Genomic DNA, 55186 nt, shown 5'->3' with positions numbered 1-55186 from the left:
CCACGGGGGGCGTGGAAGTCACCACGCGGCTGGAAGTCACGTGGAGGACGTGCATCACCGCGGGGAGCGCCTTGGCCGGCAAAGCGGTCGTTGAAACCGCCCTTGCGTTCGTAGCTGAAGCCTTCTTTGGCTGCACCGCCGAAGTCACGGGAGTTTTCACCGAAACCACGGGGGCCACCAGCAGGTGGGCGTCCACCAAAGCCGCCGCCATTGCCGCGGTTGCCACCAAAGCCACCTTCGCGGGGGCCGTTGCTGAACTTGCGATCACGGTCGCCGCCGAAGCCGCCACCGTTGCCACGGCCACCAAAGCTGGGGCGCGACTCAGGCGCACGCTGTTGCGGCTCCAAGCCAGGAATCGCTTCTGCCTTGATCGGTTGGCGGCTGTAGGCTTCGATGTCGAAAATCTTGCGGCGGTCGCGCATTTCGGCAAACGTAATGGCCAATCCATCGCGACCGGCACGGCCGGTACGGCCAATGCGGTGGGTGTAGTCCTCCGCCTTCATGGGCAGGCCAAAGTTGAACACGTGGGTGATAGTGGGCACGTCAATGCCGCGGGCCGCCACATCGGTCGCCACCAGGAATTGCACCTGGCCTTGGCGCAGCGCCATCAGGCGGCGGTTACGCAGGCCTTGGCTCAGGGCACCGTGCAATGCTACAGCGTCAAAACCGTCTTGCTGCAGGTCGTTGGCCAAGCCGTCGCATTCGATTTGCGTGCTGGCAAAAATGATCGCCTGGTTGATGGAGGTGTCACGCAGCCAGTGGTCCAGCAGCTTGCGCTTGTGGGTGGCATTGTCGGCCCAGTGCAGCACTTGCTTGATATTGGCGTGCTTCTCTTGCGGGCTGTCGATGGTCACGCGCTGGGGTTCGCGCATCACACGGGCAGCGAGCTGCTGAATGCGGGGCGCGAAGGTTGCACTGAACATCATGGTTTGCTTGCGCGCGATGGTCAGCTGGTTGATTTCAGCCAGGTCATCGGAGAAGCCCAGGTCCAGCATGCGGTCGGCTTCGTCCACCACCAAAAACTGCACTTGGTCCAGCTTGATTTGCATGGAACGTTGCAGGTCCAGCAGACGGCCAGGTGTGGCCACCACGAGGTTGGCGTTTTGCAGCTTGGCGATTTGCAGTTGGTAAGGCATGCCACCCACGATATTGGCCACGCGCAGACCGCGGCAATGTTGCACCAGGTCGATCGCGTCGTGCGCCACTTGCTGGGCCAGTTCGCGGGTGGGGCAAACGATCAAAGCGCCGGGAGTCGGAGCCTTGAAGTTGCGGGCATTGGTGGGGTCCTTGCGCTTAGGGCGCTTGGGGGCGGGCTCACCCTTGGCCAGGGCCTCAGCAGTCAAGCGCTCGAATTCAGCGCGCTCGTCGGCTTCGGCTTGGGCCAATTGGGTCAGCAGGGTGTGCAGCACGGGCAGCAGGAAGGCGGCGGTCTTACCGGATCCGGTCTGGCTGGACACCATCAGGTCGATGTACTTGGCGGCCTGGTCTTTGGTTGCACCGGAGCCCATGGCCAAAGGAATGGCCTTGCTCTGCACCACGGTGGGCTGGGTGTAACCCAGGTCCTTACAAGCTTGCACCAGCTCAGGGGCCAGGCCCAATTCGACGAAGCCGTTGGGGGCTTCAATGGTTTCCACTGCGTCGGCAGCGTCCAGCTCGGCGGTTTCGCCGGTGGACTCCACGGTGTTAGCGGGCACGGAAATGTTTTCGGCAGGCGTGAATTCGCCTGTCACTTCAAAAGCGTCAGTCATATTTTTTCTCACACGCGAGCGCCGCAGGGTGTGCGGCTGCTCCGTCAATGGTTAAAAAACATCAACCATCAAACGGAACCTGCTCTGCCCCGCCATGGGGGTCTCAGTGCTGGGGGCGTATATCGCTTGAAAAAGCGAGCCCGGTGAATGAAGGGAGATGTACAAAAATCGCTGGCCGCCACATGGCGTTACCTGCGAAGCTCTCGATTATGACACGAATTCGGGTTTCTACCTAATCCAATTTTAAAAAGTGCGTCCGGTAGTGGGCCAGCTCGTCAATGGACTCGTGCACATCGGCCAGCGCCGTGTGTTTTTGCTGCTTCTTGAACGACTCGGCCACGCCCGGCTTCCAGCGCTTGGCCAACTCTTTGAGCGTGCTCACATCCAGGTTGCGGTAGTGGAAGAACGCTTCCAGCTTGGGCATGTACTTCACGAGGAAGCGGCGGTCCTGGCCGATGCTGTTGCCGCACATGGGCGAGCCGTTGGCGGGCACGTACTGGCTCAGGAAGGCAATCAGCGCGGCTTCGGCCTCGGCTTCGGTAGTGGTGGAGGCCTTGACCTTGTCGATGAGCCCGCTCTTGCCGTGGGTGCCCTTATTCCAGGCGTCCATGCCGTCCAACTGCGCATTAGTCTGGTGGATCACGTAGACCGGGCCTTCCACGCGGTTGCCGAGGTCCGGGTCGGTCACGATAACGGCAATCTCGATGATCCGATCCACCTCGGGCTCCAGGCCGGTCATCTCGCAGTCCAGCCAGACCAGGTTTTTGTCGGATTTTGCCAATACGGCGCTTGTGGGGGTGTTGGATTCAGCCATGCCGGCATTGTCGCCGATGGCCTAAACTCTGGCGCCATGACCGAAGCATCTCTTGCCGACTCTTCCTCCCTCCTGATGACAGCGGCGTTTGCTGTGGCCTTGCTGGCCAGCGTGCTGCTTAAATTCTGGCTGGCCACGCGCCAGGTGCGCCATGTGGCCCAGCACCGCGACGCCGTGCCCGCCGCCTTCCAGGCTCAGATCAGCCTGGAAGCCCACCACAAGGCTGCTGACTACACCGTGGCCCAAGGTCGCATTGGCCTGCTGGAACTGGCCTTTGGCACCGCGGTGACCCTGGGTTGGACGCTGCTGGGCGGTCTGTCGTGGCTGAACCAGACGCTGCTGCAATGGATCGCCCTTGGTGTGATGCAGCAGGTGGCGTTGCTGGCCGCGTTCATGGTGATCGGCTCGGTGTTGGACCTGCCCTTCACGCTCTACCGCACCTTTGTACTGGAGCAGCGCTTTGGCTTCAACAAGACCACGCCCAAGCTCTGGCTCCAGGACTTGCTCAAGTCCACGCTGGTGGGTGCCATCATCGGCCTGCCCATTGCCGCGCTGGTGGTCTGGATGATGGGCGCTACCGGCGCCTACTGGTGGGTCTGGACCTGGGGTGTATGGATGGGTTTCAACCTGCTCATGCTGCTGGTCTACCCCACCTGGATTGCGCCACTGTTCAACCAGTTCAAACCACTGGACGATGTGGCACTCAAAGACCGCGTATCCGCCCTCATGGCGCGCTGTGGCTTCACCTCCAAGGGCTTCTATGTGATGGACGGCAGCAAGCGCAGTGCGCATGCCAATGCCTACTTCACCGGCTTTGGTGCCTCCAAGCGCGTGGTGTTTTACGACACACTGCTCGCCCAACTCAGCCCGGCCGAAGTGGACGCGGTGCTGGCGCATGAACTGGGGCATTTCAAACACAAGCACATCGTCAAGCGCATGGTCTCGCTGTTTGGTCTCAGCTTGCTGGGCTTTGCGCTGTTGGGCTGGGTTAGCCAGCAGGTGTGGTTCTATACCGGCCTGGGTGTAGTACCCAACATGACGGGCGCCAACGACGCGTTGGCCCTGCTACTGTTCATGATGGTGCTGCCACTACTGGGCAGTTTTGTCGGCCCGGTGTTTGCGCAGCTGTCGCGCAAGCACGAGTTCGAGGCCGATGCCTATGCCGTGGCCCATACCAGTGGTGCCGACCTGTCTTCTGCGCTGCTCAAGCTCTACAAGGACAATGCCTCGACGCTCACGCCCGATCCGGTGTACGTGAAGTTCTATTACTCGCACCCGCCCGCGTCCGAGCGCCTGGGCCGCATGCTGGCCCCAGCCACGGGAATCTGACATGACCCAAGCCTTGGAAAATAAAGTGCCGCCGCCCCCCGTGCGCACTGCGTTGACAGCTACACAAATCATAGCAAGCCTGGCCAAAGTGGAAGGCTGGAAGCTGCATGGCGACGGCGCCGACGTCGCGATTGAGAAGACCTACCGCTTTGACAACTTCCTCAAGACCATGGCGTTTGTGAACGCCGTGGCCTTTATCGCTGAGCAGCAGGACCACCACCCCGAACTGCTGGTGACCTACAGCAGCTGCAGCGTGCGCTTCAACACGCATGATGTGCAAGGCGTATCGCGCTCCGATTTTGAATGCGCCGCGCTGGTTGACGCGCTGCAGGCGTCCTAGGTCCCCGCTTTGGCTGCGCCTCAACTGGAACCCGGAATCGTCGTGGCTGGCCACGGCCGCCACGTGTGGGTGGAAACGCCCGATGGCCGCCGCCTGATCTGCCACCCGCGCGGCAAAAAAAGCCAGACCGTGGTGGGCGACCAGGTGCTGTGGCAGGCCACAGAAGACGAAGGCACCATCGAGAAAGTGCTGCCGCGCCGCAACCTGTTTTACCGGCAGGACGAAATTCGCACCAAATCCTTTGCTGCCAACCTGGACCAAGTGCTGATCCTCATCGCCGCCGAGCCCGAGTTTTCCGAAAGCCAACTGAGCCGCGCACTGATCGCGGCCGAGGCCGAAAAGATCCGCCCCATCATTGCGCTGAACAAGAGTGATCTGACCGAGCCGTTCGGCCGTGCCTGGGAGCGCATGGGGGCGTACCGCGAAATGGGCTACCAGGTGGTGCCCCTCGCCCTCAAGCCCAAAGCCGATGGCATCAGCGCCACGGAGCTGGAAGCGCTGATGCCGCTGATGCAAGGCAAGACCACGCTGGTGCTGGGCCCGTCTGGCTCGGGCAAAAGCACGCTGATCAACCGGTTGATTCCCAACGCGCAAGTGCTGACCAACGAAATCTCCACCGCGCTGAACTCCGGCAAACACACCACGACCAGTACCAACCTGTACTGGGTCGATGCGGCCAGGACCACTGCCGTGATCGACTCACCCGGTTTTCAGGAATTTGGGCTCAACCACATCGACCCCATGCACCTGGCCAGCCTGATGCCGGATATCAAAGCGCATGCGCAGGAGTGCAAGTTCTACAACTGCAGCCACTTGCACGAGCCCGGCTGCGGCGTGATCTTGAAAGTCAAAGAGGGCCCTGCCCCCCACGGAATCGGCGCCAATCGCTACAAAATCTATAGCGACTTATTTGCCGAGTTGTCACAAACGCGGTACTGATCAGCCCAGTAAACGGGCCAGCGACAGCAGCGCCAGAAACACCATCCACATGACGACGGTGCGCCACACCAGGCCCACCACGGCCCGCAAATGGGCCGGTTCGGGCACTTGGCCGCTGGCGGCTGGATCGTCCTCCCCCAGGCGCACATTCACTGCGCCAGCCGTGGCGGCCAGCACCACACCGTCGTTGTCCAGGGGATGCACCGCTTCATGGCGGCGCCAGCTGTCCACGGCCTCTTCAAAGCTGCCGACAAATGCAAAGCTCAGTGCTGTCACACGTGAGGGCAGCCAGTCCACCATTGCCCAGGCACGGGCAGCTTGGCCACGCACCGCATCGCTCACCGGGGGCAGTTCGGGCCGCATGGGCCGTTTGGCAAATACCGAGATGTACTCGCTGACGCGGTAGAACACCGCGCCCGCAGGGCCCAAACCGAGGGCCGCCAGCAGCGAATACCAGGCAAACACACCGAACACATGGCGGTGTGCGCTCAGCACCGAATACTCGATCACATGGCGCACGATCTCGCTGCGCGGCAGCGCACTGGCGTCAATGCGCATCCAGCCCGCCAAGGCGGCGCGGGCAGCCGCTTCGTCCCCCGCATCCAGCGCATCGCGGATCTGCGTGAAATGGTGGCTGAACTGACGAAATCCCAGCGTGGCATACAGGATGGCCACGTTCCACACCACTGCAAACGCCCAGCCCAGCTGCCAGACCAGCAGCCAATGCACACCCAGTACCAGCAGCGAGGGGCCAGCCACTGCCAGCGACCACGCCAGCCAACCATGCTGGGGCTTGCCCGCGTCGAAATTGCGCATGACCCAACGCACCCAGTTGCGCACGCTGTTGTGCACCGGATTCACCTGGGGCAAGGGCTTGGCCTGTTCCAACAACAAGGCCAACAAAATGGAGATAAAACTCATGCGGCAATCATAGCGACCTGACCACCGCAGTACGCCGCGCCCGCACGGCTAGGCCTGCAAAAACTGGTAGAGATTGCGCAACATGCCGGCCGTGGCACCCCAGATGAAGCGCTGGTTTGCGCCATCCTGGTATGGCATGGACAACCACTCGCGGCGGGAACCCTCCCACTCCACCACGTGGTGACGATGGTGGGCGGGATTCATGAGGTATTGCAAAGGGACTTCAAACACATCCGCCACCTCGTCAGGGTTGGGCACCAACGCCATCTCAGGGTGCACCAAGGCCACCACAGGTGTCACCACATAGGCACTTCCCGTAGTGTAAGTGGGCATGCTGCCAATCACCTCCACGTGGCCGGGGTCCAAACCAATCTCTTCCTGCGCCTCGCGCAGCGCCGTCGCTACCGCATCCGCGTCGTCCGGGTCGGCCTTGCCGCCAGGAAACGCCACCTGCCCCGAATGACTGGACAAGTGCGCGGTGCGTTGGGTTAGCAGCACGGTGAGCTGATCGCGCAGCACCAGAGGAATCAACACGGAGGCATGGGCCGGCGCGCGGCTGGAAAATTTGGGCTCGGTGTGGAACTGGGGTGACCAAGCGGGAGAGTGGGCAAACCGCAGTCGCAGCGCGGCGCTCTGCAACGCCTGTGGGGCCACGGCGGGCAAATGGTGGTCCGTGCGCACGACGGGTACCAGACTGGGATCAAACAAGGGAGGAACGGCCACGGGAAATCATACCCATCAGAAACAACAGATCGATCCAGGCGGCCATGAAAAAAGCCACCGCAGCCTGAACTGGGGTGGCTTTTTTGCCAAAACAGTGCGTCGAATTACGCGGCTGTCTTTTTGGCTGGCAGTTTTTCCTTGATACGTGCCGACTTGCCGCTACGGTCACGCAGGTAGTACAGCTTGGCACGGCGCACATCACCGCGGCGCTTGACTTCGATGCTGGCGATCAGGGGGCTGTAGGTCTGGAACGTACGTTCCACGCCTTCGCCGCTGGAGATCTTGCGCACGATGAAGCCGCTGTTCAGGCCGCGATTGCGCTTGGCAATCACCACACCTTCGTAGGCCTGCACGCGCTTGCGTGTGCCTTCAACAACGTTCACGCTCACCACCACGGTGTCACCGGGGGCGAATTCTGGGATGGTCTTGCCCAGGCGAGCAATTTCTTCTTGCTCAAGAGTTTGGATCAGGTTCATGATTTCCTTCGTGATCTTGCAAGCGCCGGCACCGGAATTGGTGCCAACCAACGTCTTCCCTAGAAGCGTGGCCTGGCCGAGCAGAGGATCGGTTAGCCTTCCATTATAGCAGTCTAGGCTTTACCGGCCAAATACTGCTCGTCTCGCTTGTCCAGCAAGCCTTGTTGGCGCGCGGCTTCCAGCAGATCGGGGCGGTGCTGAGCGGTCAGCGCCAGGCGCTGCTCGCGCCGCCAGCGCTCGATCTGCTCGTGATGGCCCGACATCAGAACCGCTGGCACGGGCAACTCTGACCAGGCTTCCGGGCGCGTGTAGTGCGGGCAGTCCAACAACCCATCCAGCGCAGGGTTGAAACTGTCCTGGTGGTGGCTGTCCGCGTCGCTCAGCACACCGGGTTGCAGACGTGCGATGGCATCCAGCATGGCCATCGCCGCCAGCTCACCACCGGACAGCACGAAGTCACCGAGGCTGATCTGCCCGTCGACATAGCGATCGATAAACCGCTGGTCAATGCCCTCGTAGCGGCCACATACCAGAATGGCACCTTCGCTGGCCGACCAGCGCTCTACAGCCGCGTGGTTAAGCGTTTGTCCAATCGGGGAAAACAGCAGCACAGGCGCGTTGTCATTGCGGCTGGCACGTATGGCCAGCACCGCTTTCTCCAGTGGCTCTGCCATCATCACCATGCCCGGACCTCCGCCAAAGGGGCGGTCATCGACGCGGCGGTAATTGCCACTGGCAAAGTCACGGGGATTGGTCAGCTCCACCTGCACCTGACCGGTCTCATAAGCGCGGCGCGTGATGCCTATCTTGAGAAACGGTTCAAACAGCTCAGGAAACAGTGTGATGACGTCAAAGCGCATGCGCTTGTCGCTCAGTAGTCGGCAAGCCAGTCCACGCGGATGCGCTTGGCTGCTAGGTCCACGTCGTCCACGTAGGCAGAAACGAACGGAATCATGCGCTCCTGAGGTTTGCCGTCCTGCGCATACGCGATGACCAGCACGGTCTGTGGACCGGTGGAGAGCAATTCGCGCACAACGCCCAAGTCCTCGTCCTGGCGGTTCACCACCGTCAGGCCGATCAGATCGACCCAGTAGTATTCGTCTTGGGCGGCTGTAGGAAAGCTGGCGCGCGAGATAAAAATGCGCGCACCGCGCAGCGCCTCGGCGGCATTGCGGTCATCGACATTGCGGGCGCAGGCCACCACGGTGTCGGAGTGTTCTTTCACTTCCTTCACCGCCATCTGTACCGTACCCGTGAAGGTTTTCACACCCTTCTCGGTCGGCAACAAAAACCAGCGCTTGGAAGAAAAAAGCGCCTCGGGATCGGCGCTGTAGGGCAGGACCTTGAACCAGCCCTTGATCCCCCACGCATCTGCGATGCGCCCCACTTCAATGGCGTCCGCTGGCAGTTCAGCAGCTTCGAGGCCAGCAAGCATGGTTCGGGGAAAATGGTGTCGGTCAGGCGGCTTGCGCCGCTCGACCGACAGAACCCATCAGGCTGCTTTTTTGGCAGCTTGGTTGATCAGGCGTTCCACAGTGGGAGACGCTTGGGCGCCAACGCCCTTCCAGTAGGTCAGGCGATCCTGGGCAATACGGATGCTTTCTTCGTTGGCAGTAGCGATAGGGTTGTAAAAACCGATACGCTCAATGAAGCGGCCGTCACGACGGGTACGCTTGTCAGCAACAACAATATTGAAAAACGGGCGAGCTTTTGCACCGCCACGGGCGAGTCGAATGACGACCATGATTTATCCTTTGGGTGACTGAAAAAGATTCAGCCATTAAATTCAAAGTTGAGACACGCAACTGGCCACCCGGCCAGTGACACTCTGAATAGCTCTCCATTATAACGTTTTCCATCTTCATGACAAAAATTCGCCCCAGCACCGATAACGACGTCGGCGCCATGACCGCCATTTACGCCCACCACGTACTCCACGGCACCGGCACTTTTGAGATCACCCCCCCCACCGAGGCCGATATGGCCTCCCGCCGTGCGGACGTGTTGTCCAAAGGACTGCCCTACCTGGTGCTGGAGGATGGTACCGGTGTCATCGGCTTTGCCTACTGCAACTGGTTCAAACCCCGCCCGGCTTACCGCTTTTCTGCAGAAGACTCGATCTATTTGGCGCCCGCAGCCGCGGGACGAGGATTGGGACGCCTGCTGTTGCAGGAGTTGATGGCCCAGGCCGAACGTGCTGGCGTACGTAAACTGATTGCGGTCATCGGTGACTCGGCCAACCAGGGCTCCATCGGCGTACACCGCAGCTGCGGTTTCACGCAAGTCGGGGTTTTGTCTGCCTGTGGATGGAAGTTTGAGCGCTGGCTGGATGTGGTGCTGATGGAACGCTTCATCGGCGCAGGCAACAGCACTGCTGCTGTGGACATCGCCGCATGAAAAACAAGACACTGGCCGTATGGCTGACTTTTATGCTGGGCGCCCTGGGTCTGCACCGTTGGTACCTGTTGGGGCGCTACGACACACTGGCCCGCCTGTTGCCAATTCCGACCTTGCTGGGAGCCTACGGCGTATGGCGTGCGCACAGCCTGGGCGTGGACGACCTATGGAGTTGGCTGTTGATACCGATGCTCGGCTTTACCCTGGCAGGATGCGCACTGAACGCCATCGTCTATGGACTGATGGCACCCGAGAAGTGGAACCAGCGCTTCAACGCACAAGCACCGGCAGACGCAGCGGCCGGTGCCACGCATTGGACCACCATTGTGGGCGTTGGCACTGCGCTGGCCGTGGGCACTACGGTGCTGATGGCCAGTATTGCCTTCAGCTTCCAGCGTTACTTTGAGTACCAGGTTGAGGGGGCTGCATCGCTGTCGCAGCCGGCTCCGATTAAAAAATCTGCAGACTGACCCAGTAGGCGATGGCGGCAACAAATGCCGCGGCAGGAATCGTCAAGACCCAAGCCCACACAATGTTGCCAGCTACGCCCCAACGCACGGCGCTGGCACGTTGGGTGGAGCCCACGCCCACGATGGCGCCCGTGATGGTATGCGTCGTGGAAACAGGAACACCCAGCGCAGTGGCAAGAAATAGCGTCAACGCTCCGCCGGTCTCGGCGCAAAAGCCACCCACGGGCTTGAGCTTGGTGATCTTCTGACCCATGGTTTTCACAATGCGCCAGCCACCAAACATGGTGCCTGCTCCGATGGCGGTATAGCACGCAATGATCACCCATGAAGGTGGCGATTTATCCTCAGCGGCCACGTAGCCGGTGGCAATCAGCATCATCCAGATGATGCCGATGGTTTTCTGCGCATCATTGCCGCCGTGGCCCAGGCTGTAGGCACCGGCAGACAGCAATTGCAAGCGGCGGAACCACTTGTCAATGCGGGACGGCCGGGTGCGGCGGAATACCCATGCAACCAAGACCATCATCATCGATCCCAGCACAAAACCCAGCAAGGGCGAGATGAAGATGAAGGCGACAGTTTTCAGAATTCCCTCAGAGACCAGGGCACTCGCGCCTGACTTGGCGATGACCGCGCCCACGATGCCCCCAATCAGCGCATGCGATGACGAACTCGGGATACCGTAAATCCAGGTAATGACGTTCCAGGAAATGGCGCCCACCAAGGCGCCGAAGACCACGTGCACGTCCACGACACCGGGCTGCACGATCCCCTTGCCAACGGTTGCCGCCACGCTCAGGTGAAAGATAAAGATGGCAATCAGGTTGAAGAATGCCGCGAACAACACCGCTTGACCGGGCTTCAGAACACCGGTGGACACGACGGTTGCAATCGAGTTCGCCGCATCATGAAATCCATTCATGAAGTCGAACATGATGGCCAATGCCACCAGCAACATCACCACCCACAGGGCTGCCTGTACGTTTTGCATAACTAGGTACCGCAGTCCGGATCAGGAGTTTTCGAGAATGATGCCTTCGATCACGTTGGCCACATCCTCGCACTTGTCGGTGATGGTTTCCAGCAGTTCGTAAATGGCCTTGAGCTTGATCAGTTCGCGTACATCCGCCTCTTCGCGGAACAGCTTGCTCATGGCGGTGCGCATCACGCGGTCAGCGTCAGACTCCAAGCGATCGATCTCTTCGCAGGTCTTCAGCGCAGCTTCGGCCGTGTGGTGGTCAGCAATGTGGTCCAGCAGCTTGACGGCATCGCGCAGGCGCTCGCAGCACTTCACGCTCAGATCGGTCAAGCGCACGATTTCTTCGGTCATGTGGCGCACGTCGTACAGCGCCATGGTTTCGGCCGAGTCTTGAATCAAATCAGCCACGTCGTCCATGGTGTTGATCAAGGAGTGGATCTGCTCACGGTCGATGGGCGTGATGAAGGTGATGTGAATGGCCTTGTTGACATCGTGCGTGACGCGGTCGGCGGCGCGCTCGGCGTCGTCTACTTCCTGGTTGTACTTGGCACGCAAATCCAGGTCGTTGTAGTTGGCCACCAGCTTGGAGAAGGCCTGTGCGGCCTCCACGATGCGGTCCGCGTGCTGGTTGAACATTTCAAAAAAATTGCCTTCGCGTGGCAACAACTTTCCAAACAGCATCGCTGGCTCCTAACGAGTAAATATGTCGGTCTTGTGACCAAATCTGGGTTGCGCGGAGTTTAACCGCCCGTAACCCGGGGGTATCAGACGCGATCAGCCGCTGCGGAAAATAAAGTACACCGCACCCACCATGCACAGCCCGGCCCAAACGAAGTCCAGCTTGAAGGGCTGTTTCAGGTAAATCATGGCAAACGGCAAAAACACCGTCAGCGTGATGATTTCCTGCATGATTTTGAGTTGGGCCACCGAAAAACCGGCTTGCTGGAAGCCAATGCGATTGGCTGGCACCTGCAGAAGGTATTCGAACAGGGCGATGCCCCAGCTCACCAGTGCAGCGGTGTACCAGGGCACGGTGGCAAGGCTCTTCAGATGGCCGTACCACGCAAAGGTCATAAACACATTGCTGGCCACCAACAGGAGAATGGTCTGCAGGGAAAGGGGGATGCTGCTGAGAAAGTTCATGGCCCGATTATCCCCATCCAGAAAAAAAACCCCGTAGTTTTCACCACGAGGCTTTTGCGCTAAAGAGGCTGCAGCTTAGGCAGTCACGCCGTCCTTCACCGTCGCCGCAGACTCGGTGTAGTCATCAATCTTGTCAAAGTTCAGGTACTGGTACACCTTGTCGCTGGCAGCGGTCAGCACGCCCATATCGGCCAGATATTCTTCCTTGGTCGGGATGCGGCCCAACTTGGAGCAGATCGCAGCCAATTCGGCAGAACCCAGGTACACATTGCTGTTCTTGCCCAGACGGTTGGGGAAGTTGCGGGTGGACGTAGAGAACACGGTTGCGCCCTCCTTCACCTGCGCCTGGTTGCCCATGCACAAACTGCAGCCCGGCATTTCCATGCGCGCACCGGCGCTACCCAGCACACCGTAGTGGCCTTCGTCGCTCAGTTGCTTGGCGTCCATCTTGGTCGGAGGCGCGACCCACAGCTTGACCGGGATGTCTCGCTTGCCTTCCATCAGCTTGGAGGCTGCGCGGAAGTGGCCGATGTTGGTCATGCAGGAGCCGATGAACACTTCGTCGATCTTGGCACCAGCGACTTCTGCCAATGTTTTCACGTCGTCCGGATCGTTCGGGCAAGCGACGATGGGTTCGTGGATATCGGCCAGGTCGATTTCGATAACGGCGGCGTACTCAGCGTCAGCGTCGCCCTTCAGCAGCTGCGGATCCTTCAGCCAAGCTTCCTGCGCGGCAATGCGGCGAGCCAGCGTGCGGGCATCAGAGTAGCCATTGGCAATCATCCACTTCATCATCGTGATGTTGGAATTGATGTACTCAATGATCGGCTCCTTGTTCAGGTGCACCGTGCAGCCGGCGGCAGAGCGCTCGGCCGACGCGTCGGACAACTCAAACGCTTGTTCGACCTTCAAGTCTGGCAAGCCCTCGATTTCGAGAATGCGGCCGGAGAAGATGTTCTTCTTGCCCTTCTTCTCGACGGTCAACAAACCGGCCTTGATGGCGTACAGAGGGATCGCATTGACGAGGTCACGCAACGTCACGCCGTCTTGCATCTTGCCCTTGAAGCGCACCAGCACCGACTCAGGCATGTCCAGCGGCATCACACCGGTGGCCGCGGCGAACGCCACCAGACCGGAGCCTGCGGGGAAGGAAATCCCGATCGGGAAACGCGTGTGACTATCGCCACCAGTGCCCACGGTGTCGGGCAGCAGCAAGCGGTTCAGCCAGCTGTGGATCACGCCGTCACCCGGACGCAACGAGATGCCGCCGCGGGTGCTGATGAACTCAGGCAACTCGTGGTGCATCTTCACGTCTACGGGCTTGGGGTAGGCGGCCGTGTGGCAGAAGGATTGCATCACCAGGTCGGCGCTGAAGCCCAGGCAGGCCAAGTCTTTCAGCTCGTCGCGGGTCATCGGGCCTGTCGTGTCTTGCGAACCGACCGAGGTCATCTTGGGTTCGCAGTAGGTACCGGGGCGCACGCCCTGGCCTTCTGGCAGACCGCAGGCGCGGCCCACCATCTTCTGCGCCAAGCTGAAGCCCTTGCCGCTGTCAGCGGGGTTCTGGGGCAGGCGGAACAGTGTGGAGGGCGCCAGGCCCAGGGCTTCGCGCGCCTTGGCGGTCAGGCCGCGACCGATGATCAGAGGGATACGGCCGCCGGCGCGCACTTCATCGAACAGCACTTCGCTCTTGACCGCGAACTCGGCAATCACCTTGCCATCCTTCAGCGCCTTGCCGGCGTAAGGCAACAACTCAACCACGTCGCCCATGTTCATCTGGCTCACGTCCACTTCGATCGGCAGCGCACCCGCATCTTCCATGGTGTTGTAGAAGATGGGCGCGATCTTGGTGCCCAGGCAGACGCCGCCAAAGCGCTTGTTCGGCACGAACGGGATGTCTTCGCCGGTGAACCACAGCACCGAGTTGGTGGCGGACTTGCGGCTGGAGCCGGTGCCGACCACGTCACCCACGTAGGCCACCAGATTGCCCTTGGCGCGCAGGTCTTCGATGAACTTGACCGGACCACGCTTGCCGTCTTCCTCGGGCGTGATGCCGTCGCGCTTGTTCTTCAGCATGGCCAAGGCATGCAAAGGAATGTCGGGGCGGCTCCAGGCGTCAGGCGCGGGGGACAGATCGTCGGTATTGGTTTCGCCAGTGACCTTCAGAATGGTGACGGTGATGCTTTGTGGCACTTCGGGGCGGCTGGTGAACCACTCGGCGTCAGCCCAGCTTTGCAGCACGGCTTTGGCGAATTCGTTGCCCTTGTCGGCCTTTTCCTTGACGTCATGAAACTGGTCGAACATAAGCAGGGTTTTCTTCAGGCCTTCAGCGGCTTCCTTGGCCACGGCCGCATCGTCCAGCAGATCGACCAGCGGGCTGATGTTGTAGCCGCCCAGCATGGTACCCAGCAGTTCGGTAGCGCGGGCGCGGGAGATCAGCGAACACTGCTCGGTACCGTGGGCCACGGCAGCGAGGTAGCTGGCCTTGACCTTGGCCGCATCGTCCACACCAGCAGGCACGCGGTGCGTGATCAGGTCTACCAGCGTCGCTTCTTCACCGGCGGGCGGGCTTTTCAGCAACTCGATCAGTTCGCCGGTCTGCTTGGCGGACAACGGCAGCGGAGGAATCCCCAGCGCAGCACGTTCGGCCACATGGTCTCGGTAGGCTTTCAACATCATTTTCTCCTTCAGTAACAATAAAACACCACCGCAGCCCCCGTGGAGGCTCCGTTAGTAGCTATCTATTTGGTAGCAGTAGCCACCGCGTCAGCCCTGGATTCAGTAGACGCCGCCAGGGGCGCCTTGTCCAGAGGCTCAAGCAAGCTCGGTGCCGGGTTGCGCAGTAACGCCTCGGCCACCACGGTTTGTTCGGCATTCATGCAGGCATCGGCCAGGCGCCGGCCCTGCTTCTGGTCCATCAGCATCGATTTATTAGCCAGTTGCAACCACACAGCACCGCTCGCAGGATCTTCCAAGCGCACTGCACCGGTGCTGGTGGGCACCGGCACCATCTGGTATTTCCGGCGTCCGTGTTCCAGCACGAAGCGGCCGGCCCAGGTCGGATGGGCCGAAATCTTCACCTGCGCGCCGAGCTCACAGGGTACGGTGCCTACAACGATGCGCCGCGCTACGGCCAGATGCTCCGGGCTCAACTCGGCCGGTTCGGCCTCCACCACCTCGGGTGGTGTCACCACCACGTGGGGTTTGGCAACTTTCTTCAGCTTGGTGGTCGGGCTCGCGGCCTGGGCCAAGGGCGCCATGACCAGTACCAGCAACACACCCCACAGCGACGACTTCAACATGGTGAACTCCAAACTCAACGGACCGAGGTAGAAAAATAGGCTGCCGCTTGCGCAGGCAAGGCGCGGCCGGTCTGGTGCGCCCGCTCCAGCACCTGCCAAAAATAGCGGTAGCTGGCACGGTCATGCAGCTGGCCTTCCACAGAAATCGGCGCCCACTCCTGGCGCTGGGCCTCCTGCACGATGTGCGCGGCCAAGGCCACTTCATCCTCTGTGGGCGCAAAGGCTTCCAGAATCGGACGAATCTGGTCCGGATGGATGCTCCACATGCGTGTGAACCCCAAGGCTTGGGCTGCCGTTCGGGCAGCGCGCAGCAAGGCGGCAGGGTCTTTGAATTCCGTGACGACGCAGTGCGAAGGTACCTTGCCGTACGCATGACAAGCACTGGCAATGTCCAGCTTGGCACGTACCACCAGCGGGTGGTGAAACTGGTCCAGCGTCGCACTGTCACTCGCTGCACGCACACCCATGGCCGATGAAGGAATGGCGCCGCCGTGGCTGGAAACAAAGTCCATCAACCCGAAGCTTACCGACTGCACCCGCGGATGCGCCGCAATCTCAAAGGCACGATGCACTGCAGCTGGCGACTCGATCAGCACATGCAATGGCAGCGGAGCCACACCAGGCGCAGTGGCAGCGTTGACTGCAGCCACCGCACGGTCCACATCCCAGACCGACTCCACCTTGGGCACCATGATGTAGCTCAGCGACGCGCCGGCCAGCCCCACCACGGTCTGCACATCCGAGGCGAATTCCGCATGGCCCACGGCGTGCACGCGCACACCGATCCTGCGGCGCAAGCCTTTTGCTATTAAATTGGGAGCTGCTTGCGCAGCATTGGCGAGGGCTGCGACCATATTGGCATGATCATCTTCACCCCCGACAGGTGCACCGTCTTCGCAGTCCAGGGTCACGTCGAAGACGCAGGCCCCGAACTCTTCGGTCATCTCGGCCTGCAGTTGCAGGCTTTTGACCATCCGCGCCTCGACGCCGCTGTAGTGGTCGCAGACGGGTAACACACCCGCCGCGCCCTGGGCGCCAAGAAGAACGTCACGCGGATGCATGGGCCCTTGGCTTTTTTTACTTCAGCAGATGGGCAACGCCAGCTTGCTCGTCTTGCAGTTCTTTCAGCGTGACGTTGATGCGCTCTTGCGAGAACGCATCCACATCCAGGCCTTCCACCAGCTTGTACTCGCCGCCTTCGCAGGTCACGGCAAAGCCGAACATGGTGTCCTTGGGGATGCCGTATTGGCCGTCAGACGGGATACCCATGGTGACCCACTTGCCGTTGGTGCCCAGGGCCCAGTCGCGCATGTGGTCGATGGCCGCGTTGGCAGCAGACGCTGCGGAGGACACACCGCGTGCAGCGATGATGGCCGCACCACGCTTGCCCACGGTAGGCAGGAAGGTGTCCTTGTTCCACACTTCGTCGTTGATCAGGGCCTTGACGCTTTGGCCGTTGATGGTAGCGAAGCGGTAGTCGGCGTACATGGTGGGCGAGTGGTTGCCCCATACGGCCATTTTTTCAATGTCGGCCACGGCCTTGCCGGTCTTGGCGGCGATCTGGCTCAGCGCACGGTTATGGTCCAGGCGCAGCATGGCGGTGAAATTCTTGCGTGGCAGGTCGGGCGCGCTCTTCATGGCGATGTAGGCATTGGTGTTGGCGGGATTGCCCACCACCAGCACCTTCACATTACGGCTGGCCACAGCGTTCAGGGCCTTGCCTTGGGCGGTGAAGATTTCGGCGTTCACGGCCAGCAGTTCGGCACGTTCCATGCCGGGGCCGCGGGGGCGCGAACCGATCAGCAGAGCGTAGTCCACGTCCTTGAATGCAGCCATCGGGTCGCTGTGCGCTTCGATACCCACCAGCAGAGGGAACGCGCAGTCTTGCAGCTCCATGATCACGCCTTGCAGCGCTTGCTGGGCCTTTTCAACCGGAACTTCCAGCAGGCTCAGAACAACAGGCTGGTCCTTGCCCAGCATTTCGCCAGAGGCGATGCGGAACAGAATGGCGTATCCAATTTGGCCTGCTGCACCGGTAACGGCAACGCGGACGGGTTTCTTGCTCATGGTAAAAACTCCAGGAAGTGTGGTGAAAACGGCGTGGGACCAGCGCTTTTCGCAATCCGTGTTGCGCTGCAGAATGCGCGGGAGTTTACTCCCGATTTCTGCACCGCGTCAATTTGTCTTATGTCTTATATAAGATATGATTGAGGATAATTTCGAGACTGACCTGTAGCTGACGCAACTCCTCCCACCATGGCCGCCATTCCTCCCTCTTCGAGCGACACCTCTGCCTCCGCAGATGCCGAGGCAGGCACGGCCAGCAGCCCCTCATTCACCCCGGCATTCAGCCCGCTGTACCAGCAGATCAAGGTGCTGATGCTGCAAAGCCTGCAGAGTGGCGAATGGAAGCCCAGCGCCGCCATACCCAGCGAGCTGGAGCTCGCGGCACGTTTCAAGGTCAGCCAGGGCACAGTGCGCAAAGCGATTGATGAGCTGGCCGCAGAAAACCTGCTGGTGCGCCGCCAGGGCAAAGGCACGTTTGTGGCCACCCATGCCGAGCACCATGTGCAGTACCGCTTCCTCAAACTCTTCCCCGACAACGGCGACCCCAACAGCGAGGGCCCGGCCCAACGCAAGATCATTGACTGCAAGCGTCTGCGCGCCTCTGCCGAAGTCGCACGCGCCCTCGCATTGCGGCCCGCCGACGCGGTGCTGCAGGTGCGGCGTGTGCTGTCGTTTGCGGGCGTACCAACGATTCTGGAAGACCTATGGTTGCCCGGCACGCCTTTCAAAGGGCTGACGGCCGAGCGCTTGGCGGGCTACGACGGCCCGATGTACGCACTGTTTGAAACCGAGTTTGGTGTGCGGATGGTCCGCGCTGAAGAAAAAATCCGTGCGGTGCTGCCCGATGCCGAGCAATGCGGGCTGTTGCACACCACCCAACAAACACCGCTGCTGAGCGTGGAACGCACAGCCTTCACCTATAACGACACGCCCATGGAAATGCGGCGCGGCCTGTACCTGACCGACACACACTACTATCGAAATGCGCTAAATTGAGCAGTCTTTACCGTGCAAGTCCAACGTCAGATTGGTGCGGTGCAATAGAATTTTGGCTGGCTGCGCCAAAAATTACAAACAAGTTACCTCCAAGAAAGCCCATCCATGACTGAGCTCGCCTCTGCATCCAAACGCCCGCGGCCCGAATTCCGCAACATCAACGCCTTGTCGGACCTGCCCACTTACCGTTTGCCCCCCGCTGGCTGGGTGTCCATCCTGCATCGCATCAGCGGCGCCATCATGTTCATCCTGATGCCTTTCATTATCTGGATGTTTGACACCTCCGTATCCTCGGAAATCTCATTTGCAAAGTTCAGCAGCGCATTCACCGCGGGCCTGGGTTTTGTGCCTGGTTGGTTCGTCAAACTGGTGGCGCTGGCCATCATCTGGGCCTACCTGCACCACTTCATTGCCGGTCTGCGTCACCTGTGGATGGACATCAACCATGCAGTGAGCAAAGAGTTCGGCCGTTCCTCGGCCATCGTGACGCTGACCCTGGGCTCGGTGCTGACACTGGCCTTGGCACTCAAGCTGTTTGGCGCCTACTAACTACAAAAAGGAATTCAAAAATGGCAGTGAATTATGGTTCCAAGCGTGTCGTCGTTGGCGCGCACTATGGCCTGCGTGACTGGTTGGCGCAACGCGTCACCGCCGTGCTAATGGCCTTGTTCACCCTGGTGGTGCTGGCCCAGGTGATTTTTTCCCGTGGCCCCATTGGCTACGACAAATGGGCCGGCATTTTTTCCGCCCAATGGATGAAGGTTTTGACCTTCTCGGTCATTGTGGCCATGCTGTACCACGTGTGGGTCGGCGTGCGTGACATCTGGATGGACTACGTCAAGCCCGTCTCCATCCGCCTGTCCCTGCAGGTGTTTTCCATCGTCTGGCTCGTCGGCTGTGCTGGCTGGGCCATTCAGGTCCTGTGGCGTCTCTGATCTCCCCTCATAACAGGCAATCCATTCATGTCTTACTCCGTATCCAAACGCAAATTTGACGTCGTGATCGTCGGCGCCGGTGGCTCCGGCATGCGCGCGTCCCTCCAGTTGGCTCGCGCCGGCCTCAACGTCGCCGTGCTGTCCAAAGTGTTCCCCACCCGTTCCCACACCGTGGCGGCCCAAGGTGGCATCGGTGCCTCGCTGGGCAACATGAACGACGACAACTGGCACTACCACTTCTACGACACCGTGAAGGGCTCCGACTGGCTGGGCGACCAGGACGCCATCGAATTCATGTGCCGCGAAGCGCCCAAGGTCGTCTACGACCTGGAGCACATGGGCATGCCGTTTGACCGTAACCCTGATGGCACGATTTACCAGCGTCCGTTTGGCGGCCACACCGCCAACTATGGCGAGAAGGCCGTGGAACGCGCCTGCGCCGCAGCCGACCGTACCGGCCACGCCATGCTGCACACGCTGTACCAACAAAACGTGGCAGCCAAGACCAGCTTCTTCGTGGAGTGGATGGCCCTGGACCTGATCCGCGATGCCGATGGCGACGTGGTGGGTGTGACCGCCCTGGAAATGGAAACCGGTGACATCCATATCCTGGAAGCCAAGACCACGCTCTTGGCCACTGGCGGTGCCGGCCGTATCTTTGCCGCCTCCACCAACGCTTTCATCAACACCGGCGATGGCTTGGGCATGGCAGCGCGCGCTGGCATCCCGCTGGAAGACATGGAGTTCTGGCAGTTCCACCCCACCGGCGTGGCCGGTGCCGGCGTGCTGCTAACCGAAGGCTGCCGCGGCGAAGGCGCGATTCTGCTCAATAGCAATGGTGAGCGCTTCATGGAGCGCTATGCGCCCACCTTGAAAGACTTGGCACCGCGCGACTTTGTGTCCCGCTCCATGGACCAGGAAATCAAGGAAGGCCGCGGCTGCGGCCCCAACAAGGACTACGTGCTGCTGAAGCTGGACCACCTGGGGGCCGACACCATCCACAAGCGCCTGCCTTCGGTGTATGAAATCGGTGTGAACTTCGCCAACGTGGACATCACCAAGGAGCCTATCCCCGTGGTGCCCACCATCCATTACCAGATGGGTGGCATTCCCACCAACATCAACGGCCAAGTCGTCGTGCAGAACGGTGACGTGCACAACCAAGTTGTGGGTGGCCTGTACGCCGTAGGCGAATGCTCCTGCGTGTCGGTGCACGGTGCCAACCGCCTCGGTACCAACTCGTTGCTGGACTTGCTGGTGTTTGGTCGGGCAGCCGGCAACCACATCGTGGACTTCGTCAAGAACAACAAGATCCACAAGCCCCTGCCCAAGGACGCGGCCGACCGCACGCTGGCCCGCGTCTCCCGCCTGGACAACGCCACCAGGGGCGAATACGCCCAGGACGTGGCCAATGACATGCGCGCCGCCATGCAGCAACACGCGGGCGTGTTCCGCACTCAGAAGAGCATGGACGAAGGCGTGACCAAGATCGCCGCCCTGCGTGACCGCGTCAATGCGATCAACCTGAAGGACAAGTCCAAGGTGTTCAACACCGCGCGCATCGAAGCGCTGGAAGTCGAGAACCTGATCGAAGCGGCCCAGGCCACCATCGTGTCCGCCGCTGCCCGCCACGAGAGCCGGGGCGCCCATACCGTGGACGACTACAGCGACTCAGCCGAACACCCCAACGGCCGCAACGACAAAGAATGGCACAAGCACACGCTGTGGTACAGCGAAGGCAACCGCCTGTCGTACAAGCCCGTGCAGATGAAGCCTTTGACGGTGGACTCTGTGCCCTTGAAGGTCCGCACCTTCTAAACGTAGCAAATTCGAGAGATACAGAATATGACCAAACGCACTTTCTCCATCTACCGCTACGATCCGGACAAGGACGCCAAGCCCTACATGCAGGACATCGAGGTGGAACTCGACGGCCACGAACGCATGCTGCTGGACGCGCTGATGAAGCTCAAGGCCGTGGACCCCACGATCTCCTTCCGCCGCTCCTGCCGCGAAGGCGTGTGCGGCTCGGACGCAATGAACATCAACGGCAAGAACGGTCTGGCCTGCCTGACCAATATGCTGACCTTGCCTGGCAAGATCGTGCTGAAGCCCCTGCCCGGCCTGCCCGTGATCCGCGACCTGATCGTGGACATGACGGACTTCTTCAAGCAGTACAACTCGATCAAGCCCTACCTGATCAACGACACCGTACCGCCCGAGAAAGAACGCCTGCAATCGCCTGAAGAGCGCGAAGAGCTCAACGGCTTGTATGAATGCATCTTGTGCGCGAGCTGCTCCACCTCCTGCCCCAGCTTCTGGTGGAACCCTGACAAGTTCGTGGGCCCTGCCGGTTTGCTACAGGCCTACCGCTTCATCGCGGACAGCCGCGACCAGGCCACCGGTGAGCGCCTGGACAATCTGGAAGACCCCTACCGCCTGTTCCGCTGCCACACCATCATGAACTGCGTGGACGTGTGTCCCAAGGGCTTGAACCCCACCAAGGCGATTGGCAAGATCAAGGAAATGATGGTCCTGCGGACTGTCTGACCTTCTACCAGGCAAGTAGCACGTGACCGAAGCACTGATTGACGAACGGGCCTTGGGCAAGCTGCAGTGGCGTTGCCGCCGTGGCCTGCTGGAGAACGACTTGTTCATTGAGCGCTTCTTCCAGCGGTTCAGTCCTTCTTTGACGGTACGCCAAGCCGATGCCTTGGCGGCCCTCATGGACCTGAGCGACAACGACCTACTGGACGTGCAACTGGCACGTAAATCGCTCGCCCAGGTAGATACGCAACTGGACCGCGCGGACGTGCACGAAGTTTTGAAAATGTTGAGAGAACCTCTCTGAAAGGCGAAAGATGAAACTAGCTGACAACAAAGCCACCCTGTCGTTCAGTAACGGCAGCCCCAGCGTCGAATTGCCGGTGTACCAGGGCAATGTGGGGCCTGATGTCGTGGACATCCGAAAGCTCTATGCGCAGACCGGCATGTTCACCTATGACCCGGGCTTTTTGTCGACTGCATCCTGCCAGTCCGCCATTACCTATATCGATGGCGACAAAGGGGAATTGCTGTACCGCGGCTACCCCATCGAGCAGTTGGCCACCAACGTGGACTACCTGGACACCTGCCACCTGCTGCTGAAGGGCGAGTTGCCCAACGCGACGGAGCGCGTGGACTTCCACAAACTCGTGACCAACCACACCATGGTCAACGAACAGATGCAGTTCTTCCTGCGTGGCTTCCGCCGTGATGCACACCCCATGGCCGTGTTGACCGGTCTGGTGGGAGCCCTGTCCGCGTTCTACCACGATAGCACCGACATCAATAACCCCGAACACCGCGAAATCGCTGCGATCCGCTTGATTGCCAAGATGCCTACGCTCGTGGCGATGGCCTACAAGTATGGCGTGGGCCAGCCCTTCATGTACCCGCAGAACGACCTGAGCTACTCCGGCAACTTCCTGCGCATGATGTTCGGCACTCCTTGCGAAGAGTACAAGGTCAACCCGGTCATCGAACGCGCCATGGACCGCATCTTCATCCTGCACGCCGACCACGAACAAAATGCTTCCACGTCCACCGTGCGTCTGTGCGGTTCGTCCGGCACCAACCCGTTTGCAGCCATTGCAGCTGGTGTGGCCTGCCTGTGGGGCCCTGCCCACGGCGGCGCGAACGAAGCCTGCCTGAACATGCTGGAAGACATCCAGCGCCAAGGCGGTGTGTCCAAAGTTGGCCAGTTCATGGAACAGGTGAAGGACAAGAACTCCGGCGTCAAGCTCATGGGCTTTGGTCACCGCGTGTACAAGAACTACGACCCTCGCGCCAAGCTCATGCAGGAAACCTGCAACGAAGTGCTGGAAGCCTTGGGCCTGGAAAACGACCCCTTGTTCAAGCTGGCCAAGCAGCTGGAAAAGATTGCGCTGGAAGACGACTACTTCGTTCAGCGCAAGCTCTACCCCAACGTGGACTTCTACTCCGGCATCGTGCAACGCGCCATTGGCATTCCTGTGAACCTGTTCACCGGCATCTTCGCCTTGGCACGCACCGTGGGCTGGATCGCCCAGCTGAACGAAATGATTGGCGACCCCGAGTACAAGATCGGCCGCCCACGTCAGCTGTTCACCGGTTCCGTCAAACGCGACGTGCAGCCCATCAGCCAGCGCTGATCGGCCGGCAGCCAGCCTGGCTGCCAGCCACACCAGCCCCGCTGCCAGCCCTGGCGCCGGGGCTTTTTTATGGAAATCTGGCCTCTAGCCCCCGTGGAATATGCGTGAAAAGCTACTAATTTGATAGCGGTTTTCAGCAAACCAGCCGCCGCGCCATCCTCCGCTCCGAAGCCAGTCATCGCAAAGCACGAAGCAAAGGCTTGCAATCCCGTGGGAAAATAGTGCCATACATCGTCAATGGCGATGTCCAAACCCATGCAAGCCACAGCGCCCAACCTCATCCGCCGCCTAGACCTGACCTCGCTTCAGCTGTTCGTGGCCGTCTGCGAGCTGGGCAGCATTGGCAAGGCAGCCCAGCGAGAATTCATTGCGCCCTCGGCCCTGAGCAAGCGGCTCAGCGACCTGGAGGCTGCGCTGGGCACGGCGCTGCTGCACCGCCATTCACGCGGCGTACACCTCACCCCCGCCGGGCAAAATCTGCTGCACCACGCACGCAGCGTGCTGTTCAGTGTGGACCGCATGCAGGCCGAGTTGAGCGAATATGCCGACGGCGCACGCGGCCAGGTGCGCGTGCACGCCAGCATCTCGGCCACAGTGCAGTTTCTGCCTGAAGACTTGGGTGCCTTTGTGCGCGCTCACCAGGGCATCAAGATCGACCTCGAAGAACATCTGAGCAGCGAAGTGATTCGCGCCGTGCAGGAAGGCGCGGCGGACCTGGGCGTGTGCAACACGGCCGATGGTGTGGGCGAGCTGCAAACCCGGCCTTACCGCCAGGACCAACTGGTGCTCATCGTGCCCAGCGGGCACGCGCTGGCTCAACAAACTGCCGTGGCCTTTGAGGAAACCCTGGCCTTCGACCATGTGGGCCTGCACTCCAACAGCTCCATCTATGTGGCGATGCGCCAGGCTGCAGCCGCGCTGGGGCAAACCATCAAGCTGCGCATCCAGGTCACCGGGCTGGATGCCATGGGCCGCATGATCCTTAACGGTCTGGGCATTGGCGTTATGCCACTGCGCGCCTTCACGCTGATGCACAGCGCAGGCGGGCTCAGCGCCGTGGGCCTCAGCGACGCCTGGGCGACGCGCCGCATCGAACTGGTAACACGCGACTTCTCCACCCTGCCACGCACCGCGCGGTTGCTGGTGGACCACCTGACGGCCATGACCCCGCACGGGGCCAAGGCCTAAAATTGATTTTCAGAAGGAAGACATCCATGGCACGCACGCTTTACGACAAACTCTGGGACGACCACGTTGTCCACACCGAAGAGGACGGCACCTCCATCCTCTACATCGACCGCCATTTGGTCCACGAGGTGACCAGCCCCCAGGCCTTTGAAGGCCTGCGCGAAGCGGGCCGCAAGGTCTGGCGCGTCAGCTCCATCGTGGCCACGGCCGACCACAACACCCCCACCACCGGCTGGGAACGTGGTTACGACGGCATCACCGACCCCACCAGCAAAGAACAGGTCACCACGCTGGACGCCAACATCAAGGAATTCGGCTCTGCGGCCTTCTTCCCGTTCCTGTCCAGGCGCCAGGGTATCGTCCATGTCATCGGGCCCGAGAACGGCGCCACCCTGCCCGGCATGACCGTGGTCTGTGGCGACTCGCACACCTCCACGCACGGCGCATTTGGTGCACTGGCCCACGGCATCGGCACCAGCGAGGTGGAGCACGTGATGGCTACGCAAACACTCTTGGCCAAGAAGGCCAAGAACATGCTGGTGAAGGTGGAAGGCAAGGCCGCGCCCGGCATCACCGCCAAGGACATCGTGCTGGCCATCATCGGCAAGATCGGTACTGCGGGCGGTACCGGCTACACCATTGAATTTGGTGGCGCCGCCATTCGCGCGCTCTCCATGGAAGGCCGCATGACGGTCTGCAACATGGCGATCGAAGCCGGTGCACGCGCCGGTCTGGTCGCGGTGGATGAAAAGACCATCGACTACGTCAAGGGCCGCCCCTTGGCCCCAGGCGCCAGTGCCACCAGCCCCGAAGCTGCCGCCGTGGAATGGGACCAGGCTGTGGCGTTCTGGAAGACGCTGCACTCGGATGCGGGTGCGCACTTTGACACCGTGGTGGAGCTGGATGCCAGCCAGATCGTGCCGCAAGTGACCTGGGGCACCTCGCCCGAAATGGTGCTGGGCGTGGACGCCCGCGTGCCAGATCCCGACAAGGAAAAAGACAGCAACAAGCGCGGCGCCATCGAGCGCGCGCTGACCTACATGGGCCTGGAGCCCGGCAAGGCACTGGACGATCTGTTTGTCGACAAGGTATTCATCGGTTCCTGCACCAACAGCCGCATCGAAGACATGCGCGAAGCTGCCGACGTGGTGAAGAAGCTGGGCCAGAAAGTGGCCAAGAACATCAAGCTGGCAATGGTCGTGCCCGGCTCGGGTCTGGTGAAAGAACAGGCCGAGCGTGAAGGCTTGCATGAGATCTTCAAGGCCGCCGGTTTTGAGTGGCGCGAACCCGGCTGTTCCATGTGCTTGGCCATGAACGCAGACCGCCTCGAGCCCGGCGAACGCTGCGCCTCCACCAGCAACCGCAACTTTGAAGGTCGGCAAGGCGCAGGTGGCCGTACCCACTTGGTCAGCCCCGCGATGGCTGCTGCTGCTGCCATCCACGGCCATTTCGTCGACATCCGCAAATTCTCCTGAGCCATCTACCAAGGACACCACCATGAAAACCATTGTTTACGCTGTGTGCGCATCTGCCCTGCTGTTGCTGACCGCTTGCAACACCGTCAAAGGCGTGGGCCAGGACATCCAGAAGGCCGGCGAGAAGATTGAAGGAGCGGCCAAGAAATGAAAGCCTTCACCCTCCACAAGGGCCTGGTTGCACCGATGGACCGTGAGAACGTGGACACGGATGCCATCATCCCCAAACAGTTTCTCAAATCCATCCGTAAGACCGGCTTCGGTCAAAACCTGTTTGACGAGTGGCGCTACCTGGACGCGGGCTACCCCGGCCAAGACCCGGCCAGCCGCAAGCCCAACCCCGACTTCGTGCTGAACCAGCCGCGCTATGCGGGCGCCAGCATCCTGCTCGCCCGAAAAAACTTTGGCTGCGGCTCCAGCCGCGAGCACGCGCCCTGGGCCATCGACCAGTACGGCTTTCGCGCCATCATTGCGCCCAGCTACGCCGACATCTTCTTCAATAACTGCTTCAAGAACGGCCTGCTGCCCATCGTGCTCAGTGAAGCGCTGGTGGACCAACTGTTCAACGAAGCGCTAGCCTTCCCCGGCTACCAGCTCAGCATCGATCTGGAACGCCAGGTCATCGTGAAGCCGCAAGGTGAAGAGATTCCGTTCGACGTGCAGGCTTTTCGCAAATACTGCCTGCTCAACGGCTTTGACGACATCGGCCTGACCCTGCGCCACGCCGACAAGATCAAAGCTTTCGAAGCCCAACGTTTGGCACAAAAGCCCTGGCTAGCCCGCACCATGTCTGCGTAAATAGCTCTCAAATTCATAGCATTCAAAGAACATCATGAAAATTGCAGTTTTGCCCGGTGACGGCATTGGTACCGAAATCGTCGCCGAGGCCGTCAAGGTCTTGAACACGCTGGACCTCAAATTTGAAATGGAAACCGCCCTGGTGGGCGGCGTGGCCTACGACACGTACGGTCACCCCCTGCCCGAAGCCACGCTCAAGCTGGCCAAGGAAGCAGACGCCGTACTGTTCGGCGCTGTGGGCGACTGGAAATACGACAAGCTGGAGCGACAGTTCCGCCCCGAACAGGCCATACTGGGTCTGCGCAAGAACCTGGGCCTGTTCGCTAACTTCCGCCCTGCCATCTGCTACGAGCAACTGGTGGGCGCCTCCAGCCTCAAGCCCGAGCTGATCGCCGGCCTGGACATCCTCATCATCCGCGAGCTGACTGGTGACATCTATTTCGGCCAACCGCGCGGCCGCCGCATCGCCACCGACGGCCATTTCCCCGGCGCCGAAGAAGCCTTCGACACGATGCGCTACAGCCGCCCCGAGATTGAACGCATCGCCCACGTGGCCTTCCAGGCCGCGCGCAAGCGCAACAAGCGCGTCACCAGCGTGGACAAGAACAACGTGCTGGAGACCTCGCAGCTTTGGAAAGACGTAATGGTCGAAGTCGGCCAACAGTACCCCGACGTGGAACTCGATCACATGCTGGTAGACAACGCCGCCATGCAACTGGTCAAGGCGCCCAAGAAGTTTGACGTGCTGGTCACTGGCAATATGTTTGGCGACATCCTCAGCGACGAAGCCTCCATGCTCACCGGCTCCATCGGCATGCTGCCTTCTGCCAGCCTGAACAGCAGCAACCAGGGCTTGTACGAGCCCAGCCACGGCAGCGCACCCGACATTGCGGGCAAAGGCATTGCCAACCCGCTGGCCACCATCCTGTCCGCCGCGATGATGCTGCGCTTCAGCCTGAACCAGGAAGCTGCTGCCCAGCGCATTGAGGCCGCGGTGCAAAAGGTGCTGGCGCAAGGCTATCGCACCTCCGACATCTACAGCGAAGGCACGACCAAGGTTGGCACCGCGCAGATGGGTGACGCCGTGGTCAAGGCGTTGGGCTGATTCAGCCCCTTCCACGAGGCTTCTGCGAGGTCGGCCACGGTGTGGCGGCCTCGCATCCAAAAATCATTTCAGTCCGCGCGGAGCAAAAAATATTTGTTCTGGGCTACAATCTATTTATGTTTGCCGCCTGCCTCCTCTCCCTGAGCATTGCTTTTGCCGCCATGGCAAGCAAGGCCGCGCGCGCAACCATCACCAAAACCACGACCATTAAGGGCTGATTTCGCCTGGTTCGTCGTGCGCCCTCCCGGCCAGACGAGCCGGGCAAGCAGCCAGCGTGGCACTGTTTGTTAATTTAGAAAGGGCGTTGATATGAGCAAGTTGGTAGGTTTGGTCGGCTGGCGCGGCATGGTCGGCTCGGTATTGATGGACCGCATGGAACAGGAAAAGGACTTCGACCTGATCGAACCCCTCTTCTTCTCCACCTCCAATTCGGGCGGCAAAGCCCCTGCCTGGGCCAAGAACGAAACCACGCTGCAAGACGCCTTCAACCTCGACGCGCTCAAGCGCTGCGACATCATCATCACCGCTCAGGGCGGCGACTACACCAGTGAAGTCTTCCCCAAGCTGCGCGCTGCCGGCTGGAACGGCCACTGGATCGACGCCGCCTCTACGCTGCGCATGGAAAAAGACGCGGTCATCATCCTGGACCCCGTCAACATGCCCGTCATCCAAGACGCGCTGGCCAAGGGCGGCAAGAACTGGGTGGGCGGCAACTGCACCGTGAGCTGCATGCTCATGGGCGTGGGCGCGCTCTACAAGGCCGGTCTGGTCGAGTGGATGAGCACCCAGACCTACCAGGCAGCCAGCGGCGGCGGCGCCCAGCACATGCGCGAACTGTTGACCCAATACGGCACGCTCAACGCCGAAGTGAAGGCCCTGCTCGACGACCCCAAGAGCGCCATCCTGGAAATCGACCGCAAGGTCATCGCCAAGCAACGCGCCCTGACGGGCGCGGAGACCGCCAACTTTGGCGTGCCCCTGGGCGGCAGCCTGATCCCCTGGATCGACAAGGACCTGGGCAACGGCATATCCAAGGAAGAGTGGAAGGGCATGGCCGAGACCAACAAGATCCTCGGCATGGGCGAAGGCCTTGGCTCCAGCGCCATTCCCGTGGACGGCTTCTGCGTGCGTGTGGGTGCCATGCGCTGCCACAGCCAGGCGCTGACCTTCAAACTCAAGAAGGACGTGCCCGTGGCCGACCTCGAAGCCATGATTGCCGCCGACAACGAGTGGGTCAAAGTAGTGCCCAACACCCGCGAAGCCACCATCCAGGACCTGACTCCCGTGGCGGTGACCGGCACCATGACGATCCCCGTAGGCCGCATTCGCAAGCTCGCCATGGGACCGGAATACGTGGGCGCGTTCACGATCGGAGACCAACTGCTGTGGGGTGCTGCGGAGCCGCTGCGCCGTATGCTGCGCATCCTGCTGGACGCGTAACAAGGCGTTACACGACGTTGTCGCAAGGCAACATAAAAGCCGACGGTGGATGGTGAACGGGGCAGGCTTTTAAAGTTAAAAGCTTTCTTAGCTTGTCAGCCTAAGACATTGATGTTATGGTACTTTTTACGTTTTGAGAGTCGGGCTTTTTCGTCCGAAAACAGATAAGTAAATTGCCGCTCGACCGAGCACCGGAGGCTAATAAATTGATCGCAAAGTCACATCGTTGGCAGAAGACCGCCGTAGCGGCCGCAGCCATTGCGCTACTCGGCATGTCAGGGACCGGGGCATATGCGCTTTCGCTCGGTCGCCTTACGGTCCAGTCAGCGTTGGGCGAGCCCCTGCGTGCCGAGATCGAAGTCCCGGACATCAACGCCGAAGAAGCCGCCTCCCTGAAAGCCGGCGTTGCACTGCCAGACGCCTTTGTCGCTGCCGGGTTGGACTACAACCCCGCCATGTCCGGCCTGCAGGCCACGCTGGTGCGCCGCGATGGCCGCTCTTTCCTGCGCCTGAGCAGTGACCGCACGATCAACGATCCGTTTGTTGACCTGATCCTGGAAGCAACCTGGTCATCCGGACGCATCGTGCGGGACTACACCCTGCTGTTTGATCCCCCCGCCCTGCGCAAGGCGCCGACGGCTCCCACCTTGGCGCAGGCCCCTGCAGCGCCAGCGGTGACCAGCAACATCCCACCACGCACGGCGCCTGCGGCCAATACACAACCTGCCGCCGAAACGGCGCCACGTGCGGCCAGCAGCAAGCCCAGTGCACCTCGCGCAGCAGCGCCTGCGGTCGCCAAGGCGCCAGCCGCCGCAGTCGACACAGAAAAACAACTGGTTGTCAAAAAAGGCGATACCGCCAGCAAGATTGCCGGCAGCATCAAACCCGCCGATGTGTCGCTGGACCAGATGCTGGTGGCCATGCTGCGCGCCAACCCTGATGCCTTTGTCCATGACAACCTGAATCGCATCCGTGCAGGTGCTGTTTTGAATGTGCCGACGGCCGAGAGCGCCCAGAGCGTGAGCGCTGCAGAGGCGTCCAAGCTGGTTGTCGCCCAAAGCAAGGACTTCAACGACTTCCGCCGCAACCTCGCAACCAATGCACCCGCTGCCGCTGTGAGTGCGGCGGATCGCAAAGCCAGCGGTACCGTTGAAGCCAAAGTTGAAGACAAGAAACCCGCCAGCGCCACCCCCGACAAGCTCACGCTGTCCAAGGGGTCTGTGCAAAGCAAGGCCGATGAGGCCAAGATTGCCAAAGAGCGTGAGGCCAAGGACGCAGCGGCACGCGCCGCCGAAATCAACAAGAACATCAGTGACCTGAACAAGCTCGGTGCGGCTACCAAGCCTGCGGCGGCGCCAGCCGAGGCCGCCCCCGCGGCCAAGCCTGCCACGCCGGCACCCGCGGTCGCCGTAGCCCCCGTCCCCGCCCCAGTGGCGGCGACGCCTGCGCCGGCGGCCTCTGCACCAGTCGCGGTTGCCTCCGCGCCCGCGCCCCAGGCTGCAGCCCCGGCGCCCAAACCCAAGGTGGCAGTCCCGGCCCCCGTGCAAGAAGAGCCCGGCCTGCTCGACGAGTTGCTGGCAGACCCCTTGGTACCAGCCGGTGCCGTGGGCCTGTTGGCGCTGTTGGGCGGATTTGCCGCCTACCGTGTCCGCCAGCGCAAAAAGAATGCCGCCCAGGTCGACAGCGCCTTCCTCGAAAGCCGCCTGCAACCTGACTCGTTCTTTGGTGCCAGTGGTGGACAACGCATTGACACCAGCAATGGCCCTCCCAGCGCCTCGTCGATGGTTTACTCGGCCAGTCAACTGGATGCCGCCGACGATGTGGATCCGGTCGCCGAAGCCGATGTGTACTTGGCCTATGGTCGCGACCTGCAGGCCGAAGAAATCCTCAAAGAAGCGGTGCGCACCAACCCCGGGCGCCTGGCCATCCATACCAAGCTGCTGGAAATTTTCTCCAAACGCCGCGACACCCGCAGCTTCGAGACCACAGCGGCCCAAGCCTACAAGCTCACCGGTGCCAACAGCCCCGACTGGACACGCATTTGCGAAATGGGCCTGGCGATCGACCCGACCAACCCTCTGTACCAACCAGGCGGAGCACCAGCGTCTGCCGGCGCCGCGGCGTCCACCACTGGAAACTCCAGCTTTGGCGCCAGCACCGTGGCCATGCCGGCCAGTGTGGCCGTCGCAGATGCAGGCGGATCTGGGGTGGACCTCGATCTGGACCTGGACTTCTCGCTGGACGATGAGCCCGCCAGCGCCATCAGCGATGTCACCGGTGGCACCATGAGCTCCGGCGCGGACCAGACTGTCAAGATGGAAGCCCAACCCCAGGACAACAGCCTGGACATGGACTTTGATCTGCCAGATACGCCCGCTGCACCCGTAGCCCCCGAACCGGTGCAGTCCATGCCCGAGATTTCCCTGTCGCTCGACGACCTGGAAACCCCGATGCAAGCCAATGATGTGCCAGCTCCGAAGTTCGAGCCCACAGGCCCTGTGCCCGTGGAACCCGTGATGGAAGCCAGCCCGACGGCCGATACCGGCCTGATGGAATTTGACCTGGGGTCCTTGTCTTTGGATCTGGATCCTCCTGCTGCTGCACAAGCCCCTGACAGCGTCGGTGAAGACCCGCTGGAAACCAAACTAGCCCTGGCTGAAGAATTCATCTCCATCGGAGACGAAGACGGTGCCCGAGCGCTGATTGAAGAAGTGGTGTCTGAGTCCAGCGGTGACATGCGCGCCAAAGCCCAACGCGCACTGGCTAAACTGAGCTAAGCCCTCCTTCCGGAGGCTTGGCATATCGCAGGATCCAGAGCTTGTGCGGATTGCGTTAGGCGTTAGCTACAACGGTGGGGCTTACCAAGGCTGGCAAAGCCAGCCCTCCGGTCTCACCATCCAGGACAAACTAGAAGCCGCGCTGGGCAAGTTCACTGCCCAGCGCGTTTCTACCTTGTGCGCGGGCCGCACCGATGCCGGTGTGCACGGCCTCATGCAGGTGGTGCATTTTGATACCGAACTGGACCGGGATACCTACTCCTGGGTACGCGGCACCAATGCCAACCTGCCCCGCGATATCGCCGTGCAATGGGCAGTCAAAACATCCAAGGAATTTCACTGCCGCGCTTCCGCCCTGTCGCGCCGCTATGCCTATGTGCTGCTGGAATCGACAATACGTCCCAGTGTCGAGTTTGGCCGTGTAGGCTGGACCTTTGGTGCCTTGGACCACGACGCGATGCGCGAGGCCGCGGACATCTTGCTGGGTGAACATGACTTCAGCTCGTTCCGAGCCTCGCAGTGCCAGGCCCTGAGTCCCGTCAAGAACTTGCTGGAAATCAGCCTCAGCAAGCGCGGCTCCTACTGGCGTATGGAATTTGAAGCGAATGCCTTTCTGCACCATATGATTCGCAACATCATGGGTTGCCTGGTGCAGATTGGGCAGGGCAAAAAACCTCCGCAATGGATGGCCGAAGTACTGGCGGCACGCGACCGCAATGCAGCAGCCCCCACCTTCTCACCCGATGGGCTGTACTTCGTTGGCCCGCGCTACGACGCCCAATGGGGCATGCCCGAGCGCACGCCTGCGTATGATGCGTTGCCATGAGCACGCCTGACACCAACGCCCCACGCACCCGTATCAAAATCTGCGGCCTGACACGCGAACAGGACGTCGATGCCGCCGTCGCCGCAGGGGCAGACGCCATTGGTTTTGTGCTGTACCCCAAAAGCCCGCGGGCGGTCACGCCGCAACGCGCGGCCGAACTGGCCAAGCGTCTCCCACCCTTCATTACCCCTGTACTGTTGTTCGTCAACGCCTCTGCTACAGAAATAGGAGCTACCTGCGCAATGATTGCGGGGGCTACAGTCCAATTTCATGGTGATGAGACACCGCAGAACTGCCTGGAAGCGACCGGCAACGGCGCCCGCCCCTACCTGCGTGCAGCACGCATTCCGCTGGGGGATGACGCGCTGGCCTTTGACCTCGTAAAATACGCCCACGATTACTCGAACGCCCAAGCCATTCTGTTGGACGCCCATGTGGACGGCTACGGAGGCGGCGGCAAAACATTCAATTGGTCACTTCTTCCTCCAAGCGTCAACGCTCACCTCGTCTTGAGTGGTGGACTCACCAGTGCAAACGTGGGCGATGGCATAGCCCAGGTTCGGCCGCGCTGTAAAACGCTGGCCGTGGACGTGAGCTCCGGCGTGGAAGCCGTGGACGCTCAGGGCAAGCCCCTCAAGGGCATCAAAGACCCCGAAAAAATCCGCCAGTTTGTGGCCGCTGTGCGCGCTGCAGACCGGTAAATCCTCTCACTTGCACGACTGCGACTGGTGCGCCACAACGGTGGCGACCAACCCGGTCTTGAATGGACCCACACCATGTTCGATTACCAGCAACCCGACGCCAAAGGCCACTTTGGCAAATACGGCGGCAGCTTTGTCTCCGAGACGCTGACCCACGCCATCAACGAGCTCAAGGATGCGTACGCCAAGTACCAGCATGACCCCGAATTCCTCGCGGAATTCCAGTCCGAGCTGGCCCACTTCGTCGGTCGCCCCTCCCCCGTGTACCACGCCGCCCGCATGAGCCGCGAAATGGGTGGCGCGCAGATCTTCCTGAAACGTGAGGACCTGAACCACACCGGCGCCCACAAGGTCAACAACACCATCGGCCAAGCCATGCTCGCCAAACGCATGGGCAAGCCCCGCGTGATTGCAGAAACCGGCGCCGGCCAGCACGGGGTGGCCACGGCCACCATCTGCGCCCGCTACGGCCTGGAATGCGTGGTCTACATGGGCAGCGAAGACGTGAAACGCCAAAGCCCCAACGTCTACCGCATGAAGCTGCTGGGCGCCACCGTGGTGCCCGTGGAGAGCGGCAGCAAGACCCTGAAAGACGCCCTCAACGAGGCCATGCGCGACTGGGTCGCCAATGTGGACAACACTTTCTACATCATCGGCACCGTGGCCGGCCCCCATCCTTACCCGATGATGGTGCGCGACTTCCAAAGCGTGATCGGCAACGAGTGCCTGGTGCAAATGCCTGAGATGCTGGCTGCTGCCGGTTGTAAGACCGACCAGCCCGACGCGGTGATTGCCTGCGTAGGCGGCGGCTCGAACGCCATGGGTATCTTCTACCCCTACATCCAGCACGACCAAACCCGCCTCATCGGCGTCGAAGCGGCGGGTGAAGGCCTGGAGAGCGGCAAGCACTCCGCATCCATCCAAAAGGGCAGCCCGGGCGTGCTCCACGGCAACCGCACCTACGTGCTGCAGGATGACAACGGTCAAGTCACGGAGACCCACAGCGTGAGCGCGGGCCTGGACTACCCCGGTGTGGGCCCCGAGCATGCGTTCCTGGCGGACATTGGCCGTGCGGAATACGTGGGCATCACCGACAAGGAAGCGCTGGACGCTTTCCACTACCTGTGCCGTACCGAAGGCATCATCCCTGCGCTCGAATCCAGCCATGCGGTGGCCTATGCCATGAAGCTGGCCAAAACCATGCGCCCTGACCAAAGCATTTTGGTGAACCTGTCTGGCCGCGGTGACAAAGACATTGGCACCGTCGCTGACCTGAGCAATGCCGACTTCTACTGCCGCCCCAGCTGCCGTGGCCAATCAGTCAAAGGTGGCGAACAGCCCCTGCAGTTGGTGAAAGCAGGAGGTGCAGCATGACCATTGTTCTCAAAGGCGTGGGCAACCTGATTCCTCAACAACCCAAGCATCGCATTGCATCCACCTTCACTGCGCTCAAGGCACAAGGCCGCAAGGCATTGATTCCGTTTGTCACCGCCGGCTACCCCTATGCCGATGTGACGCCCGAACTGATGCATGCGATGGTCGCAGGCGGTGCGGACGTGATCGAACTGGGCGTGCCCTTCTCCGACCCCAGCGCAGATGGCCCCGTGATCCAGAAAGCCGGCGACAAGGCGCTGGCCTTTGGCATTGGTCTGGTCCAGGTGCTGGCCATGGTGCGTGAATTCCGCAAGACCAACAGCACCACGCCCGTGGTGTTGATGGGCTACGCCAATCCGGTGGAGCGCTACGACCAGAAACATGCCCAAGCCGGCGTGAGCAGCCCCTTCGTCAAGGACGCGGCTGATGCTGGTGTCGATGGTGTGCTGATCGTGGATTACCCGCCCGAGGAATGCGAAGCCTTTGCCGCCGACCTGCGTGCCCACGGCATGGACCTGATCTTCTTGCTGGCACCCACCAGCACGGATGAACGCATGGCCCAGGTGGCGCGTGTGGCCAGCGGCTATGTGTACTACGTGTCGCTCAAGGGTGTCACCGGCTCCGGCGCGCTGGACGTAGGCGCGGTGGAAGCCATGCTGCCCCGCATCCGCCAGCACATCAGCACACCGGTGGGTGTGGGTTTTGGTATTCGCGACGCGGCCACGGCCCAAACGATTGCCAGGGTGTCCGACGCGGTGGTGATCGGCAGCAAGATCATCCAGCTGCTGGAAGACCAGCCACGCGACCAGGTGGGCGCTACGGCCCAAGCCTTCCTGCGCGAGATCCGCACCGCGATGGACCAGGGCTAAGGCCCAAAATGAACCGGGGGCGGTTTCGCGGATAATCGCCCCCTGTTGGTTGGACGCCCGTTTGGGCACTGCAAGGAGACCTGAAATGAGCTGGTTGGAAAAACTGCTACCCCCAAAGATTCAGCAAACCGATCCTGCGGACCGGCGCAGCGTGCCCGAAGGTCTATGGATCAAATGCCCCAGCTGCGAAACCGTGCTCTACAAGACCGATCTGGAGCAAAACCAGAACGTCTGCCCCAGCTGCAGCCACCACCACCGTATTGGCGCCCGCCCGCGCCTGAACGCCTTCCTGGACAACGAAGGCCGTTTTGAGATCGGCCAAGAAGTCCTCCCCGTGGATGCCCTGAAGTTCAAGGACAGCCGCAAATACCCCGAACGACTGAAAGAAGCCCTGGAAAACACAGGTGAGACCGATGCGCTGGTGGTCATGGGCGGCGCGGTGCACGGCATCAGCTTGGTGGCCGCGTGCTTTGAATTCGAATTCATGGGCGGCTCCATGGGCTCCGTGGTGGGCGAGCGCTTTGTGCGCGGCGTGGAAACCGCCATCGAGCAAAAAGTGCCCTTCCTGTGCTTTACCGCCACCGGTGGCGCGCGCATGCAGGAAGGCCTGCTGTCGCTCATGCAAATGGCCAAGACCAATGCTGCGCTGACCCGCTTGGCGAAGAAAGGCCTGCCCTACATCAGCGTGCTGACCGACCCCACCATGGGTGGCGTGAGTGCCGGCTTTGCCTTCATTGGCGACGTGGTGATTGCCGAGCCCAAGGCCCTGATCGGCTTTGCCGGCCCGCGCGTGATCGAATCCACCGTGCGTGTGACCCTGCCCGAAGGCTTCCAGCGCGCCGAGTTCCTGCAGACCAAGGGTGCCGTGGACTTTATCTGCGACCGCCGGGAGCTGCGCAAGACCGTGGCGGAAACCTTGGCCATGCTGCAGCGCCAGCCGGCCGATGCGGTGATTTAAAAATAAAAGCTCCGCAAAGAAAGAGGCCCTGACGGGCCTCTTTTGCTTGGTACTGAGAAGCGCTCAGGCGGTAGCTACCAACACCATCGCCTGCACCGAGCCCAGAACGATCAGGGCGATCTGTATCAACACCAGCAAGGCCAGCGGCGACAGATCCACGCCGCCCACCAGCGGCAGCACCCGTCGGATAGGGGTGAGCGGTGGTTGCACCAGGCGCTCCAGTAGGTCGGCCAGATACGACTGCGTTTGCACCCAGGACAGGATGGCATAGACCAGCACCAACCCGGTCAGGCAGGACAGTCCCATGCGTACGACCCCAAAAGCCGCCAGCACGGCCACGGACACCAGGCTGGCACCCGCGCCGTTGAGCGCCCACAGAATTACAAACTCCGCCAGTTGCACCAGAAAGGCCCCCACCAGGCTGGCCGTGTCCCAGCGCCCCATGGCGGGCAGCACGCGGCGCAGCGGCAGCACCAGCCAGTCGGTCAGCGCAAAAATGAACTTACCCAAGGGATTGCCCGAGCGCGCCGACAACGGAATGCGCTGGTGCTGCATGTACAGGCGCAGCAGGCAGGTGCTGGTGAGCAGGCCAGCGGCCACTTCGAGCAACAGGGAAATGATTTGGTAGAGCATGGCGTGATGGGGGAAGTGCGTGCGCATCATAGCGGCAGCCACCCCTCTTACAATGGAGGGTTACGGCCAAAGCCCCAAGGCTTGGCTGGTTCTGCCACCGTACATCCAACGCCCATGTCTGACCAAAACCAAGCTGCTCCCGCCCCGCAAGACGAAAACCAGTTGATCCTGGAGCGTCGCGAAAAACTCAAGGCCTTGCGCCAGCAGCAGGCCGATGGCAAGGGCGTGGCCTTCCCCAACGACTTCCAGCCCGGGAACAAGGCGGCGGAGCTGTTTGAGGCTTACAACGACAAGACACCCGAAGAGCTGGTGGCCCTGGGCACCACGGCCAAGGTGGCCGGCCGCATGATGCTCAAGCGCGTCATGGGCAAGGCCAGTTTCTGCACGCTGCAGGATGCTTCGTTCGGCCCCAGCGGTGGCCGCATCCAGCTCTATGTGCGCGGCGAAGACGTGGGCGTGGACCTGTACGCCGCCTTCAAGCACTGGGACTTGGGCGACATCGTGGCCGCCGAAGGCACGCTGTTCAAAACCAAGACCGGCGAACTCTCCATCCACGCCACCAGCATCCGCCTGCTGACCAAGAGCCTGCGCCCCATGCCCGACAAGTTCCACGGCATGGCCGACCAGGAGACCAAGTACCGCCAGCGCTATGTGGACCTCATGACCGATGTGGAAGCGCGCAAGCGTTTCGTGGCACGCAGCAAGGCCGTGAGCGCGCTACGCGAATTCATGGTGGGCCACAACTTCCTGGAAGTGGAAACGCCCATGCTGCACCCCATCCCCGGTGGAGCGAACGCCAAGCCTTTCAAAACACACCACAACGCGCTGGACCAGGAAATGTTCCTGCGTATTGCGCCCGAGCTGTACCTCAAGCGCCTCATCGTCGGCGGGTTTGACCGCGTGTTCGAAATCAACCGCAGCTACCGCAACGAAGGCATCTCGGTGCGCCACAACCCCGAATTCACCATGATGGAGTTCTACGCGGCGTACTGGAACTACCAGGACCTGATGGACTACACCGAGAAGCTGATCCGCGACGCGGCCATGAAAGCCACGGGCGGCCTGCAGCTTACCTACGCCGACAAGCCCGTCGACCTGAGCAAGCCCTTCGAGCGCTTGACCATCGTGGAGGCCATCCGCAAGTACACCGAAGCCGGCGACAACGTGGGCAACGCCGAGTGGCTGACCAATGCGCTGAAGAAGCTGGGCCTGAATGAAGCCAAGAACAAGCTTGCCGGCCGCACACTGGCCAGCCTGCAGGTGCTGTACTTCGAAGAAACCGTGGAAGAGAAGCTGTGGAACCCCACCTTCATCATGGAGCACCCCACCGAGATCTCGCCGCTGGCCCGCGCCAACGACGACCGCCCGGAAGTGACCGAGCGCTTTGAGCTCTACATCACGGGCCGCGAATTCGGCAACGGCTTCTCCGAACTGAACGACGCCGAAGACCAGGCCGCCCGCTTCAACGCGCAGGTGGCTGCAAAAGACGGCGGCGATGACGAAGCCATGTTCTACGACCACGACTTTGTGCGCGCACTGGAATACGGCATGCCCCCCACCGGCGGCTGCGGCATCGGTATCGACCGCCTGATGATGTTATTGACCGACAGCGCCAGCATCCGCGACGTGATCCTCTTCCCCGCGCTGCGCCGGGAAGTTTGATCCGGGTTTGAAGCCAAACAAGCCTCTAGCCCCCGCAGAATCTGCGCGAGCAGCTATGAAAACAGTAGCAATGCCCACGCTGCGCTACCTGAATGGCTACCCCGCAGACACGCTGAGCCAGGTGCAGCGCATGCTGGACGAGGGGCGTGTAGGCGACTGGCTGATCCAGCGCCATCCGCAGGCGCACGGCGTGCGAACCGACAAGGTGCTGTACGACTATGTACAGGACATCAAGTCGGACTACCTGCGCAGCACCGAGCCTTTGGCCAAGGTGGCGTTTGACAGCAAGCTGCACGTGGTGAAGAACGCACTGGGCACCCACACCACCGTATCGCGCGTGCAAGGCAACAAGCTCAAGAGCAAACGCGAGATCCGCGTGGCCAGCCTGTTCAAGGACACGCCCGAGCCCTTCCTGAAAATGATCGTTGTGCACGAGCTGGCCCACCTGCGCGAGCGCGAACACGACAAGGCTTTCTACCAGCTCTGCACCCACATGGAGCCCAGCTACCATCAGTTGGAGTTTGAAGTGCGCATCTACCTCACGCACCTGGAAGCCACGGGTGAGCGGCTTTGGGCTGCAGCGGCGGACTGACGCGCCAGCCCTATGACCTCCCGCCTGCTCTGCTTCAACAAACCCTACGGCGTGCTGAGCCAGTTCACGCCCGAGGGGCGCTGGCGCGGGCTCAAGGACTTCATCACCGTTCCCGGCATCTATGTGGCGGGCCGACTGGACGCCGACAGCGAAGGCCTGCTGCTACTCACCAACGACGGCAAGCTGCAGGCCCGCATCAGCGACCCGCGCTACAAGATGGAGAAGACCTATTGGGTGCAGGTGGAAGGCGAACCGGATGACGCGGCGCTGGAGTCCCTGCGCCGCGGTGTGCAGCTCAACGACGGCCCCACCCTGCCCGCGCGTGCACAGCGCATCGCGGAGCCTCCATCGCTCTGGGAACGCGACCCACCGGTGCGCTTCCGGGCCAGCATCCCCACAGCGTGGGTGGAATTGGTGATCCGCGAGGGCCGCAACCGCCAGGTGCGCCGCATGACGGCAGCCGTGGGCTACCCCACGCTGCGGCTGATCCGCGCGGCCATTGGGCCGTACACGCTGGAAGGTTTGGCGCCCGGCACCTTACGCGACGTGCCGATACCCTGAGGGGGTTAGTGCCGTGCGCGCAGCGGTGTGAGCAGATCGCTCAGGCCGTTGTGGTCGATCTCGTGCATGAGCTGCAACAAGCGGCCAATCTCGCCCTTGGGAAAACCTTCCCGCGCAAACCAGTTCAAGTAGTCGCCGGGCAGGTCAGCAATCAGGCGGCCTTCGTACTTGCCAAAGGGCATGGCGCGCTCCACCAGTTTCTGCAGGTCTTCCGCTTGCATATCAACCGCCCGCCCGCTTGACCTTGTGCCCCTGCGCCTGCAACAACTGCATGACGCGCTCCACATGGTCGCCCTGCACTTCGATCACGCCGTCCTTCACCGTTCCACCCGAGCCACAAGCCGCCTTGAGCTGCTTGCCCAATGCCACCAGTTCGGCATCGTCCAGCGGCACACCGCGCACCAGCGTCACGCCTTTGCCCGCGCGGCCCTTGGTCTCGCGCGACACACGCACCACACCGTCGCCCACGGGGCGTTTGGGTGCATTGCACGTGCAGGCGGCGATGGCCTGGCGGCACACCGGGCAGGTGCGGCCTACCTCGGTGGAATACACCAGGCCGCCCAAGTCGGACAAAGAGAGTTTGGCCATATTGCGGAGGAAGGAAATGTTAACGAACGATGATTTCCGCACGCCGGTTGCGCGGCTCATCGACATTGGGTTCAGTGGGTACCACTGGCTCACGCTCGCCTCGGCCCACGGCCTCGATCAGCTCGGGCTGGAACCCACGTGCAATGAGCAGCTCGCGCACGGCGCGAGCGCGCTGCAGCGATAGCACATCATTGGCCTGGGGCGAGCCCGTGCGATCCGTATGGCCCACCACCACAATTTCGCCACCCGGGCGCGCCAGCGCTTGCGCCAAAATGCCTTCGAGTTGGGATTGGGAATCTGCAGTCAGCGTGGAGCCGCCGGGTTCAAACTGCAGCACAAAGCGCTCCGGGGGCGCGGGCTGCAGGGCGAGCAGGCCACCGTGCTGTGCCTGCACCTCAGCCTCCGTCGTAGCGGCCAGTTGCACAGCTCCGTTGCGCTCTACCGCAGCCACGGCATAGGGCTGGGCGAGCACCTGCGCCCCGGCGCTTCCCAGCACCTGCACCGAGGTGGCGCGCCCTTGGGCATCGGGCAACAGGATCACGCGGCTGACGGGCGCGCACCCCGGTAACACGGCCAGCAAAGTAAGACTCCAGGCAAGGCGGCGCATCATGGCACCTCCACGATGAAGTCGGTACCGCGGACGCTGACCGTGGACGATGGTGTCACGACTTTGACGTTTTCAGGCTGCAATTTGCCCAGCAGCCCGGTCACCATGCGAATGGTGCCCAACAGCACCTGCACCGTGAGGCCGCCGGTCTGGGTGGTGGAGTCGAACTGGAAACGGGTGATGTCCACCTGCGAGTTGGGCCCCACGGTGAGCAGAGTGCCGTCGCGCAGCAGAATCACGGCAGAGCCCCCCGTACCGGTCACGATGCGCTCCGCTTCCGCGACCGGGCCACCTGGCGCGGCCACACGGCGCGCCTCGCCCTTGGTCACCTCGACGCTGCCTTGCACCGTTTTGAGCGTGCCACTGCGCAGCTCCTGTGCTTGCACGGCTTGCAGCAACCCGACGACCAGTGCCAGCAGCATGCCGCCACGCCCCACCCAACCCCTGTGCCACACCATGTTGCATGTACCCCAAATTGATGAGCGCCAATGGTAACGGATGCCCCACGCATGCAGGCTGATCACACGGTCACATCTACTATCATTTTGATAGCTACCCGCGCACCAAATACGTGAGCTGTGTGCGAAAATGGTGCCTACTCTCTCCACTATGTCCAAAAACTCTCCCACCTCCCGCCACAGCGTCTGGGCCGCCAAAGTCCTGGCCATCATCCAGGGTGGCAACAGCCAGGCTGCGCTGGCCCAAATCAAGGTCGCCCCTACCGTGAAAGACCTGCAACAGCTGCGCAAGCTGATGCTCGCCAACAACCTGCTGGCCAAGCACCGGCTTTTGGAAGAAGCCATCGACGCCAACCTCGCGTTGTTGGCTGCCCCCCGCCTGCACCGCTCACCTTGACCATGTCGCCTATTTCCCACCCCGATATCCTGCGGGGGCCTGATCGCGCGGACCTGTTGCGCAGCGAAGTGCTGGCCGACCTGTTTGAAGCCACTGCCCGCAACCACCCTGAAACCACGGCCCTGGTGTTTGGCGACGAGTCGCTGAGCTACCGCGTCCTGAACGCGCGCGCCGACGCCGTGGCTGCGCATCTGCTGGCAGCAGGCGTGAGCGCTGGCGATATCGTCGGCCTCTGGCTGCCGCGTAGCTTGGACTTGTTGGTCATGCAACTGGGCATTGCCAAAGCGGGGGCCGCCTGGCTGCCATTGGATGCCGATACCCCGGTCGACCGCATTGCCGTGTGCCTGGACGACGCGCAGGCCAAAGGCCTAGTGAGTTGCGCGGCGTTCGCACCGCGCATGGCGCACACAGCCCATACCCTGTGGACCGCAGAAGCGTTGGCCGAGCCAGCGACGCAGCCACTGCACCGTACCGGCGTATTGCCCACCCATCCGGCCTACGTCATCTACACCTCGGGCTCCACCGGACGGCCCAAGGGCATTGCGATCAACCAGGGCAGCATCTGTCACTTTCTGCGCAGCGAAAACACACAGCTGGGCGTACGCCATGGTGACCGCGTGTACCAGGGCTTCTCGGTGGCCTTTGACATGTCGTTCGAGGAAATCTGGATCAGCTACCTGGCGGGCGCCACCGTGTGGATTGCGTCCAAGGAAGTGGCCTCCGACCCCGAGAGCCTGCCCGGCGTATTGGCGGCCAACGGCATCACCGTGCTGCACGCGGTGCCCACGCTGCTGGCGCTGTTCAACCAGGACGTACCGGGCCTGCGCACCATCAACCTGGGCGGCGAAATGTGCCCGCCCGCGCTGGTGGAGCGCTGGGCCAAGCCCGGCCGCCAGGTGTTCAACACCTACGGTCCCACCGAGGCCACCGTGTCCGCCAGCCTGGCCGAGCTCCATGCGGGTGAACCCGTCACCATTGGCCGCCCGCTGCCCAACTACAGCCTGCTGGTAATTGCGCCCCCTGCCGATGGACAGCTGACGCTGCTGCCCCGCGGCGAAATCGGTGAACTCTGCATCACCGGCCCTGGCGTGGCCGCAGGCTACCTGGGCAGGCCCGATCTGACGGCAGAGAAGTTTTTGCCCAATCCCTGGGCCAGCAACGCACAAGATGCGCGCCTGTACCGCACCGGAGACTTGGCCCGTATCGACGCAGATGGCTGCGTGCAATGCCTGGGCCGCACGGACGACCAGGTCAAGATCCGTGGCTTTCGCGTAGAGCTGGGCGAAATTGAATCGGCGCTGGCCGACCAGGCTGGCGTGGCCGCTGCTGCTGTGGTGCTGCGCCCCGAAGACGGCGTGGACCAGCTGATCGCCTTCATCACCCCCGACATGGGCGCCACGCTGAGCAGCAGTGCCCTGCGCGCAGCGCTGGGCCGAAGATTACCGCCCTACATGGTGCCCGGCTACTTTGAGACGGTGCCCACCATGCCGCGACTCACCTCGGGCAAGATTGACCGCAATGCGCTCAAGGTGCGGCCACTGACCGCGCCCAGCACCTCTGGGGCCTCCGACACGCCAGACACACCTGCCGAAGAAGTCCTGTTTGCAGCCCTGGCCAAGCTGTTCCCCGGCCAGGCCATCGTGCGCAGCGCAGACTTCTTTGCCGACCTGGGTGGCCACTCGTTGTTCGCCGCACGCCTGGCATCCAGCCTGCGCGCCCACGCAGGCTTTGCCCATGTGACGGTGCGCGATATCTACCAACACCGCAGCGTGGGCGCCATTGCACAAGCCATTGGCGCTGCCCATGGTCAGGCCCAGACCGTGGACACCTCCTGGACACCGCCCGGCGCCTGGAAGCGCTGGCGCTGCGGCCTGGCCCAGGCAGCCGCCGTGCCATGGCTGGTAGCCATGCGCATGGCGCAATGGCTGGCGCCATTTTTTGCCTACCACTTCTTCACTGGCGAACCCGAGGACTCGCTGCTGGTGGCCACCGGCGCTTCGGTGCTGGCCTACCTCGTGGCCACGCTGCTGGAGTTTGCCGTGGCCATCGCTGGCAAATGGCTGTTGGTCGGCCGACTGCAAGCGGGGCAGTATCCGCTCTGGGGGCTCACGTACTACCGCTGGTGGTTAGCAGACCGGCTGCTCGAGGCAGCGCCCACCTATTTGCTGAGCGGCTCGTCCTTGTATGTATGGTGGCTGCGTGCGCTGGGTGCGCGCGTTGGTGACGACGTGGTGATCGGCTCCATGACACTGCGCGCACCCGACCTGCTGCAGGTGGGCGACGGCGCCAGCATTGGCAACGCGGTGAATCTGGAAAACGCCCGCGTGGAACATGGCGTGCTGCACCTGGGCACCATCGCACTGGGCGACCACAGCTGTGTGGGCTCGTACGCCATTCTGGAAGGCAATACCACGGTACACGACTGGGGTCACCTGGAAGGCCAGTCGGCGCTTTGCGATGGCGATACGGTGCCTGCGGGACGTATCTGGCAGGGGTCACCGGCACGGGATGCTGGCGCTTTTGATGCTGCCAGCTTGCGGCCACGCCCTGCGATCATGCGCTTGCGCAGCCTATTGGAGGGCGGCTACTTTGTGGTGGGCGCCTTGCTGATTGCCACGCTGTTCTTCTTGCCGGTATTTCCCAGCTTTGTGCTGATTGACTGGATTGACGATGTAGATCGCTTTCCGTTCCTGGCAAGTAACGACATCTGGTTTCAGTTGGCCAAGTATTTTGTGCTGGCCTTCCCTGCGGCGGCTGTGCTGATTGTCTGCACCGCGCTGCTGTCGGCCGGCATCCGCTGGTCCGTATTACCGCGCCTCAAGCCCGGCAGCTGGCCCGTGCACAGCACGCTGTACTGCGCCAAATGGCTGGTCAACCAGATCCAGGAGTCCAGCTTGCACGTGCTGCATGGCGTCTATGCCACGCTGTACGCACCATGGTGGTACCGCCTTCTGGGGGCACGGGTCGGCCGCGACGCCGAGATCTCCTCCGCTTTGGGCCTGGTGCCCGACATGTTGACCTTGGGGGACGAGACCTTCATCGCCGACGCGGTAATGCTGGGCGACGAACACATTGACGGTGGATGGATGACCATGCGCCCCACGGTGATCTCCAAGCGCAGCTTCGTGGGCAACGGCGCCTACATTCCGGACGGCACCACACTGCCGGAAAACGTACTGATTGGTGTGCACTCCACCGTACCCGCCAACGACCGCATCCGCAGCGGCGACACCTGGCTGGGCTCGCCGCCATTGCACCTGCCAGCGCGTGAAGAGACGGCAGGTTTTCCTGAATCACTTACATTCCATCCCTCCGCTGCGCGGCGCCTTGCGCGCGGATTGATTGAAGCCTTCCGTATCGTGGCGCCCCACGCCATCGTGATCTCGGTGGGCTACACCATCGTGCTGAATGTGATGCCGCTGGCCGGTGACGGACGCTGGGGCCAGGTGATTGCCTATCTGACCCTGACCGGCCTGCTCTATGGCCTGGGGACATTTGTGTTTGTGTGGGTCCTCAAGTGGCTGCTGATGGGCCGCTACCGCCAACGCAGCGTGCCCATGTGGACGCCGTTTGTGTGGTTGTCCGAAGGTGTGACCAACTTGTACGAGGGCATTGCCGTGCCCAATTTCATGCGCTACCTGCGCGGCACCCCTTGGCTGCCCCTGGCCTTCAACCTGCTGGGCAGCCGCATTGGCAAGGGCGTGTACATGGACACCACCGATATCACCGAGTTTGACTGCGTGCATATTGGCGACCACAGCGAACTCAACGCACTGAGCTGCCCACAGACGCATTTGTTCGAAGACCGTGTGATGAAGATTGACCATGTGCACATTGGCGCTCGCGTGTACATCGGCCCACGCAGTGCGGTGCTGTACAGCGCCAGCGTAGCCCACGATGCCTGGCTGGGACCGCTGACACTGGTGATGAAGGGCGAGAGCATTCCGACGGCTTCGCGCTGGAGTGGATGTCCAGCGGCGCCTACGCGGGCCGGGGCTTAAAGCCCCAGAACACATGGGTACCGAAGCGGCACCTCTTTGGCCAACGCACGCATGGCCGGATGAGGCCGACCAGGTGCTGACAGCCTTGCAACAGGGTCGGAGTACGGTGATCTACCGCCTGCTGCCGCGTGGTACATCCCGCAACGAGGCACGCAGCGCTATCCGGTTGGCGCTGCGCCAAGCGCTGGCCCTTTGGCTGGGTTGCGCCACAGACAGTGTCACGCTGTCTGCCGAGGCAGGCAGCGCACTGCGCGTCCTACACCCGCACACCACCGCACACGTGTCCATCAGCCACGAAGAGGGACTCTCGCTTGCGGCCATTCATCCCTCACTCGCCATTGGCGTCGATGTACTAGCCACCACCGCCCCGCCATGGGTGCACGAGTGCCTGGCCCTGGCGCAGGATTACCTGGGCCCCGCTGTGGCAGCCCAATTGGCGACACGACCGACAGCGCTACGTACCGCCCAATTTGCGATCGCCTGGACACGATGGGAGGCCACACTGAAGAGTTGCGGCCGGGGACTGGAGGAGTGGTCCCCAGCGCTGCAAAGCAGCGTTGACCAGTGCAACACAGCAGAGCTGGAGTTGCCGCATGGCTACTGCGGGGCGGTGGCCTTGCATCCTGCCAGCTCGCCCTGAAGGGGCGACAAGGCGTCTCCTACAATGCCAACGGTCGTTGGATATCTACACCTTGTGCACACAACAAAAAGAATCGCGCAAGGCCATGTCTAACCCGAAGTTGCGCACGTGGAAGAAAACGTGCGCAACCCTTGAGAATTCAACACATGCATCGAATGAAAACGGCGCTGGCCGCTGTCTTGTTGTGCGCAGGGCTTGGCGCATCCTGGTTTGCTACCTCGCAAACCGACGGATGGCTGGAGCCCAAGTCCAACGCGAGCGTCGCAAACAGTGTCCGCCCCGCACATCCCCCCTTCCCAGCGCAAGACAGCTACAACCGCCTGATCGTGAAATTCAAGACCGAATCACAGGCCAAGACCGATCAGACCGCTGGGGGGCAAGCTACCGCGCAAAGTCGCGTGCAAGCCCTCAACGCCACAGGTGGCGTGCAGATTTTGGGGCAGAAAGCCGTCGCACTCAGCTACCTGAAGTCGGTATCCGAACAAGCACATGTGGTGCAAACCGACCAACCGTTGAGCCGCGCCGAGATGAAAGCCCTGACCCAGCAGTTGGCGCAGGACGCGCGGGTTGAATATGCCGAAATCGATGAACGGGTGTTTGCGCATTTCACCCCCAGCGATCCGGACTACGCTGCCAACCAATGGGCCTGGCAGTCATCCGGCAGCAACGCTGGAGCGACCAATACGAACAGCGCATGGAACAAAGTGACGGCAGGTGCGCAGCCTGTCAATGGCGCAGGGGTTGTGGTTGCGGTGCTGGACTCCGGCTACGTGGCCCATGCAGATCTGGCAAGCAACCTGTGGCTCACCGGGTACGATTTTGTGTCTGCGGATACCCTGCCCTACTCGCCCTTCAGCACCGCGAACGATGGAGGGGGGCGTGATGGCGATGCCGCTGATCCAGGTGACTGGAACACCAATACGGGCAACGGCTGCTCCGTCTCCAACTCTGGTTGGCACGGCACGCGGGTCGCCGGCATTGTCAGTGCCATCAGCAACAGCACGGGAATGATTGGTGTGGCCTATGGCGCAAAAGTGCTGCCAGTGCGCGTACTGGGGGTCTGCGGGGGCTACGTATCAGACATTGCCGCAGGCATGCGTTGGGCCGCCAATGTCACGTTTTCAGGCAGTCCCGGTGCGAACGCGCATCCAGCCAAAATTCTCAACCTCAGCCTGGGAGCGAGCGGGACTTGCCTGAGTACCTTCCAGGACGCAGTCAACGACGTGCGTGCTGCAGGAAGCATCGTGGTGGCATCCACTGGCAACGATGGCAGCATCACCACGATTGGCCAACCCGCCAATTGCCAAGGGGTAATTGCCGTAACGGCACACCTGCAAAATGGAGACAGTGCCAGCTTTGCCAACGATGGGCCTGGCACCACCCTCAGTGCCCCCGGTGTGAGCATCTATGGCACATCCAATTCAGGCACCACATCGCCCGTGGCCGACACCTATGCGTCAGCCAACGGCACCAGTTTTGCAGCTCCGATGGTGTCTGGCGTGGCCGCCTTGCTACTGCAAATCAAGCCCACCATGGGAATCAACGAGCTGACGTCACGCCTGGTCGATTCGGTGCGAGCATTTCCCTCAGGCACCTATTGCTACAACAAAACCATTTGCGGTGCAGGCATGCTGGACGCCGACGCTGCGACTGCGCTGGTGCTGAGCGACACCGCGCCCACTACCACTGCCACCGCCAACAAAACCGATCCTGTTGCACGAAACACCCTCGTGACCTTGACCGGCACCGCAACGGCGGGAGCGAATGGAACCGGAATTAGCAGCGTGGGCTGGACGCAGGTGTCGGGTCCCACGGTAACGTTAGCCGGCGCCAACACGGCCACCGCCACGTTCACGACACCGACCACATCGGACGTCAACGGCATCACTTTCCGGTTTCAAGCCACGTCCATTTCCTCCGGGAATTCGAGCAACTATGTCTCCATCAACATGGTCTCGGCACCCAACCCCGTTACCAGCTCGGGCGGTGGCGGCGGTGGTGGTACGTTGGACTGGACCGATCTGGCCGCCCTGCTGCTCATGGCACTAGTGGGAGTCACGCTACGCCATGGACCTCGGGCGCATCAGCAAAACCAATAGAACGGCCGCGGCCCCGCCTATCGAACCTGCCACATGGGCAGGGTAGTAGGTGGGAATACCCAGCCAACCCGGGGTGGTGGGCGCGCCACCACCTGTTTGCACCAGCAGCTTGGCTAGCAGGACCAAGAGCAGGCCCGCGCCCATGGCACGCCGGAACCGAAGGGCTGTCGACTCTGGTGACGACGTGGTAACGAGTAGCGCAACCGCAGCACCGCTCCATACCCCGTGCAGGGCGCCAGAGGCGCCTGCGTAGTACAGGCACGCACTATCCAGCACCAACACCACGGCCACCCCCACCAGGCCGCCTGCGAAGGAGAGCAGCTGCCTGCGCACAGACACCCAGGGCGCCAGCAACCAGCACAACAGCACTGCAGCCATCGCGTTCACCAGGGCATGTGCCAGTGTGAGATGTACCCACTGGGCGGTCAGGAGTTGCCAGACGGCGCCTTGCGCAAACGCGGAGCGAGAGAAGCGAAATACCTCAACCAGGCCATGCCAGAGCTGCAACCCGATGACCGCCACCGCAAACGCTCCACCCCAGCACACGCGGCCAAGGCGGGGCGGAATGGGCATGGGGCGGTCGCTCAGGCGATCCAGTCCAGCGCTTGCATGTAATCAGGCTGAACCATCAGTTCATCCCAGGCCAATGCAGGCACGGTGGGCAAGAGTGCGCGGCGGCGGGCTTCGCTGGCTTCCAGCGCCTGCCACTGGCCTTTCAACTGCGCTTCGGTCAAACCGTCTATGAGTTCGTCTACCGCCTTGCCACCGCCTTCGGCACTGGGCAGCGACTGATTGCACAAGAGCACCAGATCGCAACCTGCATTGAGTGCTACCACGGCAGCCTCGGTATGGCTCACCTGCTTGCCATCAATGAGGCGCGCACCGGCCATGGACAGGTCGTCGCTGAAGATGGCGCCGGTGAAACCCAGCTGGGCGCGCAAGATGTCATTGAGCCAGATGCCGGAGAATCCGGCCGGGCGGGCGTCTACCTTGGGGTAGATCACATGGGCGGGCATCACGCTGCTGGTTACGGTGTTGAGCCAGCGGTAAGGGGCGGCATCATCGGCCAAGATGGCCTTGAGGCTACGCTTGTCCACCGGAATTTCGGTGTGGGAATCGGCTTTGACAAAACCATGGCCGGGGAAATGCTTGCCGCAATTGGCCATGCCGCTTTTTTGCAGGCCATGCATCAGGCTCTTGGCCAGCAGGCTCACCACCCGCGGATCACGCGCAAAAGCACGGTCGCCGATCACACTGCTCTCTCCATAGTCCAGGTCCAGCACGGGCGTGAAGCTCAGATCCACGCCACAGGCCCGCAACTCGGCACCCAGCACATAGCCCGTGGCCGTAGCGGCGTTGGTAGCATCGAGTGGTCCAGCTTTTTTGGTGGACACGGTGCCGCTGGGCTGGCGCAACCACATTTCACCCAAGGCCCGCATGGGCGGCAGGTGGGTGAAGCCGTCGGTCTTGAAGCGCTGCACGCGGCCGCCTTCGTGGTCCACACAGATCAGCAGGTCGGCCCGCACCTTCTTGATGTCGCGGCACAGCGCGGTGAGTTGCTCCCGGCTCTGCCAGTTGCGGGCGAACAGGATCATGCCGCCTACCAGCGGGTGCTTGAGGCGCTGTCGATCCTGTGCGGTGAGGCTGGTGCCGGCGATATCGATGATCAGAGGCGCGTGAAAGGTCATGGTGCTGAATTCCAATTGCTATTTATTTAGGAGCGGCTTGGGTATATTTTACGGGGGCTTGAGACCTGTTTAACACGCAAGCTCCAGGCAAAACCGTTGGTTTGGCGCGCACGCCCAAAAAGATGTTCTGCATCTGCCAAATTGTTACAAGCAAAAACAGCCACGGCTGATAGACTTATTTCGCGCAAACAGCCCCGCCCGAGGGCCAGCGCATGGCCTCCCCACTACAACAACCGCCATTTAACGTGTTTGAATTCCTCAAAAAACGTGCACGCACCGCACCCGAGTCGTTGGAGACTACCAGTGCAGAACCTGCCGTCCGGCGCATGGAGCTGGAAGAGCGCAAGGCCTACCGCCGCGAGCGCCTTTACCAGTCCATCCGCGAGACCTTCCTGTCGATGGAAGTGGTTTCACAGATGTACCGCTTCAAGGTCATGCCCGTGGACGAGCGGCACCACCGCTTCATCGCCATGATTGACGTGGCCAAGTCCTTTGTGACCGGCCCCAACAGCAAGACCAAAAGCTTTGCCGCGATGGAGCAGAGCATGCGCATCAACACCTACAAGCGCTTTGGCGTGTTGATTGATGCCATCTACTGGCGCGTGAGCGAAACCGAAGAACATTTCGAGCGCCACTCCCGCTCTAGCGATCCCGGGCGCAGCGACGGTTTTGAACCAGTCGCCCATGAAGCCAGAGACCACGCCCCGACCGGCACGCTGTCGCGGGCGGGTTACCAAGCCATCTCGGCGGAAGAACAAGCCGCGTTCATGGAGGCTTTGCAACGCGGGGCCTCGTTGCCTGCGGTACACGTGGGCGATCTGGAATACCAATCAGACTTGGCGCCCCTGGACGGCGGCATCATGATTGGCGGCACCCAGTACGGCAAGCTGTAGCCGGCTCGCTAAGGCGTGGTCTCCACCACGCAAAAGCTGGCCGCGTAGTCGGTCTCGTCGGTCACGGTCACGTGCACAGTGAGTGCCTGGGCCTCAAACCATTCTTTGAGCCCACCATGCAGCACGATGACGGGCTTGCCACTTCGCTCATTGGCAATCTCGCAAAGCTTCCAGGTCATGGGCATGCGCATCCCCATGCCAATGGCTTTGCTGAAGGCCTCTTTGGCGCTGAAGCGCGTGGCCAGGTAGCGCACGCCACGCTCCGGCCAGCGGGCGCTGTGGGCTTTCCACGTCTTGAATTCGGCATCCGACAACACCTTGGCGGCAAAGCGGTCGCCGTGCTTCTCCAGGCTGGCGCGGATGCGGCGCACATCGCAGATGTCGGTGCCAATGCCGTAGATCACGCGTCCCCCTTACTGCCCCATGCAGGCCAGGTAGGCTTTGACCGTGGCTTCGTACCCCAACTCCAGCGCGTCGGCAATCAGTGCGTGACCGATCGAGACCTCCTGCAGGCCGGGCACCTGCTGCGCAAAAGCGGCCAGGTTATCGCGGTTCAGGTCATGGCCTGCATTGACGCCCAGCCCTGCATCCAACGCCGCCTGCGCGGCAGCGGCAAAGCGGGCAAGTTGGGTTCCCTGCTCCGCAGTGTCCCAGGCTGCTGCATAGGGTTCGGTATAGAGCTCGATGCGGTCCGCGCCCACGGCTTTGGCTGCAGCCATGGCAGCGGGGTCGGCATCCATGAACAGGCTCACGCGCAGACCCAGCGCATGGGCCTCGGCAATCAGGGGTTGCAGGCGTGCCGCGTCGTCGGGGAAGACCCAACCGTGGTCGCTGGTGAACTGGCCTTCGCTATCGGGCACAAAGGTCACTTGGTGCACTGGCAGACCCCGCTGGCGCAAGTCGCGCACGCAGTCCATGAGGTTGTGGAAAGGGTTGCCCTCCACGTTGAACTCGCGGTCCGGCCAAGCTTTCAACAAATCCGCCAGATCCAGCACGTCCTGCGCGCGGATGTGGCGCGCATCGGGCCGCGGGTGCACCGTGATGCCTGCCGCGCCCGCCTGCAGGCACAGCGTGGCCGCACGCGAGACACTGGGAATGCCCAGGTGGCGGGTGTTGCGCACCAGCGCGACCTTGTTGAGATTGACCGAGAGATGGGTTTTCATAGTCGGGGGCCTGGCTACAGTGCCTGAATGTCGATCAACATCTGCCGCATGCGCAGCGTCTTTACTCCGCAATGGTAGTGGAGCAGCGCGCGCAGCTGGGGTTTGAGTTCAGCCATCATCTCGGCGCAGGCCCGCAGCGTCGCGGTAAAGGGGGCATGGTTCTGCAGCGTCTCGTGCAGGCGCATCCACTGTGCACCGCTCAGGCGTGTGCGATCCTCGGCATGCGCCTGACGCAGCCCACCTTCGGGCACCAGCACATAGTGATCATCGGCATCGAGCGCACGCAGGGTCATGGTCTGCACGTTCAACGGGGGCAAAAATCCGGTCTCGCGCAGCAGCAGCAGCTCAAATGTGCGCAGCGCACCCTGCAGCACCTCGCCATGCTCGCTGGCGATGATCTCCACCACACGGGCATAGATGTCGAACAGCTCCGCATGCGGGTCGTCTCGTGCCAGCAGGGTCATCAGCAGTTCGTTGAGGTAGTAACCCGACAGCAGCGCATCGCCCGTGGGCATCACATGGCCGCCCTGCCACTCGGCACTGCGCAGCGTGCGGATTTCGGCATCGCCGCCAAAGGCCACATGCAGAGGCTGCAGTGGCAGCAGAATGGGACGAAAACTGGAACTGGGTTTCTTCGCCCCCTTGGCCACCAAGGCGATGCGCCCGTAGTGGCGGGTAAAGACCTCCAGAATCAGGCTGGACTCGCTCCAGTCGTAGCGGTGCAGCACATACGCGGGCTCGTCGGCAATGCGTTTATTCGTAGCCAAAGCTGCGCACCCGCGCTTCGTCGTCGGCCCAGCCAGAGCGCACTTTCACCCACAGCTCCAGAAACACCTTGGCATCCGCCAGCTTTTCCAATTCCACGCGGGTTTCCATGCCAATACGCTTGATGCGCTCGCCCTTGTCGCCAATCACCATGGCCTTGTGGCCGTCGCGCTCCACGACGATGGTGGCCGCAATGCGCAGCAGGCGCTTCTGGCCCTTCTTCTGCGGTGGCTCTTCCTCGAACTTGTCGATCACCACGGTCGAGGTGTAGGGCAGCTCATCACCGGTCAGGCGGAACAGCTTTTCGCGCACCAACTCGCTGGCCAGGAATTTCTCGCTGCGGTCGGTCAGTTCGTCCTCGGAATACCACCAAGCCTGCTCGGGCAGGTATTTTTCGCAGATACCCAGCAAGCGGACAACGTCTTTGGAGTTTTTGGCCGACAGAGGGATCAGCTCGGTAAAACTGCCACGCGCCTGCATGGCCTGCAACCAGGGTGCCAAACCGGCACGTTCCTTCACGTTGTCCAGCTTGTTGGCCACCAGCACAACCGGAATGCCCGCCCCCAACAGCTTCAGCACCTTTTCGTCGGCCGACGTGAAACTGCCCGCCTCGACAACGAACAGCACCAGGTCCACATCGGCCACTGCGCCCTGCACCGCTTTGTTCAGCGACTTGTTCAGGGCGTTGCCATGGATGGTCTGAAAGCCGGGCGTGTCGACAAACACAAACTGCGTCTGTCCCTCGGTGCGCATGCCGGTGATACGGTGGCGCGTGGTCTGTGCCTTGCGCGAGGTGATGCTGATCTTCTGGCCCACCAGGGCATTGAGCAAGGTGGACTTGCCCACATTCGGCTTGCCGACGATGGCCACCAGGCCACAGCGATGGCCCGCTCCATCGGTACCGGGCGTGGCCAGTTTGGGCGTGCTCTTGAGCAAGCCCTGCAACATCGCATCCAGGTCATCCTGCACTTCGGGTTTGGAGTCTTCCTGACCGCTAGCCCCCGTATTTTCTGCACCAGCAGCTATTTTTTTAGGAGCATTCATGGTTTTACCTTTGACTTCAAAGTCTGCAACATCGCCGCCGCAGCGGCCTGTTCACCGGCACGGCGCGAACCGCCAATGCCCCGTTCGGCCAGACGCAGCTCGACAATTTCACACTCCACGTCAAAGCTCTGTTTGT

At 61.7% G+C, this 55186-nt stretch carries 60 protein-coding genes (2 of these 60 cut by a window edge); 33 read left to right on the top strand and 27 right to left on the bottom strand.

The genetic code is table 11. The features are described 5' to 3' along the window. Both AC07OE_RS02500 and orn read right to left on the bottom strand, forming a co-directional pair. Positions 1–1748, bottom strand: the 5' portion of a protein-coding gene (locus tag AC07OE_RS02500) for a DEAD/DEAH box helicase (protein ID WP_495068977.1). It extends 184 nt beyond the left edge of the window; 1748 of the gene's 1932 nt are visible here — the first part of the coding sequence; it begins with the start codon at positions 1746–1748; its stop codon lies beyond the left edge, outside the window. Positions 1749–1980: 232 nt separating this feature from the next. Next, positions 1981–2562, bottom strand: a complete 582-nt coding sequence (gene orn, locus AC07OE_RS02495) for an oligoribonuclease (protein ID WP_495068976.1) — start codon at positions 2560–2562, stop codon at positions 1981–1983. A gap of 36 nt (positions 2563–2598) precedes the next feature. On the opposite strand from orn, the gene AC07OE_RS02490 reads away from it, so the two are divergent. Genes AC07OE_RS02490 through rsgA form a run of 3 tightly spaced genes read left to right on the top strand, consistent with a single transcriptional unit; the run spans position 2599 to position 5170 of the window. Next, positions 2599–3891, top strand: a complete 1293-nt coding sequence (locus AC07OE_RS02490; protein ID WP_495068975.1) for a M48 family metallopeptidase — start codon at positions 2599–2601, stop codon at positions 3889–3891. A gap of 1 nt (position 3892) precedes the next feature. Then, positions 3893–4231 carry a 4a-hydroxytetrahydrobiopterin dehydratase gene (locus AC07OE_RS02485; RefSeq protein WP_495068974.1) on the top strand — a complete coding sequence of 113 codons (339 nt, stop codon included), beginning with the start codon at positions 3893–3895 and terminating at the stop codon, positions 4229–4231. A gap of 9 nt (positions 4232–4240) precedes the next feature. Next, positions 4241–5170 carry a ribosome small subunit-dependent GTPase A gene (gene rsgA / locus AC07OE_RS02480; RefSeq protein WP_495068973.1) on the top strand — a complete coding sequence of 310 codons (930 nt, stop codon included), beginning with the start codon at positions 4241–4243 and terminating at the stop codon, positions 5168–5170. On the opposite strand, the gene AC07OE_RS02475 is transcribed toward rsgA, so the two are convergent. The 6 genes from AC07OE_RS02475 to rpsP all read right to left on the bottom strand — a co-directional run bounded on the left by AC07OE_RS02475 (position 5171) and on the right by rpsP (position 9034). Next, on the bottom strand, positions 5171–6091 hold the full coding sequence (locus tag AC07OE_RS02475) for a cobalamin biosynthesis protein (protein WP_495068972.1): 921 nt from the start codon (positions 6089–6091) through the stop codon (positions 5171–5173). A gap of 48 nt (positions 6092–6139) precedes the next feature. Beyond that, positions 6140–6814, bottom strand: coding sequence for a CoA pyrophosphatase (locus tag AC07OE_RS02470; RefSeq protein ID WP_495068971.1), 675 nt, complete (start codon positions 6812–6814; stop codon positions 6140–6142). A gap of 104 nt (positions 6815–6918) precedes the next feature. Further along, the gene (gene rplS / locus AC07OE_RS02465) at positions 6919–7290 is read right to left on the bottom strand and encodes a 50S ribosomal protein L19 (RefSeq protein WP_105260385.1); all 372 of its coding nucleotides are present in this window, start codon (positions 7288–7290) and stop codon (positions 6919–6921) included. Positions 7291–7403: 113 nt separating this feature from the next. Next, complete coding sequence (gene trmD, locus AC07OE_RS02460) at positions 7404–8150, bottom strand: tRNA (guanosine(37)-N1)-methyltransferase TrmD (protein ID WP_495068970.1); 747 nt, start codon at positions 8148–8150, stop codon at positions 7404–7406. A gap of 11 nt (positions 8151–8161) precedes the next feature. Then, positions 8162–8725 (bottom strand): ribosome maturation factor RimM, encoded by a 564-nt coding sequence (gene rimM / locus AC07OE_RS02455; RefSeq protein WP_495068969.1) that lies wholly within the window; start codon positions 8723–8725, stop codon positions 8162–8164. Positions 8726–8782: 57 nt separating this feature from the next. Beyond that, entirely contained in the window at positions 8783–9034 is a 252-nt protein-coding gene (gene rpsP, locus AC07OE_RS02450) for a 30S ribosomal protein S16 (RefSeq protein WP_310341612.1), read from the bottom strand. Between the two features lie 119 nt (positions 9035–9153). On the opposite strand from rpsP, the gene AC07OE_RS02445 reads away from it, so the two are divergent. Beyond that, positions 9154–9687, top strand: a complete 534-nt coding sequence (locus AC07OE_RS02445) for a GNAT family N-acetyltransferase (RefSeq protein ID WP_495068968.1) — start codon at positions 9154–9156, stop codon at positions 9685–9687. Then, the gene (locus AC07OE_RS02440) at positions 9684–10157 is read left to right on the top strand and encodes a hypothetical protein (protein WP_495068967.1); all 474 of its coding nucleotides are present in this window, start codon (positions 9684–9686) and stop codon (positions 10155–10157) included. Before AC07OE_RS02445 ends, AC07OE_RS02440 begins: the two co-directional genes overlap by 4 nt. Here AC07OE_RS02440 and AC07OE_RS02435 read toward each other — a convergent pair. From AC07OE_RS02435 to AC07OE_RS02405, 7 genes are all read right to left on the bottom strand, one after another. Next, positions 10138–11148: an inorganic phosphate transporter gene (locus AC07OE_RS02435; RefSeq protein WP_495068966.1), complete on the bottom strand. Its 1011-nt coding sequence runs from the start codon at positions 11146–11148 to the stop codon at positions 10138–10140. The two genes, AC07OE_RS02440 and AC07OE_RS02435, sit on opposite strands and share 20 nt — an antisense overlap. A gap of 21 nt (positions 11149–11169) precedes the next feature. Continuing rightward, the gene (locus AC07OE_RS02430; protein ID WP_495068965.1) at positions 11170–11817 is read right to left on the bottom strand and encodes a DUF47 domain-containing protein; all 648 of its coding nucleotides are present in this window, start codon (positions 11815–11817) and stop codon (positions 11170–11172) included. Between the two features lie 93 nt (positions 11818–11910). Continuing rightward, entirely contained in the window at positions 11911–12279 is a 369-nt protein-coding gene (locus AC07OE_RS02425; RefSeq protein WP_495068964.1) for a DMT family protein, read from the bottom strand. A gap of 75 nt (positions 12280–12354) precedes the next feature. After that, complete coding sequence (acnB, locus tag AC07OE_RS02420; protein WP_495068963.1) at positions 12355–14952, bottom strand: bifunctional aconitate hydratase 2/2-methylisocitrate dehydratase; 2598 nt, start codon at positions 14950–14952, stop codon at positions 12355–12357. A 65-nt stretch (positions 14953–15017) separates the two neighbouring features. Continuing rightward, positions 15018–15578, bottom strand: a complete 561-nt coding sequence (locus AC07OE_RS02415) for a hypothetical protein (RefSeq protein ID WP_495068962.1) — start codon at positions 15576–15578, stop codon at positions 15018–15020. A 14-nt stretch (positions 15579–15592) separates the two neighbouring features. Then, complete coding sequence (locus AC07OE_RS02410; protein WP_495068961.1) at positions 15593–16639, bottom strand: HpcH/HpaI aldolase/citrate lyase family protein; 1047 nt, start codon at positions 16637–16639, stop codon at positions 15593–15595. Positions 16640–16655: 16 nt separating this feature from the next. Then, entirely contained in the window at positions 16656–17645 is a 990-nt protein-coding gene (locus AC07OE_RS02405) for a malate dehydrogenase (protein WP_495068960.1), read from the bottom strand. 189 nt (positions 17646–17834) lie between these two features. Between AC07OE_RS02405 and AC07OE_RS02400 the strand changes: the two genes are divergently transcribed. The 20 genes from AC07OE_RS02400 to accD all read left to right on the top strand — a co-directional run bounded on the left by AC07OE_RS02400 (position 17835) and on the right by accD (position 37259). After that, complete coding sequence (locus AC07OE_RS02400; protein ID WP_495068959.1) at positions 17835–18641, top strand: GntR family transcriptional regulator; 807 nt, start codon at positions 17835–17837, stop codon at positions 18639–18641. Between the two features lie 105 nt (positions 18642–18746). After that, complete coding sequence (gene sdhC / locus AC07OE_RS02395) at positions 18747–19190, top strand: succinate dehydrogenase, cytochrome b556 subunit (protein ID WP_495068958.1); 444 nt, start codon at positions 18747–18749, stop codon at positions 19188–19190. 20 nt (positions 19191–19210) lie between these two features. Then, the gene (gene sdhD, locus AC07OE_RS02390; protein WP_495068957.1) at positions 19211–19576 is read left to right on the top strand and encodes a succinate dehydrogenase, hydrophobic membrane anchor protein; all 366 of its coding nucleotides are present in this window, start codon (positions 19211–19213) and stop codon (positions 19574–19576) included. A 27-nt stretch (positions 19577–19603) separates the two neighbouring features. Beyond that, on the top strand, positions 19604–21394 hold the full coding sequence (sdhA, locus tag AC07OE_RS02385; protein ID WP_495068956.1) for a succinate dehydrogenase flavoprotein subunit: 1791 nt from the start codon (positions 19604–19606) through the stop codon (positions 21392–21394). A gap of 27 nt (positions 21395–21421) precedes the next feature. After that, positions 21422–22126: a succinate dehydrogenase iron-sulfur subunit gene (locus tag AC07OE_RS02380; protein ID WP_310341583.1), complete on the top strand. Its 705-nt coding sequence runs from the start codon at positions 21422–21424 to the stop codon at positions 22124–22126. 22 nt (positions 22127–22148) lie between these two features. After that, positions 22149–22427, top strand: coding sequence for an FAD assembly factor SdhE (locus AC07OE_RS02375; protein ID WP_495068955.1), 279 nt, complete (start codon positions 22149–22151; stop codon positions 22425–22427). Positions 22428–22437: 10 nt separating this feature from the next. After that, on the top strand, positions 22438–23748 hold the full coding sequence (locus AC07OE_RS02370) for a citrate synthase (protein WP_495068954.1): 1311 nt from the start codon (positions 22438–22440) through the stop codon (positions 23746–23748). Between the two features lie 255 nt (positions 23749–24003). Then, entirely contained in the window at positions 24004–24936 is a 933-nt protein-coding gene (locus AC07OE_RS02365; protein WP_495068953.1) for a LysR family transcriptional regulator, read from the top strand. Between the two features lie 26 nt (positions 24937–24962). Continuing rightward, positions 24963–26411, top strand: a complete 1449-nt coding sequence (gene leuC / locus AC07OE_RS02360; RefSeq protein WP_495068952.1) for a 3-isopropylmalate dehydratase large subunit — start codon at positions 24963–24965, stop codon at positions 26409–26411. Between the two features lie 22 nt (positions 26412–26433). Then, positions 26434–26562: an entericidin A/B family lipoprotein gene (locus tag AC07OE_RS02355; protein WP_105259885.1), complete on the top strand. Its 129-nt coding sequence runs from the start codon at positions 26434–26436 to the stop codon at positions 26560–26562. After that, complete coding sequence (gene leuD / locus AC07OE_RS02350) at positions 26559–27209, top strand: 3-isopropylmalate dehydratase small subunit (RefSeq protein WP_495068951.1); 651 nt, start codon at positions 26559–26561, stop codon at positions 27207–27209. The genes AC07OE_RS02355 and leuD overlap by 4 nt, the downstream gene beginning before the upstream one ends. Positions 27210–27243: 34 nt before the next feature. After that, a complete protein-coding gene (leuB, locus tag AC07OE_RS02345; protein ID WP_495068950.1) occupies positions 27244–28314 on the top strand; it encodes a 3-isopropylmalate dehydrogenase in 1071 nt (356 codons plus the stop codon). Between the two features lie 41 nt (positions 28315–28355). After that, a complete protein-coding gene (locus tag AC07OE_RS02340) occupies positions 28356–28532 on the top strand; it encodes a hypothetical protein (RefSeq protein WP_495068949.1) in 177 nt (58 codons plus the stop codon). 91 nt (positions 28533–28623) lie between these two features. Continuing rightward, positions 28624–29754: an aspartate-semialdehyde dehydrogenase gene (gene asd / locus AC07OE_RS02335; protein ID WP_495068948.1), complete on the top strand. Its 1131-nt coding sequence runs from the start codon at positions 28624–28626 to the stop codon at positions 29752–29754. A gap of 206 nt (positions 29755–29960) precedes the next feature. Beyond that, entirely contained in the window at positions 29961–32531 is a 2571-nt protein-coding gene (locus tag AC07OE_RS02330) for a motility hub landmark protein FimV (protein WP_495068947.1), read from the top strand. A 43-nt stretch (positions 32532–32574) separates the two neighbouring features. Then, the gene (gene truA / locus AC07OE_RS02325) at positions 32575–33357 is read left to right on the top strand and encodes a tRNA pseudouridine(38-40) synthase TruA (protein WP_495068946.1); all 783 of its coding nucleotides are present in this window, start codon (positions 32575–32577) and stop codon (positions 33355–33357) included. Next, entirely contained in the window at positions 33354–34058 is a 705-nt protein-coding gene (locus tag AC07OE_RS02320) for a phosphoribosylanthranilate isomerase (RefSeq protein WP_495068945.1), read from the top strand. The genes truA and AC07OE_RS02320 overlap by 4 nt, the downstream gene beginning before the upstream one ends. Positions 34059–34133: 75 nt before the next feature. Continuing rightward, entirely contained in the window at positions 34134–35432 is a 1299-nt protein-coding gene (gene trpB / locus AC07OE_RS02315) for a tryptophan synthase subunit beta (RefSeq protein ID WP_495068944.1), read from the top strand. Then, positions 35429–36301 carry a tryptophan synthase subunit alpha gene (gene trpA / locus AC07OE_RS02310; RefSeq protein WP_495068943.1) on the top strand — a complete coding sequence of 291 codons (873 nt, stop codon included), beginning with the start codon at positions 35429–35431 and terminating at the stop codon, positions 36299–36301. Before trpB ends, trpA begins: the two co-directional genes overlap by 4 nt. Positions 36302–36386: 85 nt before the next feature. Beyond that, positions 36387–37259 (top strand): acetyl-CoA carboxylase, carboxyltransferase subunit beta, encoded by an 873-nt coding sequence (gene accD, locus AC07OE_RS02305; protein ID WP_495068942.1) that lies wholly within the window; start codon positions 36387–36389, stop codon positions 37257–37259. A 63-nt stretch (positions 37260–37322) separates the two neighbouring features. Here the strand turns inward: accD and AC07OE_RS02300 are convergent, their stop codons facing one another. Then, positions 37323–37892: a YggT family protein gene (locus AC07OE_RS02300; protein WP_495068941.1), complete on the bottom strand. Its 570-nt coding sequence runs from the start codon at positions 37890–37892 to the stop codon at positions 37323–37325. A gap of 114 nt (positions 37893–38006) precedes the next feature. Here AC07OE_RS02300 and lysS point away from each other — a divergent pair, with 114 nt between their 5' ends. Genes lysS through AC07OE_RS02285 form a run of 3 tightly spaced genes read left to right on the top strand, consistent with a single transcriptional unit; the run spans position 38007 to position 40707 of the window. Next, positions 38007–39554 carry a lysine--tRNA ligase gene (gene lysS, locus AC07OE_RS02295; protein WP_495068940.1) on the top strand — a complete coding sequence of 516 codons (1548 nt, stop codon included), beginning with the start codon at positions 38007–38009 and terminating at the stop codon, positions 39552–39554. A 55-nt stretch (positions 39555–39609) separates the two neighbouring features. Continuing rightward, entirely contained in the window at positions 39610–40146 is a 537-nt protein-coding gene (locus AC07OE_RS02290; RefSeq protein WP_495068939.1) for a YgjP-like metallopeptidase domain-containing protein, read from the top strand. Between the two features lie 12 nt (positions 40147–40158). After that, positions 40159–40707, top strand: coding sequence for a pseudouridine synthase (locus AC07OE_RS02285; RefSeq protein WP_495068938.1), 549 nt, complete (start codon positions 40159–40161; stop codon positions 40705–40707). Positions 40708–40712: 5 nt separating this feature from the next. Here AC07OE_RS02285 and AC07OE_RS02280 read toward each other — a convergent pair whose 3' ends face one another. The 4 genes from AC07OE_RS02280 to AC07OE_RS02265 are packed head-to-tail and all read right to left on the bottom strand — an operon-like array spanning position 40713 to position 42360. After that, a complete protein-coding gene (locus tag AC07OE_RS02280; protein WP_495068937.1) occupies positions 40713–40928 on the bottom strand; it encodes a DUF3820 family protein in 216 nt (71 codons plus the stop codon). A gap of 1 nt (position 40929) precedes the next feature. Further along, positions 40930–41295 carry a translation initiation factor Sui1 gene (locus AC07OE_RS02275; RefSeq protein ID WP_495068936.1) on the bottom strand — a complete coding sequence of 122 codons (366 nt, stop codon included), beginning with the start codon at positions 41293–41295 and terminating at the stop codon, positions 40930–40932. A gap of 19 nt (positions 41296–41314) precedes the next feature. Then, positions 41315–41905 (bottom strand): OmpA family protein, encoded by a 591-nt coding sequence (locus AC07OE_RS02270; protein ID WP_495068935.1) that lies wholly within the window; start codon positions 41903–41905, stop codon positions 41315–41317. Further along, positions 41902–42360: a FecR family protein gene (locus AC07OE_RS02265; protein ID WP_495068934.1), complete on the bottom strand. Its 459-nt coding sequence runs from the start codon at positions 42358–42360 to the stop codon at positions 41902–41904. Before AC07OE_RS02265 ends, AC07OE_RS02270 begins: the two co-directional genes overlap by 4 nt. A 151-nt stretch (positions 42361–42511) precedes the next feature. Between AC07OE_RS02265 and AC07OE_RS02260 the strand changes: the two genes are divergently transcribed. The 4 genes from AC07OE_RS02260 to AC07OE_RS02245 all read left to right on the top strand — a co-directional run bounded on the left by AC07OE_RS02260 (position 42512) and on the right by AC07OE_RS02245 (position 49497). After that, positions 42512–42757, top strand: a complete 246-nt coding sequence (locus AC07OE_RS02260; RefSeq protein WP_495068933.1) for a hypothetical protein — start codon at positions 42512–42514, stop codon at positions 42755–42757. Between the two features lie 2 nt (positions 42758–42759). Further along, positions 42760–46758, top strand: coding sequence for a Pls/PosA family non-ribosomal peptide synthetase (locus AC07OE_RS02255; RefSeq protein WP_495068932.1), 3999 nt, complete (start codon positions 42760–42762; stop codon positions 46756–46758). Positions 46759–46771: 13 nt separating this feature from the next. Further along, positions 46772–47398 carry a 4'-phosphopantetheinyl transferase family protein gene (locus AC07OE_RS02250; RefSeq protein WP_495068931.1) on the top strand — a complete coding sequence of 209 codons (627 nt, stop codon included), beginning with the start codon at positions 46772–46774 and terminating at the stop codon, positions 47396–47398. 146 nt (positions 47399–47544) lie between these two features. Beyond that, a complete protein-coding gene (locus AC07OE_RS02245) occupies positions 47545–49497 on the top strand; it encodes a S8 family serine peptidase (RefSeq protein WP_495068930.1) in 1953 nt (650 codons plus the stop codon). Here AC07OE_RS02245 and AC07OE_RS02240 read toward each other — a convergent pair. Further along, a complete protein-coding gene (locus AC07OE_RS02240; RefSeq protein ID WP_495068929.1) occupies positions 49459–50070 on the bottom strand; it encodes a rhomboid family intramembrane serine protease in 612 nt (203 codons plus the stop codon). The genes AC07OE_RS02245 and AC07OE_RS02240 overlap by 39 nt on opposite strands. Positions 50071–50081: 11 nt before the next feature. Further along, positions 50082–51185, bottom strand: a complete 1104-nt coding sequence (gene nagZ, locus AC07OE_RS02235) for a beta-N-acetylhexosaminidase (RefSeq protein ID WP_495068928.1) — start codon at positions 51183–51185, stop codon at positions 50082–50084. Between the two features lie 212 nt (positions 51186–51397). Between nagZ and AC07OE_RS02230 the strand changes: the two genes are divergently transcribed. After that, positions 51398–52078 (top strand): hypothetical protein, encoded by a 681-nt coding sequence (locus AC07OE_RS02230; protein ID WP_495068927.1) that lies wholly within the window; start codon positions 51398–51400, stop codon positions 52076–52078. 8 nt (positions 52079–52086) lie between these two features. Here AC07OE_RS02230 and acpS read toward each other — a convergent pair whose 3' ends face one another. From acpS to rnc, 5 genes are all read right to left on the bottom strand, one after another. Continuing rightward, positions 52087–52482, bottom strand: coding sequence for a holo-ACP synthase (gene acpS / locus AC07OE_RS02225; protein WP_495068926.1), 396 nt, complete (start codon positions 52480–52482; stop codon positions 52087–52089). A 9-nt stretch (positions 52483–52491) separates the two neighbouring features. Next, entirely contained in the window at positions 52492–53241 is a 750-nt protein-coding gene (locus tag AC07OE_RS02220; RefSeq protein ID WP_495068925.1) for a pyridoxine 5'-phosphate synthase, read from the bottom strand. A gap of 14 nt (positions 53242–53255) precedes the next feature. Next, positions 53256–54008 (bottom strand): DNA repair protein RecO, encoded by a 753-nt coding sequence (gene recO, locus AC07OE_RS02215; protein WP_495068924.1) that lies wholly within the window; start codon positions 54006–54008, stop codon positions 53256–53258. Further along, on the bottom strand, positions 53995–54954 hold the full coding sequence (gene era / locus AC07OE_RS02210; protein ID WP_495069132.1) for a GTPase Era: 960 nt from the start codon (positions 54952–54954) through the stop codon (positions 53995–53997). The genes recO and era overlap by 14 nt, the downstream gene beginning before the upstream one ends. Before the next feature lie 92 nt (positions 54955–55046). Continuing rightward, on the bottom strand, positions 55047–55186 hold the end of the coding sequence (rnc, locus tag AC07OE_RS02205) for a ribonuclease III (RefSeq protein WP_495068923.1). It continues 547 nt past the right edge of the window; the window shows 140 of its 687 coding nt (coding positions 548–687); the start codon falls outside the window, past its right edge — the gene reads right to left on this strand; its stop codon occupies positions 55047–55049.

The organism is Rhodoferax sp. GW821-FHT09E07 (assembly GCF_059416145.1).
This window is presented reverse-complemented; position numbering and strand designations above follow the sequence as displayed.

What these genes read in the sequence shown, in the direction of transcription:
- orn (WP_495068976.1), bottom strand. Translation starts at nt 2,562, where the DNA reads ATGGCTGAATCCAACACCCCCACAAGCGCCGTATTGGCAAAATCCGAC.
- AC07OE_RS02490 (WP_495068975.1), top strand. Translation starts at nt 2,599, where the DNA reads ATGACCGAAGCATCTCTTGCCGACTCTTCCTCCCTCCTGATGACAGCG.
- AC07OE_RS02485 (WP_495068974.1), top strand. Translation starts at nt 3,893, where the DNA reads ATGACCCAAGCCTTGGAAAATAAAGTGCCGCCGCCCCCCGTGCGCACT.
- AC07OE_RS02475 (WP_495068972.1), bottom strand. Translation starts at nt 6,091, where the DNA reads ATGAGTTTTATCTCCATTTTGTTGGCCTTGTTGTTGGAACAGGCCAAG.
- rplS (WP_105260385.1), bottom strand. Translation starts at nt 7,290, where the DNA reads ATGAACCTGATCCAAACTCTTGAGCAAGAAGAAATTGCTCGCCTGGGC.
- trmD (WP_495068970.1), bottom strand. Translation starts at nt 8,150, where the DNA reads ATGCGCTTTGACGTCATCACACTGTTTCCTGAGCTGTTTGAACCGTTT.
- rimM (WP_495068969.1), bottom strand. Translation starts at nt 8,725, where the DNA reads ATGCTTGCTGGCCTCGAAGCTGCTGAACTGCCAGCGGACGCCATTGAA.
- rpsP (WP_310341612.1), bottom strand. Translation starts at nt 9,034, where the DNA reads ATGGTCGTCATTCGACTCGCCCGTGGCGGTGCAAAAGCTCGCCCGTTT.
- AC07OE_RS02445 (WP_495068968.1), top strand. Translation starts at nt 9,154, where the DNA reads ATGACAAAAATTCGCCCCAGCACCGATAACGACGTCGGCGCCATGACC.
- AC07OE_RS02440 (WP_495068967.1), top strand. Translation starts at nt 9,684, where the DNA reads ATGAAAAACAAGACACTGGCCGTATGGCTGACTTTTATGCTGGGCGCC.
- AC07OE_RS02435 (WP_495068966.1), bottom strand. Translation starts at nt 11,148, where the DNA reads ATGCAAAACGTACAGGCAGCCCTGTGGGTGGTGATGTTGCTGGTGGCA.
- AC07OE_RS02430 (WP_495068965.1), bottom strand. Translation starts at nt 11,817, where the DNA reads ATGCTGTTTGGAAAGTTGTTGCCACGCGAAGGCAATTTTTTTGAAATG.
- AC07OE_RS02425 (WP_495068964.1), bottom strand. Translation starts at nt 12,279, where the DNA reads ATGAACTTTCTCAGCAGCATCCCCCTTTCCCTGCAGACCATTCTCCTG.
- acnB (WP_495068963.1), bottom strand. Translation starts at nt 14,952, where the DNA reads ATGTTGAAAGCCTACCGAGACCATGTGGCCGAACGTGCTGCGCTGGGG.
- AC07OE_RS02415 (WP_495068962.1), bottom strand. Translation starts at nt 15,578, where the DNA reads ATGTTGAAGTCGTCGCTGTGGGGTGTGTTGCTGGTACTGGTCATGGCG.
- AC07OE_RS02410 (WP_495068961.1), bottom strand. Translation starts at nt 16,639, where the DNA reads ATGCATCCGCGTGACGTTCTTCTTGGCGCCCAGGGCGCGGCGGGTGTG.
- AC07OE_RS02405 (WP_495068960.1), bottom strand. Translation starts at nt 17,645, where the DNA reads ATGAGCAAGAAACCCGTCCGCGTTGCCGTTACCGGTGCAGCAGGCCAA.
- AC07OE_RS02400 (WP_495068959.1), top strand. Translation starts at nt 17,835, where the DNA reads ATGGCCGCCATTCCTCCCTCTTCGAGCGACACCTCTGCCTCCGCAGAT.
- sdhC (WP_495068958.1), top strand. Translation starts at nt 18,747, where the DNA reads ATGACTGAGCTCGCCTCTGCATCCAAACGCCCGCGGCCCGAATTCCGC.
- sdhD (WP_495068957.1), top strand. Translation starts at nt 19,211, where the DNA reads ATGGCAGTGAATTATGGTTCCAAGCGTGTCGTCGTTGGCGCGCACTAT.
- sdhA (WP_495068956.1), top strand. Translation starts at nt 19,604, where the DNA reads ATGTCTTACTCCGTATCCAAACGCAAATTTGACGTCGTGATCGTCGGC.
- AC07OE_RS02380 (WP_310341583.1), top strand. Translation starts at nt 21,422, where the DNA reads ATGACCAAACGCACTTTCTCCATCTACCGCTACGATCCGGACAAGGAC.
- AC07OE_RS02370 (WP_495068954.1), top strand. Translation starts at nt 22,438, where the DNA reads ATGAAACTAGCTGACAACAAAGCCACCCTGTCGTTCAGTAACGGCAGC.
- AC07OE_RS02365 (WP_495068953.1), top strand. Translation starts at nt 24,004, where the DNA reads ATGCAAGCCACAGCGCCCAACCTCATCCGCCGCCTAGACCTGACCTCG.
- leuC (WP_495068952.1), top strand. Translation starts at nt 24,963, where the DNA reads ATGGCACGCACGCTTTACGACAAACTCTGGGACGACCACGTTGTCCAC.
- AC07OE_RS02355 (WP_105259885.1), top strand. Translation starts at nt 26,434, where the DNA reads ATGAAAACCATTGTTTACGCTGTGTGCGCATCTGCCCTGCTGTTGCTG.
- leuD (WP_495068951.1), top strand. Translation starts at nt 26,559, where the DNA reads ATGAAAGCCTTCACCCTCCACAAGGGCCTGGTTGCACCGATGGACCGT.
- leuB (WP_495068950.1), top strand. Translation starts at nt 27,244, where the DNA reads ATGAAAATTGCAGTTTTGCCCGGTGACGGCATTGGTACCGAAATCGTC.
- asd (WP_495068948.1), top strand. Translation starts at nt 28,624, where the DNA reads ATGAGCAAGTTGGTAGGTTTGGTCGGCTGGCGCGGCATGGTCGGCTCG.
- AC07OE_RS02320 (WP_495068945.1), top strand. Translation starts at nt 33,354, where the DNA reads ATGAGCACGCCTGACACCAACGCCCCACGCACCCGTATCAAAATCTGC.
- trpB (WP_495068944.1), top strand. Translation starts at nt 34,134, where the DNA reads ATGTTCGATTACCAGCAACCCGACGCCAAAGGCCACTTTGGCAAATAC.
- trpA (WP_495068943.1), top strand. Translation starts at nt 35,429, where the DNA reads ATGACCATTGTTCTCAAAGGCGTGGGCAACCTGATTCCTCAACAACCC.
- accD (WP_495068942.1), top strand. Translation starts at nt 36,387, where the DNA reads ATGAGCTGGTTGGAAAAACTGCTACCCCCAAAGATTCAGCAAACCGAT.
- AC07OE_RS02300 (WP_495068941.1), bottom strand. Translation starts at nt 37,892, where the DNA reads ATGCTCTACCAAATCATTTCCCTGTTGCTCGAAGTGGCCGCTGGCCTG.
- lysS (WP_495068940.1), top strand. Translation starts at nt 38,007, where the DNA reads ATGTCTGACCAAAACCAAGCTGCTCCCGCCCCGCAAGACGAAAACCAG.
- AC07OE_RS02290 (WP_495068939.1), top strand. Translation starts at nt 39,610, where the DNA reads ATGAAAACAGTAGCAATGCCCACGCTGCGCTACCTGAATGGCTACCCC.
- AC07OE_RS02285 (WP_495068938.1), top strand. Translation starts at nt 40,159, where the DNA reads ATGACCTCCCGCCTGCTCTGCTTCAACAAACCCTACGGCGTGCTGAGC.
- AC07OE_RS02280 (WP_495068937.1), bottom strand. Translation starts at nt 40,928, where the DNA reads ATGCAAGCGGAAGACCTGCAGAAACTGGTGGAGCGCGCCATGCCCTTT.
- AC07OE_RS02275 (WP_495068936.1), bottom strand. Translation starts at nt 41,295, where the DNA reads ATGGCCAAACTCTCTTTGTCCGACTTGGGCGGCCTGGTGTATTCCACC.
- AC07OE_RS02270 (WP_495068935.1), bottom strand. Translation starts at nt 41,905, where the DNA reads ATGATGCGCCGCCTTGCCTGGAGTCTTACTTTGCTGGCCGTGTTACCG.
- AC07OE_RS02265 (WP_495068934.1), bottom strand. Translation starts at nt 42,360, where the DNA reads ATGGTGTGGCACAGGGGTTGGGTGGGGCGTGGCGGCATGCTGCTGGCA.
- AC07OE_RS02260 (WP_495068933.1), top strand. Translation starts at nt 42,512, where the DNA reads ATGTCCAAAAACTCTCCCACCTCCCGCCACAGCGTCTGGGCCGCCAAA.
- AC07OE_RS02255 (WP_495068932.1), top strand. Translation starts at nt 42,760, where the DNA reads ATGTCGCCTATTTCCCACCCCGATATCCTGCGGGGGCCTGATCGCGCG.
- AC07OE_RS02250 (WP_495068931.1), top strand. Translation starts at nt 46,772, where the DNA reads ATGGGTACCGAAGCGGCACCTCTTTGGCCAACGCACGCATGGCCGGAT.
- AC07OE_RS02245 (WP_495068930.1), top strand. Translation starts at nt 47,545, where the DNA reads ATGCATCGAATGAAAACGGCGCTGGCCGCTGTCTTGTTGTGCGCAGGG.
- AC07OE_RS02240 (WP_495068929.1), bottom strand. Translation starts at nt 50,070, where the DNA reads ATGCCCATTCCGCCCCGCCTTGGCCGCGTGTGCTGGGGTGGAGCGTTT.
- nagZ (WP_495068928.1), bottom strand. Translation starts at nt 51,185, where the DNA reads ATGACCTTTCACGCGCCTCTGATCATCGATATCGCCGGCACCAGCCTC.
- AC07OE_RS02230 (WP_495068927.1), top strand. Translation starts at nt 51,398, where the DNA reads ATGGCCTCCCCACTACAACAACCGCCATTTAACGTGTTTGAATTCCTC.
- AC07OE_RS02220 (WP_495068925.1), bottom strand. Translation starts at nt 53,241, where the DNA reads ATGAAAACCCATCTCTCGGTCAATCTCAACAAGGTCGCGCTGGTGCGC.
- era (WP_495069132.1), bottom strand. Translation starts at nt 54,954, where the DNA reads ATGTTGCAGGGCTTGCTCAAGAGCACGCCCAAACTGGCCACGCCCGGT.